At 68.0% G+C, this 46705-nt stretch carries 40 protein-coding genes; 19 read left to right on the forward strand and 21 right to left on the reverse strand.

Annotated features, from left to right (window positions below; all coding sequences use genetic code 11):
• The 6 genes from AC6RA4_RS01975 to AC6RA4_RS02000 all read right to left on the reverse strand — a co-directional run.
• On the reverse strand, positions 1-1272 hold a 1272-nt coding region (locus tag AC6RA4_RS01975), incomplete at its 3' end, for a gamma-glutamyltransferase (protein WP_500156879.1).
• 94 nt (positions 1273-1366) lie between these two features.
• Complete coding sequence (locus AC6RA4_RS01980; RefSeq protein WP_500156881.1) at positions 1367-2890, reverse strand: M81 family metallopeptidase; 1524 nt, start codon at positions 2888-2890, stop codon at positions 1367-1369.
• 31 nt (positions 2891-2921) lie between these two features.
• Positions 2922-4574 (reverse strand): dipeptide ABC transporter ATP-binding protein, encoded by a 1653-nt coding sequence (locus AC6RA4_RS01985; RefSeq protein ID WP_500156883.1) that lies wholly within the window; start codon positions 4572-4574, stop codon positions 2922-2924.
• Between the two features lie 17 nt (positions 4575-4591).
• Positions 4592-5509, reverse strand: a complete 918-nt coding sequence (locus AC6RA4_RS01990) for an ABC transporter permease (RefSeq protein WP_500156885.1) — start codon at positions 5507-5509, stop codon at positions 4592-4594.
• 87 nt (positions 5510-5596) lie between these two features.
• Positions 5597-6538 (reverse strand): ABC transporter permease, encoded by a 942-nt coding sequence (locus AC6RA4_RS01995; RefSeq protein WP_500156887.1) that lies wholly within the window; start codon positions 6536-6538, stop codon positions 5597-5599.
• 7 nt (positions 6539-6545) lie between these two features.
• Positions 6546-8135, reverse strand: coding sequence for an ABC transporter substrate-binding protein (locus tag AC6RA4_RS02000; protein ID WP_500156889.1), 1590 nt, complete (start codon positions 8133-8135; stop codon positions 6546-6548).
• A 14-nt stretch (positions 8136-8149) separates the two neighbouring features.
• On the opposite strand from AC6RA4_RS02000, the gene AC6RA4_RS02005 reads away from it, so the two are divergent.
• A complete protein-coding gene (locus AC6RA4_RS02005; protein WP_500156891.1) occupies positions 8150-8317 on the forward strand; it encodes a hypothetical protein in 168 nt (55 codons plus the stop codon).
• A 132-nt stretch (positions 8318-8449) separates the two neighbouring features.
• Here AC6RA4_RS02005 and AC6RA4_RS02010 read toward each other — a convergent pair whose 3' ends face one another.
• The 8 genes from AC6RA4_RS02010 to AC6RA4_RS02045 form a co-directional block, all read right to left on the reverse strand.
• Positions 8450-9733 (reverse strand): ArgE/DapE family deacylase, encoded by a 1284-nt coding sequence (locus AC6RA4_RS02010; RefSeq protein ID WP_500156893.1) that lies wholly within the window; start codon positions 9731-9733, stop codon positions 8450-8452.
• Positions 9734-9806: 73 nt separating this feature from the next.
• A complete protein-coding gene (locus tag AC6RA4_RS02015) occupies positions 9807-11159 on the reverse strand; it encodes an aspartate aminotransferase family protein (protein WP_500156895.1) in 1353 nt (450 codons plus the stop codon).
• A 33-nt stretch (positions 11160-11192) separates the two neighbouring features.
• Complete coding sequence (locus AC6RA4_RS02020; protein ID WP_500156897.1) at positions 11193-12257, reverse strand: phosphotransferase; 1065 nt, start codon at positions 12255-12257, stop codon at positions 11193-11195.
• Between the two features lie 66 nt (positions 12258-12323).
• A complete protein-coding gene (locus AC6RA4_RS02025; RefSeq protein WP_500156899.1) occupies positions 12324-13457 on the reverse strand; it encodes a M20/M25/M40 family metallo-hydrolase in 1134 nt (377 codons plus the stop codon).
• 427 nt (positions 13458-13884) lie between these two features.
• The gene (locus tag AC6RA4_RS02030; RefSeq protein ID WP_500156901.1) at positions 13885-15549 is read right to left on the reverse strand and encodes a hydantoinase B/oxoprolinase family protein; all 1665 of its coding nucleotides are present in this window, start codon (positions 15547-15549) and stop codon (positions 13885-13887) included.
• A complete protein-coding gene (locus tag AC6RA4_RS02035; protein WP_500156903.1) occupies positions 15546-17657 on the reverse strand; it encodes a hydantoinase/oxoprolinase family protein in 2112 nt (703 codons plus the stop codon). Before AC6RA4_RS02035 ends, AC6RA4_RS02030 begins: the two co-directional genes overlap by 4 nt.
• Positions 17658-17822: 165 nt before the next feature.
• Positions 17823-19397, reverse strand: coding sequence for a hydantoinase B/oxoprolinase family protein (locus tag AC6RA4_RS02040; RefSeq protein WP_500156905.1), 1575 nt, complete (start codon positions 19395-19397; stop codon positions 17823-17825).
• Positions 19394-21493 carry a hydantoinase/oxoprolinase family protein gene (locus AC6RA4_RS02045; protein WP_500156907.1) on the reverse strand — a complete coding sequence of 700 codons (2100 nt, stop codon included), beginning with the start codon at positions 21491-21493 and terminating at the stop codon, positions 19394-19396. The genes AC6RA4_RS02040 and AC6RA4_RS02045 overlap by 4 nt, the downstream gene beginning before the upstream one ends.
• Positions 21494-21656: 163 nt before the next feature.
• Between AC6RA4_RS02045 and AC6RA4_RS02050 the strand changes: the two genes are divergently transcribed.
• On the forward strand, positions 21657-22346 hold the full coding sequence (locus AC6RA4_RS02050; RefSeq protein ID WP_500156909.1) for a TetR/AcrR family transcriptional regulator: 690 nt from the start codon (positions 21657-21659) through the stop codon (positions 22344-22346).
• Between the two features lie 93 nt (positions 22347-22439).
• Here AC6RA4_RS02050 and AC6RA4_RS02055 read toward each other — a convergent pair whose 3' ends face one another.
• Both AC6RA4_RS02055 and AC6RA4_RS02060 read right to left on the reverse strand, forming a co-directional pair.
• Positions 22440-23273: an acetoacetate decarboxylase family protein gene (locus tag AC6RA4_RS02055; protein WP_500156911.1), complete on the reverse strand. Its 834-nt coding sequence runs from the start codon at positions 23271-23273 to the stop codon at positions 22440-22442.
• On the reverse strand, positions 23270-24235 hold the full coding sequence (locus tag AC6RA4_RS02060) for a VOC family protein (protein WP_500156913.1): 966 nt from the start codon (positions 24233-24235) through the stop codon (positions 23270-23272). The genes AC6RA4_RS02055 and AC6RA4_RS02060 overlap by 4 nt, the downstream gene beginning before the upstream one ends.
• A 205-nt stretch (positions 24236-24440) precedes the next feature.
• Here AC6RA4_RS02060 and AC6RA4_RS02065 point away from each other — a divergent pair, with 205 nt between their 5' ends.
• The 15 genes from AC6RA4_RS02065 to AC6RA4_RS02135 all read left to right on the forward strand — a co-directional run bounded on the left by AC6RA4_RS02065 (position 24441) and on the right by AC6RA4_RS02135 (position 40009).
• The gene (locus AC6RA4_RS02065; RefSeq protein ID WP_500156915.1) at positions 24441-25214 is read left to right on the forward strand and encodes a helix-turn-helix domain-containing protein; all 774 of its coding nucleotides are present in this window, start codon (positions 24441-24443) and stop codon (positions 25212-25214) included.
• 134 nt (positions 25215-25348) lie between these two features.
• Complete coding sequence (locus AC6RA4_RS02070; protein WP_500156917.1) at positions 25349-26206, forward strand: beta-keto acid cleavage family enzyme; 858 nt, start codon at positions 25349-25351, stop codon at positions 26204-26206.
• Positions 26203-26790, forward strand: coding sequence for a glutathione S-transferase family protein (locus AC6RA4_RS02075; protein ID WP_500156919.1), 588 nt, complete (start codon positions 26203-26205; stop codon positions 26788-26790). Before AC6RA4_RS02070 ends, AC6RA4_RS02075 begins: the two co-directional genes overlap by 4 nt.
• Before the next feature lie 120 nt (positions 26791-26910).
• Positions 26911-28494 carry a bifunctional 3-(3-hydroxy-phenyl)propionate/3-hydroxycinnamic acid hydroxylase MhpA gene (gene mhpA / locus AC6RA4_RS02080; RefSeq protein WP_500156921.1) on the forward strand — a complete coding sequence of 528 codons (1584 nt, stop codon included), beginning with the start codon at positions 26911-26913 and terminating at the stop codon, positions 28492-28494.
• Between the two features lie 168 nt (positions 28495-28662).
• Positions 28663-29196: a TRAP transporter small permease gene (locus tag AC6RA4_RS02085; protein WP_500156923.1), complete on the forward strand. Its 534-nt coding sequence runs from the start codon at positions 28663-28665 to the stop codon at positions 29194-29196.
• A 2-nt stretch (positions 29197-29198) separates the two neighbouring features.
• A complete protein-coding gene (locus AC6RA4_RS02090; RefSeq protein WP_500156925.1) occupies positions 29199-30500 on the forward strand; it encodes a TRAP transporter large permease in 1302 nt (433 codons plus the stop codon).
• A 108-nt stretch (positions 30501-30608) separates the two neighbouring features.
• Positions 30609-31604, forward strand: coding sequence for a TRAP transporter substrate-binding protein (locus AC6RA4_RS02095; RefSeq protein WP_500156927.1), 996 nt, complete (start codon positions 30609-30611; stop codon positions 31602-31604).
• A gap of 117 nt (positions 31605-31721) precedes the next feature.
• A complete protein-coding gene (locus AC6RA4_RS02100) occupies positions 31722-32567 on the forward strand; it encodes a fumarylacetoacetate hydrolase family protein (RefSeq protein ID WP_500156929.1) in 846 nt (281 codons plus the stop codon).
• 338 nt (positions 32568-32905) lie between these two features.
• Positions 32906-33397 (forward strand): TRAP transporter small permease, encoded by a 492-nt coding sequence (locus AC6RA4_RS02105; RefSeq protein ID WP_500156931.1) that lies wholly within the window; start codon positions 32906-32908, stop codon positions 33395-33397.
• Positions 33394-34695 carry a TRAP transporter large permease gene (locus AC6RA4_RS02110; protein ID WP_500156933.1) on the forward strand — a complete coding sequence of 434 codons (1302 nt, stop codon included), beginning with the start codon at positions 33394-33396 and terminating at the stop codon, positions 34693-34695. The genes AC6RA4_RS02105 and AC6RA4_RS02110 overlap by 4 nt, the downstream gene beginning before the upstream one ends.
• Positions 34696-34717: 22 nt before the next feature.
• Positions 34718-35728, forward strand: coding sequence for a TRAP transporter substrate-binding protein (locus tag AC6RA4_RS02115; protein ID WP_500156935.1), 1011 nt, complete (start codon positions 34718-34720; stop codon positions 35726-35728).
• A gap of 105 nt (positions 35729-35833) precedes the next feature.
• Complete coding sequence (locus tag AC6RA4_RS02120; protein WP_500156937.1) at positions 35834-36814, forward strand: VOC family protein; 981 nt, start codon at positions 35834-35836, stop codon at positions 36812-36814.
• 4 nt (positions 36815-36818) lie between these two features.
• Complete coding sequence (gene mhpA, locus AC6RA4_RS02125) at positions 36819-38312, forward strand: bifunctional 3-(3-hydroxy-phenyl)propionate/3-hydroxycinnamic acid hydroxylase MhpA (protein ID WP_500156939.1); 1494 nt, start codon at positions 36819-36821, stop codon at positions 38310-38312.
• Between the two features lie 3 nt (positions 38313-38315).
• On the forward strand, positions 38316-39158 hold the full coding sequence (locus tag AC6RA4_RS02130) for a fumarylacetoacetate hydrolase family protein (protein WP_500156941.1): 843 nt from the start codon (positions 38316-38318) through the stop codon (positions 39156-39158).
• Positions 39159-39196: 38 nt separating this feature from the next.
• Positions 39197-40009 (forward strand): DNA-binding transcriptional regulator, encoded by an 813-nt coding sequence (locus tag AC6RA4_RS02135; RefSeq protein WP_500156943.1) that lies wholly within the window; start codon positions 39197-39199, stop codon positions 40007-40009.
• Between the two features lie 138 nt (positions 40010-40147).
• Here AC6RA4_RS02135 and AC6RA4_RS02140 read toward each other — a convergent pair whose 3' ends face one another.
• From AC6RA4_RS02140 to AC6RA4_RS02150, 3 genes are read right to left on the reverse strand one after another with little or no spacing between them, the layout of a single operon-like run.
• Entirely contained in the window at positions 40148-41197 is a 1050-nt protein-coding gene (locus AC6RA4_RS02140; protein ID WP_500156945.1) for an AbrB family transcriptional regulator, read from the reverse strand.
• Positions 41198-41199: 2 nt separating this feature from the next.
• Positions 41200-42072, reverse strand: coding sequence for an NAD(P)-dependent oxidoreductase (locus AC6RA4_RS02145; RefSeq protein ID WP_500156947.1), 873 nt, complete (start codon positions 42070-42072; stop codon positions 41200-41202).
• 37 nt (positions 42073-42109) lie between these two features.
• The gene (locus tag AC6RA4_RS02150) at positions 42110-42814 is read right to left on the reverse strand and encodes a GntR family transcriptional regulator (protein ID WP_500156949.1); all 705 of its coding nucleotides are present in this window, start codon (positions 42812-42814) and stop codon (positions 42110-42112) included.
• Positions 42815-42841: 27 nt separating this feature from the next.
• On the opposite strand from AC6RA4_RS02150, the gene AC6RA4_RS02155 reads away from it, so the two are divergent.
• Both AC6RA4_RS02155 and AC6RA4_RS02160 read left to right on the forward strand, forming a co-directional pair.
• The gene (locus AC6RA4_RS02155; RefSeq protein ID WP_500156951.1) at positions 42842-43933 is read left to right on the forward strand and encodes an AbrB family transcriptional regulator; all 1092 of its coding nucleotides are present in this window, start codon (positions 42842-42844) and stop codon (positions 43931-43933) included.
• Positions 43934-44056: 123 nt separating this feature from the next.
• A complete protein-coding gene (locus tag AC6RA4_RS02160; protein ID WP_500156953.1) occupies positions 44057-44266 on the forward strand; it encodes a hypothetical protein in 210 nt (69 codons plus the stop codon).
• Positions 44267-44281: 15 nt separating this feature from the next.
• Here AC6RA4_RS02160 and AC6RA4_RS02165 read toward each other — a convergent pair whose 3' ends face one another.
• Positions 44282-45577: a hypothetical protein gene (locus tag AC6RA4_RS02165; protein WP_500156955.1), complete on the reverse strand. Its 1296-nt coding sequence runs from the start codon at positions 45575-45577 to the stop codon at positions 44282-44284.
• 24 nt (positions 45578-45601) lie between these two features.
• On the reverse strand, positions 45602-46705 hold a 1104-nt coding region (locus AC6RA4_RS02170), incomplete at its 5' end, for a pyridoxal phosphate-dependent aminotransferase (RefSeq protein ID WP_500156957.1).

Below are 46705 nucleotides of genomic sequence, written 5' to 3' on the forward strand. Positions count from 1 at the left end.
CGCAACCACGTCCTCGCCGGGGCCGCTCATCATCATCGGCGAATAGTTCGCCAGCGCCTTCTTGCCGGGCGCCAGCGCGTTGACCCGTCCGGGGCGCGGGTCGAACCAGTTGACGCCGTTGTTGAGCAGGATCCCGGTCTGCGGCGAGACCACGCCGGAGCCGAAGAGCGACAGCAGCGTCTGGGTCAGCGAGACCGTCATGCCGTCGCGGTCGACGACGCTGAAATGGGTCGTGCAGGAGGGCAGCCGGCGCTCTGCGCCGTCGCCCAGCACCGAGAACCGGTGGGTCCATGCCGCGTCCAGCGCATCGCAGGCGGCCAGCACATCCTCCGGGCTCGGCACCTCCGAGACCGGCTTGGCGCGCGCCGCGAGCGTGCGCATGGCCAGCGCCACCGTCACACCGCCATTGAGCTCGGGCACGATGTGCAGGGTATGATCGCGGTAGGGCTCGGAGGCCGCCTCGGCAGCCACCGCCTCGAACCCGGCCAGATCCTCGACGGAGAGATAGCCGCCAAGCGCCTGGACATCTTCGGCGAGCGCCTCGGCGAGCGGGCCCTCGTAGAGCGCCGACGGCCCCTTCTCAGCGAGGGTCTTCAGCGTACCGACCAGAGCCGGATTGGTCATCCGCGCGACCTTGCCGCTCACCGCGGCGGGGCTTGCCAGCGGCAGGCCGCCGGGCAGGAAGATCCCGGCGCAGGCCGGGTTGCGCGACAGCCGCGCCATGTCCTGCGCGATCCAGGCGGTGGTCTGCGCATCGACGACCGGTCCGGCCTCGGCCAGCGCGATGGCCGGCGCCAGAAGATCGGCCCAGGGCAGCCTGCCGAAGCGCTCATGCGCGACCTCAAGCCCGCGCAGCAGCCCCGGGATACAGATCGACTTCGCTCCGATCACGTTGCGATCCTCGAGCACGTTGGGCCAGCCGAAGAGATCCGCGTCCTTGCCCTCGACGAGCGGGAAATCCGCCGGATCGAGCCTGCCCGGTGAGCAGGCGCCCGCGTCGATCGCGGTCACCGCCTCGCCCAGTGGCTTGACCAGCATCGCGCCCACGCCGCCGACACCGCTCATCCACGGCTCGAGCACGCCGATGGCGAAGGAGACGGCGATGGCCGCGTCGACCGCGCTGCCGCCACGGGCGAGGATGTCGCTGCCGATCTGCGCCGCCTGCCGGTTCTGCGAGACGACAATACCGCCCTCGCTGCGTGTCGCGGGTTTGGATCGCACGATCCGCCGCGAGAGGTTCGGGGAGCGGATGTCGGTGATGGTCTGTGTCATGGGTCTTCTCGTGCCAGTGTGTCGCGCGGCGCTCCGGTCCCGGTGCCGCGCCGGTATTCATCAATCGTCGCGGGCATGCCGCGCCGGGGCCCGGTCAGCCCGGTTCCGTCGCGCTCATCTCTGCAACGGTCGGGCCGTTGGGCCTCAGCCGGAGGTCCTCCGGCAGGTTACGCCATGTCCAGTCGGTTGCGCGCATCATCATCTCGCCCGGCGCCAGCGCGGTCAGGATCTCTCCGGCGATCGGCCGAAAATCGGCGCGGAAATGGATCGCGCTCTTCACCACCACGATGTTCTCGGTTTCGGGCTCTATGCCAAGGAAGCGAAACATCTCGCGGTCCGCAAGCTGCGTGACCTGCGAGCCCACCGCGATGCGCACGCCGCCGATGCGCAGGCAGGCCGAGAGGCCGAGCTCCATGTTGCGCACGCCGTAATAGGGGCCCGAGGTCCTGAGCCGGCCATCGGAGATCGCCTCGACGGTGAACACCGCCTCGAACGGGCTGTCGCCCTTTGCAGGCGAACGCCCGCCAAGCGCCAGACGGATCTCGGCACCGACGCCCGCATGGTGCGCGGCCCGCGCCGCCTCTGGATCGTGGAGGATGCCGAGGCAGGCGCCCTGCGCATCCTGCGCCACCAGTGCCTTCAGAAGCCCCGTCGTATCCGAGCTGCCGCCGGCACCGGGATTGTCCTGCGCATCGGCGATGATCACCGGGCGGATGCCCTCGGCATTGAGCGCCCTTGCCTTCGCCACCGCCGCATCTGCGTCGTAGAGCGGCCCGCGGAACGCCTCTTCCGCCGCGAGAACCGCCGCGTTCATCGCGTCCGCCGCCGCGGCGGCCTGTTCAGGCGTCTCGCCATAGGCCCAGACCACCGGGCTGCAGCAGGCGATGTCGGCGGCCGGGAATCCCATCGTGTAGGACACCGAGACCGCGCCGCCCGGCCCCTCGAGCGCCGCCACGCGCTCGTAGAGCCCCTTGGCAGGCGCGTCTTCCGTCGATTGCCAGCAGATCGGCTTGAGATAGGGGATCCGGTGCATCGCCTTCTCGAAGGGCCGCCCGTGCGCGACCCGGCGCTTGAGAAGCCCGTGCGCCCGGCGTCCGGTCTCGGCCATGTCGACATGGGGGTAGGTCCGGAAGGCCAGCAGCGCATCCGACAGCGCGACCATGCGCTCCGAGACGTTGGCATGCAGGTCGAGGCTGACGATCACCGGGATCTCGTCCCCGGCAACCGCGCGCACCCGCTCGAGCAGCGCGCCTTCGCCGTCGGGCGCGTGCTCGGCCACCATTGCGCCGTGCAGATCGAGAAAGATCGCATCGGCGGGCAGCGCCGCGCGGATGCCCTCGACGATCTCCCCGGCGAAACGCTCGTAGGTCGCGCGGGTGACGAAGCCCGAGGGGCAGGCGGCGGCCCAGAGCAGGGGCACGATCTCGTCGCCTGCGGCAGAGGCGGCCTCGATTAAGCCGGCGGCGGCCATGTTGACGCCGGGGCCCAACTCGTCGAACAGGGCGTCTCCGTAGCACAGCGGCGGATAGCCTCCGCCATGCGCAAAGGCGGCCTCGTCGGCGCGGCTGGCGGCGAAGGTGTTGGTCTCGTGAAGGAAGCCGGCGAGAAGGATCCGCATGGCGGGGCGCTCCTGAGGTTGTGTGCCGCGGTCAGGCCGGGGCCATGCCCGGCATCGCCGTGGCGGGCCGGAAGTTCTGGAAATCCCAGTCGGGCGCCGGGGCCGCGTCGATCAGCGCGCGGGTGTACTCGTGGCGCGGATTGGCGAGCACGTCGCCCGCCGCCCCCTGCTCCACGATCCGGCCCTTCTGCATCACCACCACGGTGTTGCAGATCTGCGCCGCGACCCGCAGGTCATGGGTGATGAACAGGATCGACACGCCGGTATTGGCGCGGATGTCCTCGAGCAGCCGCAACACCTGCGCCTGCACCGTCACGTCGAGCGCCGAGACCGCCTCATCGGCGATCAGCAGGTCGGGCTTCATCACCACGGCGCGCGCGATGGCGATGCGCTGGCGCTGGCCGCCGGAAAACTGGTGCGGGTAGCGGTTCATCACCGAGGCCGGCATGTTCACCAGCTCGAGCGTCTCGCCCGCGCGGCGCCGCGCCTCGCCCTCGTCGATGCCGTAGTTGATCAGCCCTTCCATCAGCGATTGCCCGATGGTTCGCCGCGGGTTGAGCGAGCGGTAGGGATCCTGGAAGATGTACTGGACCTGCTTGCGCACGTCGCGCAGGCGGCGCATCGGCACGATGTCCTGCCCGTTCACGACGACCGCGCCCTGCGAGGGATCGGTCAGCCGCATGACGCAGCGCGCCACCGTCGACTTGCCCGAGCCGGACTCGCCGATGATGCCGGTGATCTCGCCCTTGTGGACGGTGAAGCTCACCTCCTGCGCCGCCAGAACGGACTTGTCCGAGATCAGCCCCTTCTTGCCGTAGCGCTTGAACAGCTTGACCACCTCGAGCACCTTCGGCTGCCCCTGCACGGGGGTGCAGCGCGGGATCAGGCTCGGCACCGACGAGACCAGCATGCGGGTGTAGTCCTGCCTGGGCGCGGTCAGGATCTCGTCCCGGGTTCCGGTCTCGACCAGCTCACCACGGTTCATCACCACGATGCGGTCGGCGATCTCGGAAACCACCCCGAAATCATGGGTGACGAAGACCACGGCGGTCTTCTCCTGCTCCTGAAGCTCCTTGATGAGATAAAGGATCTGCTTCTGCGTGGTCACGTCGAGCGCGGTGGTGGGCTCGTCCGCGAGCAGCAGGCGCGGTCGCAGGATCAGCGCCATGGCGATCACGATGCGCTGGCGCTGGCCCCCGGACAGCTCGTGCGGGAAGGCCTTGTAGATGCGCTCGACGTCGGGCAGGTGCACCCGCTCCATCATCTCGAGCACTTTCTTGCGGCGCGCCGACGCGCTGTCCTTGGTGTGCAGCCGCAGCACCTCGTCGACCTGCTCGCCCACGGTCTTCACCGGGTTCAGCGCCGTCATCGGCTCCTGGAACACCATTGCCACACCGGCGGCGCGCAGCTCGCGCATGCGCGCCGGGCTGACCTTCAGGACATCCTCGCCATCGAGCAGAATGCGCCCTTCGGTGACCTGCAGCGCGTCTTTCGGCAAAAGCCCCATCACCGCCATCGAGGTCACGGATTTGCCCGATCCGGATTCGCCCACCACGCAGACCGTCTCGCCCTCCTTCACGTCGAACGAGATGTCGCGCACGATCGGCTTTCGCCCGGCTGGCCGGGTGTTGATGGTCACGCCCTCGACGGAGAGGACGACTTGGGATTGGTTTGCTGTCGTCATTGGCTTCGGTCCTTCCGTCAGAGGCGCTTGGCCATGCGCGGGTCGAGCCGGTCGCGCAGCACGTCTCCCAGCATGTTCACGCTGAGCACGGTCAGCGACACCATCACGCCGGGATAGAGAATGAGTTCGGGCTTCACGAGGAAGTAGACCCTCCCGTCGGCCATCATGTTGCCCCAGGAGGGCGTCTCGGGCGGGACGCCCGCGCCGAGGAAGCTGAGGATCGATTCCGTCATGATCGCCGAGGCGAAGATATAGGTGCCCTGCACCAGCAGCGGCGCGACGGTGTTGGGCAGCATGTGGCGCCAGACCATCTTGAGCGCGCCGGTGCCGAGCACCGAGGCGGCCTCGACATAGGGCTCGCTGCGCACCCCCATGATGACCGAGCGCACCATGCGGGCGACGCGCGGGATCTCGGGGATCGAGATCGCGATCAGCACGGTGGTCAGCGTCGCGCCCGAGATCGCCACGAGCGCGATTGCCAAGAGGATCCCCGGGATCGCCATGAGACCGTCCATGAAACGCATGACGATGATGTCGGCCCAGCGGAAATAGCCGGTCAGCACGCCGAAGAAGATCCCGGCGGCGACCGCGATCACCACGGTGCCGGCTCCCACGGCGAGCGAGATGCGGGCGCCGTAGACGACGCGGGAATAGACGTCGCGCCCGTAGCTGTCGGTGCCAAGCCAATGCGCCGCCGAGCTGCCCTGCAGGCGTTGCGACGGATCGAGAAGGACCGGGTCGACCGTTCCGAGGAACGGCGCGAGGATCGCCATGGCCACGATCAGCACGACCACGGCGGCCGAGATGCGGGCCGGCCAGCTCGACAGGACCGCGCGGATCATCGCGGAGAGGCCGCTGTCGTTCTGGGCCTCGGCCATGTCCGGCAGTTCGAGCTCGGTCTGTGCCGGGGTGGTAGGGGCGGTGTCGGATGTCATGTCGTATCCAGGTCTGGGGGGCGTGCGGGCGCCCGTCGTTCGGGTCTGGTCGGCCGGGTGAAGACGCGCCCGGCCGGAACAGCCGCCTCAGTAGCGGATGCGCGGATCGAAGAGCCCGTAGAGCAGGTCGACCGCGAGGTTGATGAAGACGTAGATGGTCGAGAACAGCAGGATCACCGCCTGAATCACCGTGTAGTCACGCGCCAGCACCGCCTCGAGCACGAGCCGCCCGAGGCCGGGGATGTTGAACACCGACTCGGTCACCACGACGCCGCTGATCAGCATGGTGATCGACACCCCGATGATGGTGACAATCGGCACCGCGGCGTTGCGCAGCGCGTGTCCCGTCATCACTCCGCGCTCGGTCTGGCCCTTGGCGCGGGCGGTGCGGATGTAATCCTCGCCCATCACCTCGATCACGTTGGTGCGCACGATGCGCGCGATCAGCGCGATATAGGGAAAGCTCAGCGCCACCGTCGGCAGCACCAGCCGCGAGGCAAAGGCGCCGAACCCGTCCGAGAGCGGCTTGTAGCCCTGCACCGGGAACCAGCCGAGATGCCGCGCGAAGATCAGGATCATCACGTAGCCGATGATGAAGACCGGCACCGAGAAGCCCAGCACCGAGCCCGCCATCACCAGCCGGTCGAGCCATTTGCCCTGCTGCCACGCGGCAATCACGCCAAGCGGCAGCGCAACGGCCACGGCAAGAAGGATCGTGGTGATCGACAGTGCGATGGTCGGTCCGAGCCGGTCCAGCACCAGCTCCGTCACCGCCTTGCCCGAGACCAGCGAGACGCCGAAATCGCCGCGGGCGATATCGCCGAGCCAGATGAAGAGCTGCTCGAGCAGGGGGCGGTTCAGCCCCATGCTCTCGCGCAGATCCTGCAACTGCTCGGTGGTTGCGTTCGGGCCGGCGATCATCACCGCCGGATCGCCCGGCGACAGGCGCAGCACCATGAAGACGATGACCGCCACCATGAACAGCACCGGGATCGCCGAGAGAACCCGTTTTACAACGAAGCCAAGCATGCCCGGCTCACTCTGCCTTCTCGACGTTCCAGAACACCGGCGCTTCGGCCTCGACCAGACCGCTGAGCGAGGACGCGTAGGCGCTGGTGTTGTAGAATTCGCCCATCGGCACCATCACGCCGTTGTCGATCACCAGCTTGTCGATCTGCTGAGCAAAGGCCTTCTGCTCCTCGGGATCGGCGCTCTCGGCGATCTTCATGCGCAGCTCTTCGATCTCGGGCACGTCGGGCCAGCCGAACCACGCCGAGTCGCCGCCGGCGGCGACGCCGATGAAGCCGATCGGGCTGCCCACGTCCGGCAGCACGTTGGTGGTCGAGAACATGTTCCAGCCACCTTCGTCGAGCGGTGCCTTGGAAGCGCGGCGGGCAACCACCGAGGCCCAGTCCATCGACATCATCTCGACCTCGAAGCCGGCATTGCGCAGCTGCTGCGCGATGACCGGACCCTGCGGGTTCAGCATCAGCAGGTCGGTCGCATGCATCAGCATGATCGGCGTGCCGTCATAGCCCTCGGCCTCGAGGATGGCCTTGGCCTCTTCCGGATGCGCCTCGATGATGTCCTCGGCACGGTAGTCGTCGGCATAGATGCTGCCGCAGCCGAACACGGCCGCGCAAGCCGCGCCGTTCGGCGAACCGGCGCCGACCTGGGCGTCGAGCATCGGCTGCTGGCCGAGCGCCAGAAGCACGGCTTCGCGCATCTTCGGATTGTCGAAGGGCGGGAGCGTGTGGTTCATCCGCGCCAGGTTCTGGCTGCCCTGCTTCTTGACCACGCGGGTGGCGATGTCGGGGTTGCCCTCGATGATCGGCAGGAGGTCCGGCGGCACCTGCTCGACGAAATCGATCTCGCCGGACATCAGCGCGTTCATCGCGGTCATCGGGTCGGGCATGGTGGTCCAGACCACTTCATCGACCTTCACGACCTTGCCGCCGGCCATGCCGTCGGAGGGTTCGTCACGCGGCACGTAATCTTCGTACTTGGCGAAGGTGGCGCTGACGCCCGGGCGGTAGTCGTCTTCCACGAACATGAACGGGCCCGAGCCGATGGTCGAGGTGATCGGCTCGCTGATCGGGGTCTCGGCCGCGGCCTTGGGCAGGATGAACGGCGCCAGGCCCGAGGGCTTGGAGAGCGCGATCAGCGCAATGCCGGTGGGCTCGGCGAAACTGAGGGTGAAGGTCTTGTCGTCGACCACGGCCATTTCGGAGAGCAGCGAGGCCATCACCTGGCCGGTCTTGTCGACCTGACTCCAGCGCGACAGGCTGGCCACGGCGTCCTCGGCGGTCACCGGGCTGCCATCGTGGAAGGTCAGACCGTCACGCAGGGTGAAGGTGTAGGTCTTGCCGTCCTCGGAGACCTCCCAGCTCGCCATCTGCGGCTGCGGCGTGCCTTCGGAATCGCGCGCCAGAAGCGTGTCGTAAACCATGTAGCCGTAGTTGCGCAGGATGTAGGCGGTGCTGATCACCGGGTCCACGGCACGCAGCGGCGCGTGCATGACAGCGGTGACGGTCTGGGCTTGCGCCGCGGTGCCGGAAACCCCGCCAAGCGCGAGAGCGAGCGCGACCGCGCTCACAAAGCCGGAGCGGCCATTACGGGTGAACATTCGGAAACTCCCTGATGTATGATTTTTTTGTTGCCGATGGACGATTGTCGACAATCGCCAAGACAAGGATAGGGAGAACTTTTGAAGCCTGGCAATCTCAAATCCGCCAAAGCGCCGGCCTGCGGCAGCAAAAAGATCCAGAGCGCTTAAAAAGTAGAATTACTATATTTTTCAATCACTAAGATGGATGATTCTGCCCGCAATATGGGCAGGGCACAGCAGCAGGCGCGCGGATCAGCCCTTTCAGAGCCTATCCGCGACCCCGGCGCCGCCCTAGGCGCGGCTTTGCAACCCTGCCTTGCGCACGGCGCAGATCAGGCCGGCTCGGTGCCACACCACTCGGCGATGAAAAGCGCCATCGACTGGGTCGTCTTGCAGAGCGATTCCAGGCTCACCGCCTCGTCGAATCCGTGGATGCTCCGTGCCTCCGGCCCATAGCAAAGCGTCGGAATGCGGTTGTAGAGCGCGTAGACCCGGGCATCGAGATAGGCCGGCGTGATGACGGCCTGCAGCTCCGATCCGAAGGCGCTTTGATGCGCCTCTCCCAGCACCGCCTCGGCATCGGAGCCCGGCTCGAGCACGTAGCCCTCGGCATTGAAACCGTTCTGGGTGAAGACCGGCAAATTCTGCGCGAGGAAAGGATCTTTGCGGGCGAAGGACATGGCGTGGCCGACAATTTCGGCCAGCTTGTCCTGCGCCTTTTCACCCGGGTAGATCGACACCCGCACCTGAAACCGACACCAGGCCGGCACCGAAGAGCCCCAGTCGCCGCCCTCGATGCGTCCGATATTGAGGTTGATGGGGTGGTCCATCTGGGCCAATTCGGGATGATCGCCGCGCGCGTCGTTCCAGCGCTGCTCGACCTCGCGCAGCGCGTTGATCAGACGGTAGGCGGAATCGATGGCGTTGTTGCCGCTTCCCATTTCACTGACATGGGTCGGGTAGCCGCGGACCAGCACCTCGAACCACAGAACGCCGACATTCGCCCGCGCCAGCTTCTCGCCTTCCGGCTCGGGGATCAGCGCGGCGTCGGCGGTGTAGCCGCGCAGGAAGGTCTGCAGCGCCCCATTGCCGGTGGACTCCTCCTCGACCACCGATTGCAGGTAGACCGGCGCCGCCGGTTGGAGCCCGATCCGCCGCAGGGCCTCGAGCGCGAAGACATTCGCCGAGGCGCCCGCCTTCATGTCGCCGGCGCCCCGCCCGTACATCCACCCGTCGCGGATCTCGCCGCCGTAGGGGTCATGCTCCCACATCTCGAGCGGACCGACCGGCACCACGTCGAGGTGATGCTGCAGGATCAGCGACCGCCCGGTCTGGGTCTTCGGGTGGTGAATGCCGACCACGATCGGCGCCCGGGAATGGGCGTCGGAGAACGGCGCCCCGCCCTCATGGGCGGTAAGCGCCGCCTCATCCATCTCGAAGCGGTCCATCTTGAGGCCGCGCGCCGCAAGATCCGCGTAGAGGAAATCCTGTATGGCGAACTCCTCGCCGCGCTGCGAGCGGAACGAGACGAGCTTTTTCAGGTAGGCGGTCTGCTCGGCGAAGCCCGCCTCGACCGCGCGCAGGATGTCTTCGCGAAGGGTGTCGTCCAGTGCCATCTCGGGTCCTCGTCGGGTGGAATTGGTGGGGACCGCCGCGGCGAGGGCCCTGCCCCCGGCGCGACGGAGGGGGTCAGGCGCAGATCTCGGTCAAGACCTCTTCGGTCGCCGCGAGCAGCCACGCGACATCCGCCTCGGTGAACACCAGCGGCGGACGGATCTTGAGGATGTTGCCGTCCGGGCCGGTGGCCGAGATCAGCACCCGGCGGGCGCGCAGCGCGTTGACGATGGCGCTTGCGGTAGTCGCGTCGGGCGTCTTTGCCGCGCGGTCCGAGACCAGCTCGACACCGACATAAAGCCCCGCCCCGCGCACGTCTCCGATCACATCGAAACGCTCGGCCAGCTTGCGCATGCCGGTCTGGATCTGCTCGCCGCGCAGCTTCGAATTCGCCTGCAGCTCTTCCTCGCGGATCACGTCGAACACCGCCTGCGCCGCGGCCATCGCCACGCCGTTGCCGCCGAAGGTGTTGAAATAGCGGGTATCCTTGCCAAACCGTTCGACGATTTCCGGCACCAGCGCGAGGCCGGCGACCGGGTAGCCATTGCCCATCGGCTTGCCCATGCTGACGATATCGGGATCGACCCCGTGGCGCTGGTAGCCCCAGAACGCATCGCCGGAGCGCCCAAAGCCGCTCTGGACTTCGTCAGCCACGAAAAGCCCTCCGGCCGCCCGCACCGCATCGGCCACTGGGCCAAGCACGTCGGGCGTGGCGTAGATGCCGTCCGACGAGAACAGCGAGTCGGCGATGAACGCCGCGAGCCCGTTGCCGTTGCGCTTGAGATGCCAGGCCTGCTCGGTCACCGCCTCGGCCATACTCTGGCCCAGCGTGGCGGGATCGGCGCGGTAGCTGTCGGGCGCGGGCACGGTGCGCACCCAGGTGCCCAGCGGAGAGGCCTCGCCGAGCGACGCCGAGAACCCGGCGGTGAGCTCGGAATTGCCGTGATAGGCCTCGCGCGTGATGATGATGCCGTCATGCCCGGTGTAGTGCTTGGCGATGCGCATCGCCAGGTCGTTGGCCTCGGAGCCGGTGCAGGTGAACATCATGTGCCCCTCTGCCGCGATGCGCCCGCCGAAGGTCGGCAGCATCGCCTCGGCATAATCGAGGATGCCTTCCTGGATATAGCGGGTGTGGGTGCACAGGGTCTGCAACTGGCGGTGCACCGCCTCGATCACCTTGGGATGGCAATGCCCGACCGAGACCACGTTGTTATAGGCGTCGAGATATTCCTCGCCCTGGCTGTCGAAGAGCCGCGTGCCCGAGCCTTCGCGCAGTTCGACCGGATCCTGGTAGAATAGGCGATAAGCCGGGCCGAGCAGCCGGGTGCGGCGTTCGATCGCCTCGCGCCGCAGCGGATCGAGCGCGGCGAGGCTGTCGGGATTGAACGCGTTCACCATCTTGCCGCGGGCGGGAATGGAGGAAGACATGCGGATCCTTTCGGAAGTGGAGGCTGGACGCCGTCAGAGAAAAAGGTCGGAAAGCTGGTCGGGGCTGTGGGCAAGGAACCAGTCGAGCTGAGCCCAGCCCTGCTCGGTGTTGCGCAGGATATAGGTCTTATTCTCGGGGAAGCTGCGGGCCCGCCACAGCGAGATCATCGCCCGGGCGATGATCCGCCCCAGGACGAGGTGCGGCAGGAGGGACAGCTCCTCTTCGGTGAGATCGGCAACCTCGAGATAGCCCGCCAGAAGCTGCCTTGCCGCCGCAAACAGATCCTCGACCGGGTTCTGCGCGGCGTCCCGCGGCAACTGGTTGAGCATCGCCGTGGACAGGTCCACCGCGATCGCGGTCTCGACCGCGTCGCCAAAATCGATGATGCCCGCGACCTTCGGCGGCGTGCCGCGCTCGAGCAGCAGGTTGGAGCCGCTGAAATCGTTGTGCAGCACCTGGCACCGCAGCGCCCGGATGCGCGGCATCTGCTCGAGATAGCGCGCGAAGGCCAGCTCGAGCTGCGCCTTCTGGCGCGGGTCCTCGATATCGTCGAGCAGCATGGCAAGCTCGGGAAGATGCCGCACGTCCCAGGGCGTGACCCGTCGTGCGGCGGGATGATGGAAACCGGCCAGCGCAAGCCGCAGCCGCGCCCCGACGCGCCCGACCTCGCGCAGCTCCTCAGGCTCGGGCCGGAAGCTGTCGAGCAGGACACCATCGAGATAGCTCAGCAGGCGAACGCGCCGGAGAGCGCCCGAGCCATCCGAGATTTCGGGGCACAGCACCCCCTCGCGCGTGGCGAAGACGCGCGGCACCGGCAGCGTTGGATCGGCCTCCTCGAGGTGGCGCAGAACCGCGACCTGAAGGTCGATCTCCTCCTGGCTCTCGCCGGGATTGGCGATCTTGAGAACGTATTGCGCGCCGTCAGCCGCGGTCAGCCGGAAGGTATCGTCCTTCTCGGTCGCAAAGCGCTTGAGCTCCCCCTCGAGACCGTAGAGGTCGCGCGCAAGCGCGGCGCCATCCTCGACGGTCATCGAGTGGAACGGTGTCGAAAGGGCGCCGATGTCGATGGCGCAGCCTGCGCGGCTCTGAACGGTCATCTATCCTCGTCGTGGTAAGGCTGGAGGGCGCCGCGGCAGCACGGCGGAAACGGGTGGATCATGCGGTCATGCCCCGAGGGTCATGAACAGCCCGGCCAGAAGCCGGGTCCGCGGCACGATGCTGTCGATGTCGATATATTCCTCGAGCGTATGGAGCCCGGCCCCCGCAACCCCGAGCGAACAGAGCGACGGGATGCGCAGCGCGCCGGAAAAATTCGCGTCCGAGCCGCCGCCCGCGGAAACGTAAGGGAGGTCCATACCGATCCCGGCGGCGAGCCCCTTGGCAATTTCATAGAGCGCCATCGTCTCGGGCTGTTCGTTTTCCCAGACCGGGCGGAGAACGGTGGTCTCGACGGTGAAGGCGACGCCGTTACGTTCGCCGGCGAGCGCCAGCATCTGCGCGACGCCCGCGTCGAGATCGCTCTGCTTCTTGGCCATCGACAGGACCTGCGCCCGCGCGAAGCTCGGCACGCAGTTGACCCATTGTCCGGAGGTGACATCATTGACCGAGAAGGTGCAGTCCTCTGTGGTCATCTCCTCGATTTCGAGGATACGGCGCGCCAGTTCGCGCACCGCCGAGACCCCGCCCTTCACATCCGCGCCGGCATGGCTCGGCTTGCCCGAGCAGGTGATCTCGTAGCGCGCGATGGCGTAGCGCCCGGTGGTGACGGCATTGCCCGCATGCGCCGGCTCGGGGCAGAGGAAGTAGCGGTTTGCCCGGGCCTCTGCCTCGATGAGTTCGCGTGTCGCGGGCGAGCCGATCTCCTCGTCCGGGGTGAACAGAAAGGTCACCGGAAGCGGCGTCTGAAGAGCGCTTGCGGCGATCTTGCGCATCGCCTCGAGCGCGATGTAATTGCCCGATTTCATGTCCATGATGCCGGGGCCGTAGGCGCGCCGGCCCTCGATGCGGAACGGGTTCTTGGCCAGCGTGCCCACCGGGTGCACCGTATCCATGTGCCCCGAGACAAGGATGCCGGGCTTGCCCTGATCCGGGTGCGGCATCCGCGCCCGCACCGAAGGGCCGCAGCCCATGCGCCCCGGGATGATCTCGATCGTGGCGCCGATCGCGGCGCATTCGAAGGCCACGAGTTCCATCATCCGCGCCAGCGCCGCGGCGTCGTAGCTCGGGCTCTCGCATTCAATCCAGGGCTTCAGGCCCGCGACGATCTCGTCGGCGTTGAAATCGAGTTCGGGGAGCATCAGCACGTTCCTTTTCTGGCGGCGCCGTGTGTCGGCCCGTTGGGTCTGCATCACCGGCGGGATCGAAGCTGCCGGAGGCCGCCATCCCCTCCCCGGTCCGCCGGACATGCCGGAGCGGGCCGCTCCGGACGCGGTCTTGCCCCTAGAAATGACGAATGACGATTGTCGTCAATCCAAAGAATCCGCTTTTTAAACGCCCGCGCGGCCGGAAAGGCCGGTGGCGCCGAAAGATCGGGCATCTCAACCGGCCATCCTTGCTGGGTGGCGCGGCGGGCCTTGTCAGCTTCCCGCCCGCTTTCGCACACACGAAGTGTGAGCCGCGGATGCACCACCAAGCCGCCAATCGGCGAGCCCCCGGACCGCGCCTGCGCAGCTTCCGGTCCTGAGGCCCGCTAAAGAGCGCCTTGCTCCGGCAGTTGCGCGGGGCTCAGCCCAGACCGTAATCCCGTCTGGCCATCTCGTCCGAGAGGAGCCCCGCTTGGACGTCCGCACGCACCTCGGCGTCCGGTCTGTCCGCCGCCGGGCCGAAGCCACCGCCCGAAGGCGAGATGTGGCGGAAGATGTCGCCCTTCTTCATCGTGTAGGGCTGGGTCACGAGCACCGGCAGCTCGGTCTCGACGCCGTCGCGGATCAGCAGGTTGACCGGCCCAGAGCCCTCGGCACCGCCATAAAGCCCGTGCGGCAGGAAATCGCGCTTGTCCGAGCGCAGCGACAGCACGCCGTCGGTCTCGCCGAGATACTCGTATTCGCGGATGAAGGACGGCCCACCGCGATGGCGTCCGGCCCCGCCGGTGTCCTGCACGATGCCATAGCGGCGGATGCGCAGCGGGTAGGAGGCCTCGATCATCTCGACCGGCACATTGGCCTGGTTGGCGCCCATATGCGGCACCCCCACCTGCCCGTCATGGGCCGAGGTCGCGCCCCACGTCCCCATCACGGTTTCCGAGAAGACGAAGGCGCGCCCGTCCTCGTAGCCCGCGAAGGTCGGCACCGTCGAGCCGCCCATGCCATCCGCCGTCACCCGGTCGGGCAGGGCCTGCGCCAGCGCGCCGAACATGGCGTCGATGATGCGGTAGCCGGTGATGCCGCGCGCGCCGCAGGGCGCCGGGTGCACCGAGTTCACCACCGTGCCCTTGGGCGCGGTCACCGTCACCACCCGCTCGAAGCCGTGGCAGTTGGGAATGTCGGACAGCATCACCGAGCGCAGCGCGGTGTAGACCGAGGCCTTGGTGAACGGGATCGGCGTGTTGACGCCCCCCTTCACCTGCGGCGAGGAGCCTGCGAAATCGACGCTGATGGTGTCGTCGTGGATGGTCAGCGCGATCTGGATGACGATCGGCTCGGGGGTCTCGCCCAGGCCATCGAGATGGTCGGTGAAGTGGTAGGTGCCGTTCGGCAGGTCGCGGATCTCGGCCCGGCCGAGGCGCTCGGCATAATCGTGCAGCTCGTGCGCGCAGGCCAGCACGTCGTCGATGCCGTGCCGCGCCACCAGCTCGAGGAACGACCGCCGCCCGGCGTGGCTTGCCGCCATCTGGGCGCGCAGGTCGCCATGCACCATCTCGGGGACGCGGACGTTGAGGCCGACGATCTCCCAGATCGCGGCGTTCATCACGCCCCGCTCGTAGAGCTTGAGGAACGGCAGCCGCAGCCCTTCCTGAAAGATCTCCTCGGCCCCGAGCGCGTTGGAGCCGGGCACGATGCCGCCAACGTCGGCATGGTGCGCCAGCGTCGTCGTCCAGGCGACGAGCCGGTCCTGGTGAAAGATCGGCTCGACGATGTAGATGTCGGGCAGGTGCTGGCCCGCGGCCACGTAGGGGTCGTTGCCGATGAAGACATCGCCCGGGTGGATGTCGCCGGCGTAGCGCTGCATCAGGTGCTGCATCGCGTCGTAGAAGCTGCCGAGGTGCATCGGCGTGGTCACGCCCTGCGCCAGCGTCTGGCCGTCGGCGTCGCAAAGCGCGGTCGAGTAGTCCATGCTGTCGCGCACGATGGGCGAATAGGCCGCGCGCATAAGCATCAGCGCCATTTCGTCGGCGATGGCGTCGAAGGCGTTTTTCATCACCTCCAGGCGGATGGGGTCGATCCGGCTCATTCCGCGGCCTCCTTCTCAGAGATCTCTGCCGCCACCGGCAGGGTGACGATGATGTTGCCCTTGGCGTCGAGCGCCGCGGAGCAGTCCGGCGGCACGATGGTGGTGCCCTCGTATTCCTCGATGATCGCGGGGCCCCGACGGGGGCCCGCCAGCAGCGCCGCGCGGTCGATCACGGCGGTGTCGAGGCGCCCCCATTCGGGGCCGAAATAGACGCTGCGGCGCCGTTCCGGCGCGGCCTCGCGGCGTCGATACTCGGGCAGGCTGCCCGCGCCTTTCTGCACCCGCGCGGTGACGCGCAGACTGACGATCTCGACCGGGGTCTCGGCCAGACGGTAGCCGTAGGAGCGCTCATGCGCCGCGTCGAATTCCTCCCGCGCGGCGGCAATTGCCTCGGGGGTCAGCGCCAGCCCGCCTTCGAAGGGCAGCGTCAGCTCGAAGGCCTGCCCGCGGTAGCGGAAATCGGCCTCGTGGATCAGCTCGACGGTGTCGATCTCGCGGCCGAGCTCGGCGGCAGTCTGCGCGGCGAGCGCGGCAAAGCCCTCGGCCACCGCGCCGGGCGCCACCGCGTCGAGCCGCTGCAACAGCGCCGCCGAGGCCGAGGTCTCGATATCGGCATAGAGCAGCCCCAGCGCCGAGAGCACGCCCGCGCCCGGCGGCACGATCACCGTGCGCACCCCGAGCGAGCGCGCCAGCGACACCGAGTGGATGCCGCCATTGCCGCCGAAGGCGATCATCGCGAAGTCGCGCGGGTCGAGGCCGCGGAAAGTGGTCACCGATTTCACCGCGCGGGTCATCACGGTCGATACCAGCTCGTGCACGCCGTGGGCCGCGTGGTCGAGATCGATCCCCATGGGGCCCGCCACGACGCGCTCGAGCGCCGCGCGGCTGAGCTCGGGGTTGACCGGCACGGCACCGCCGGCCAGCGCCTCGGGGTTGAGGAAGCCCAGCACCATGTTGGCATCGGTCACCGTGGGTTCGGTGCCGCCGGTGCCATAGCAGGCGGGACCGGGATAGGCCCCGGCGCTGTGCGGCCCGACCTTGAGCGCGCCCGCCCGGTCCTGCCAGACGATGGAGCCGCCGCCCGCACCGACCTCCGAGATGTCGATCACCGGCAGCTTGAGGGCGTAGCCGCCCCCCTTGGCGAGCTTCGACGACAGCGAGATGCCTCCGCCGACCTCGTAATCGTCGGCCCGGATCAGGGCGCCGCCTTCGATCAGCGAGGCCTTGGCGGTGGTCCCGCCCATGTCGAAGGTGATGGCATCGGCAAAGCCCGCCTCGAGCATCACCGCCCGCGCCCCGATCACGCCGGCGGCGGGGCCGCATTCGACGATCTGCGCGGGCTTGGCGACCACGGTGCGGCTGTCGACGATGCCGCCGGCCGAGTGCATCATGAAGAACTGCGAGGGCAGTCTGGCCGCCGCCAGCCGGTCGCGCAGCGAGTCGAGATAGGTCTTCACCGGGGGGCCGACGAACGAGTTGATCACCGTGGTAGAGGTGCGCTCGTACTCGCGGATCTCGGGCAGCACGTCGACCGAAAGCGAGACATAGATGCCCGGCAGGTGCTCGGCCAGGAGCGCCCCGATGCGCCGCTCATGCGCGGGGTTGGCGTAGGAATGCAGCAGGCAGACCGCCACCGCCTCGACGCCGCTGTCGCGGATCTGCTCGATCGCCGCGAGCACGCTGTTCTCGTCGAGCGCGGTCAGCACGTTGCCCTTGTGGTCGAGCCGCTCGGTCACCTCGTAGCGCCACTTGCGCGGCGACAGTGCGGGCGGCTTCTCGTAGAGCGGATCGTAGAGCCGCGGCACCCGGATGCGGCGCATCTCGAGCACGTCGCGGAAGCCCTCGGTGGTGATCAGCGCGGTCTTCGCGCCCTTGCCCTCGAGAATGGCGTTGGTGGCGACGGTGCAGGCATGCATGACCTCGCCGATCTCGTCCGGCGACAGGGACTCGACCTCGACCAGCTCGAGGATGCCCTCGGCCACGCCCCGGGCGTAGTCGTCCGGGGTCGAGGAGACCTTGCGGGTGGCGATGGTCCCGTCGGCGCGGATGAGCGCCACATCGGTGAAGGTGCCGCCGATATCCGCGGCGATACGAAGCTTTTCGGTCACGATGGGTGATCCCCGGCAACTGGCCGGCGGGGAAGACGGCCCCGCCCGGCGCGTGAAAGATGATGATGAGGGCGCAGAGCGGGCGGGCCGTCCTGCACCTGCGGTGGACTGGCATGTCCGGGCGCGGCGGACGACGCGCCGGGCCCTGTGATGATCGGGCGGGCGTCAGGCATCGCCCCAGCCCCCGCCGCCCGGCGTCTCGAGGATCACCGCTTCGCCGTCGCCGAGCGTGAGCGAGCCCTTGGCGGGCTGCAGCTCGAGCTTGCCGTCCCGGGTCATCGTGGCGTTGCGCCCGGGCGCCCCGTCGGCCCCGCCGTGCAGCCCGTAGGGCGCAAAGGCCCGCCGGTCGGTCTGCAGCGAGACCCGCGCGTCGTGGCCGACGATCTGGATCGCGCGCACCACGCCATCGCCACCGCGATGCCGCCCCTCGCCGCCGGTGCCCTCGCGCAGTTCGTAGCGCAGGCAGCGCAGCGGGTAGCTGATCTCGAGCGCCTCGATGGGCGTATTGAGGGTGTTGGACATGTTGGCGTGCACCCCCGACATGCCCGGACCCATGGGGCGCCCGCCCTGCCCGCCGCCCGAGGTCTCGATATAGGTGTAGGGCCGGCCGTTGCGCGGATCGGTGCCGCCGATGCCGATCAGGTTCATCGTGCCGTTCGAGGCCGCCGCGATGCGCTCGGGCGCGATCTGGGCAAAGGCGCGCAGGATGGTGTCGGCGAGCCGCTGCGTGGTCTCGGTGTTGCCCGCGCAGACCGCCGCCGGGCGCTGCGCGTCAAGGAAGCTGCCCTTGGGAATGTCGACCGTCACCGGGCGCAGCACGCCGGCATTGGGCGGCAAGCTCGCGTCGGTCAGCAGCTTGAGACAATAGAACGTGGCCGACCAGCACATCGGGGCCACCGCGTTGACGTTGCCGCGCACCTGCGGCGAGGTGCCGGCGAAATCGAACAGCACCCGGTCGCCGGTCAGCTCGACCTTCACCCGGATCCACACCGGCTCGTCCGACGAGCCGTCGCTGTCGAGGCAATCCTCGGCGGACCACACGCCCTTGGGCAGCTCTGCCATCCGCGCCCGCATCCGTCGCTCGGTATAGTCGAGGATCGCGCCAAGCCCCTGTTCGAGTGTCTCGGCGCCGAAGCGTTCGGCCAGCTCGCCCATGCGCCGCGCCCCGATCCGGAGCGCCGCGAGCTGGGCGTTGAGATCGCCCCGTCGTTCTTCCGGGGTGCGGACATTGGCCAGCACCATCTCGAGGATGTCGTCCTGCAACACCCCGGCCCGGTAGAGCCGCACCGGCGGGATGATCAGGCCTTCCTGAAAGATCTCGGTGGAGCGGCCCGGCATCGAGCCCGGCTCCATCCCGCCAACGTCGGAATGGTGCGCCCGCGTCGCCACATGCGCCACCCGCCGCCCGTCGATGAAGACCGGCGCGATGAGCGTGATGTCGGGCAGGTGCGCGCCGCCCACGTAAGGGTCGTTGACGATGACCACGTCGCCCTCGGCAAGCGCGCCCGTGCGCTCGAGCGTCGGCCCCACCGCCCGCAGCATCGAGCCAAGGTGCACCGGCACGTGCTCGGCCTGCGCCACCAGCTCGGCATCGGCGGTGAAGATCGCGCAGGAGGCATCCATGCGCTCCTTGATGTTGGGCGAGAAGGAGGTGAGCTTCAGCACCGAGCCCATTTCCTGCGCCGTCGCCTCGAGCGCGTTGCGCAGCACTTCCAGCCGGATCGGATCGAAACCGCTCATTCCGCGACCTCCACGAGAATGCTTCCCGAGCCGTGCACCGTCGCGCGGTCGCCGGGATAAAGGATGGTGGTGGAGGAGACCTCCTCGATGGCCGCGGGCCCCGCGATCACGTCGCCGGCCCTGAGCCCGTCGCGCGCCCAGACCCGGGCTTCGTGCCAGGCGCCCTCGCCGCCGCCGTCGCCCGGTTCGAAATAGATCCGCCGGGTGCCGCGCAGGGCGTCTTCGGCGGGCGTGCCGGTGCCCTCGGGCAGCTCGGGCAGCGCCGGCTTGTCGATGCGGCCGATGCCGGTGACGTTGACCCCCACCACCTCGAGCGGCGCGCTCGGGTCGGCATGGCCGAAGCGGGCCAGATGCGCCGCGTTGAACGCCTCGGGCAGCGCCTCCCACCAGCCCGGCTGCGCCGGGTCGGCGGCGATGGGCAGGGCAAAGCTCTGGCCGTCATAGCGCAGGTCGAGCCGGATCTCGAAGACCCGCCGGTCCTCGGGCACGCCATCGGCGGCGAGATGCCCGGTCGCACGCTGCACCAGCCGCTCGATCAGGGCGCGCGCACCGGCCTCGCCGAGATCGGCGAAGGCGGCCACATGGGTTTCGACGAAATCGTGCCGCAGGTCCGAGATCAGCTGACCAAGCGCGCAGAGAATGCCCGGCGTCGGCGGCACCATGACGCTCGGCATCTTGAGGTCGCGCGCAACCGGGCTGCCATGCATCGGCCCGGCGCCGCCGAAGGGCACCAGCGCGAAATCGCGCGGGTCGTAGCCGCGCTCGACCGAGACCACGCGGATGCCGCGCACGATATTGGCATGCGCCACCCGCAGGATGCCCGCCGCCGCCTCTTCGAGGCTCAGCCCTAGCGGCACTGCGATGTCGCGCTCGATCACCCGCGCGGCGCCGGTCACGTCGAGCTCGAGCGTGCCGCCAAGCCGCGAGCTGCCGTCGAAGCGCCCGAGCACGATATTGGCGTCGGTGACGGTGGGGCGGTCGCCGCCCCGGCCATAGCAGACCGGCCCCGGCACCGCCTCGGCGCTCATCGGCCCGACGCGCAGCGCGCCGCCCTCGTCGATCCACGCGATCGAGCCGCCCCCTGCCCCGATGGCGTTGATATCGATCACCGGGAGCTGGATCGGCACCGTCTCGAGCGAGGCGCTGCGGGTAATCTCGGGGACACCGTCGCGGATCAGGCTGATATCGGTCGAGGTGCCGCCGATATCCATGGTGATGATGTCGGGAATGCCCGCCTCTCCGGCCACATGCGCGGCGGCCACGACCCCGCCCGCGGGCCCGGAAAGCACCGTGTGCACAGGCTTTTCGCGGGCGCTGTCGAGGCTCATCAGCCCGCCCGCCGCATCCATCACCATGACCGGGCGCTCATCGCCGACGCCGAGCCCCGCCTCGGGATCCTGCAGGATGCCCGAGAGCGTGCGCAGATAGGTTTCCATCACCGGGCGCAGGTAGGCGTTCAGCACCGTGGTGCTGGCGCGCTCGTATTCGCGAAACTCCGAGTTGATCTCGGTCGAGGCGCAGATCGCGACCCCGGGCAGCTCCTCGGCGAGGATCTCGCGCGCGCGGCGCTCATGCGCCGGGTTGGCGTAGGCGTGCAGGAACAGGATGCCCACCGCCTCGACCCCCGCCGCCGCCATGGCGCGCGCCGCCGCGCGGACGTCATCCTCGTTCAGGGCCTCGATCTCCTGCCCGGCGTAGTCGAGCCGCCCGCCGGCGGTGAAACACAGCTCGCGCGGGACAAGCTGCTCGGGGCGCACCACGGTGATGTCGAAAAGCGTCGGGCGGTTCTGGCGCCCGATCAGCAGCAGGTCGCGGAACCCGCGATTGGTCAGAAAGGCGGTGCGCGCGCCATTGCGCTGGATCACCGCGTTGGTCGCGGTGGTCATGCCGTGGCCGATATAAGAGACATCCCGCCCGGTCGCCCCCTGCAGCGCGAGCGCCGTCTTCAGGCCTTCGGCGGTTCCGAGCGCACGGTTTTCCGGCGTGGTCGACACCTTCGAGACGGTGATCCGGCGGCTCGCGGAATCGTAGGCGATGCTGTCGGTGAATGTACCCCCCACGTCCGACGCCACCCGCACCCTCTGCTCGACAGTCATGGGATTCTCCTGTAACGGTATCGTTACAGTTATAGATCGGAGAAGTCCGATTCCCGTCAAGAACAAAATTTTCCCCAGAGGATGCATTGCGACGGAACCCGGGGGGCATATGGCCGGGGCCATCCGAAACGGCTAGGATTTCGGCATCGAGGAAGGCGGCAGGATGAGCACAGAGACGAAACCGCAGCAGCCGGGGAGCGAGACCGCCGCGCCGACGCACAAGCAGCGCAGCGAGGCGACCCGTGCGCGCATCCTCGACGCGGCGCGCAGCCAGTTCGTCGCGAACGGGCTCGAGGGCACGCGGATGGAGGCCATCGCCGCCGAGGCGGGCGTGAACAAGGCGTTGGTCTACCGCCATTTCGGCAGCCGCGAGCAGCTCTACCGCATGGTGCTGAACGCGGCCTATGCCGAGATGCGCAAGGGCGAGAGCGCCCTCGCACTGTCAAGCGATCCGATCGAGGCGATCGACCAGATCGTCTCCTTCACCCTCTCCTACTATGTCGAGCACCCGGACTTCCTGATCCTGATCGGGATCGAGAACCTGCACCGGGGTGCGCATATCCGCACGCTCGACCGAGGCAGCCTGCGCGTCTCCGACCTGATTGACCGCTACCGCGGCATCATCGAGAACGGCGTCGGGAAAGGCGTGTTCCGGCCGGGGATCGACCCGGTCGACCTTTATACGCTGGTGTCGTCGCAATGCTGGTACGCGGTGGCCACGTCCTACACTTTCGGCTTCACCTTCGACGTCGATGTGCTCGCGCCCGAAGAGATCGCGGCACGCAAGGCGCTTATCAAACGCACGGTCCTCGGCTTCGCCCGGGACGTTGGCCTGCCAGAAGAGCAGATCTGAAGACCGGGGGCCGGCCTGCGCTCCGCCTACCGCCGAGACCGTCGCTCTTTCGCCGGCTCCGACCGGAACGCGTGATTTGGCATCGCGCCCCGGTCAGCCCTGCCCCTTCTGCCTCACCATGCGCTGGTCGCGAAGTGCGCCCTTGCCGCGCGCCTTGAGGAGGGAGGCCCCTCGCATCTCCAGCACCGGCAGCGCGGCCAGCACGTTGACGATGTGGAACATCGTCGGCATCTGCTCGAATGTCGCGCCGTTGAAGGCGAACTCGGCGGTGCCGGTCTGGAAAAGCTCGATCCGGCTTGCGGTCTTCGGGGACGGGCTCAGCATCACGCGGGTGCGCGCCTCGTGCGGAGTGTCCTGCCCCATCGGCGGCATATACGCATAGTGAAACACCCCGTCCGTCGGGGCGGGTTTCGGCGGCTCCGCATCCGTCAGGCCCGAAAGGGTCAGATGGAAGAACGCGTGGCCGTCCCAGCTTGCCCGGCAGACCCGCGTGTCCGCGACGGTCATCGGCTCGGGCAATTCGCAGTAGAGCTTGTTGAAGCCCAGCTCCTCACGGCCGCTCAGGATCGGCTCGGGGCGGTTCTCCCACAGCACGGTGAGAAGCGCGCCGGTCAGGCGTTCCGATGCGCCGTCGAAGCTCACCGGCAGCTTGACCCCAAGCATCGAATAGGACCGCCCGGCCAGCCAGGCGAGATCGTGCAGGATGGTGTGCTCGACCGTGACGACCGGGTCTCCCGCAAGCGCGAAACCGTGCGGCAGCAGCGCCTCAAGCGCCGCGCGATCCGACAGGAAGCGCAGGCTCGTCACTGTGAAGGGCGCGTCGCTGCCGTCGAAGGTCTCGCCCGCCGGCCCCTGCCGGGGCCCCACCGTGGGGCCGAAGAGCACCGGCATGCGGTAGCGCGCCTCGGGATCGAAGACGAAGCTCATTCCGCCGCCTCCATCATGCTCGTCATCCACGGGCAGTTCGGCGCCCGGCCTCCCCGGCGCGCCAGATTGAGGCGCTGCTCTTCCAGCTTCCGGCGCGGACCGTCCTCCATGTAAAGCCGGTCGTGCCCCCAGAGGCTGGGGCCGTCATGCATCTCGTAGGGCTCCCAGCTCTGCTCGTCGATCAGCAGACCGCCAAAGCCGCTCTCGATGAAAAAGCCCGAGGGCGAATGGGTGTAGAAGCTTTGCATGTAATCGTTGGTGTGGCGCCCGAGGGTAAAGGCCAGCCGCCCGTCCTCCTGCTGCGCGAGATCGTGCCCCTGCCCCACATCGTCGAGCATCTGGTACTCGACCATGAAGTGGTGGAAGCCCTGCGCCCCGACCCCGGCCATGGCAAAGGAGTGGTGGCGCGAATTGCAGTGGAAGAAGTAGATCGGAAACGGCGTGCGGATGTAGTCCGAGATCCTGAAGCCCAGCAGATCGACATAGAACGGGATCAGCGCGTCGACATTGGCGGCCTTCAGAACCGCGTGCCCCATCCCGAGCGCGCCGGTCTTGAACCCGCTGATGCTGCGGCCCGGTTCGAACGGGTCCGAGGTGACCTGCGGGCCTTGGAAGACCTCGATCACGTTGCCCTCGGGGTCGCGAAAGCGGATCATCTGGGTGACGAAACGCTCGTCGCAGAGCGCCTGTCCGGCGACCTCCACCGCGACGCCCGCGTTCTCCAGCCGCGAGGCCAGACGGTCGAGCGCCGCCGCGTCGGCCACCTCCCAGCCCATAAAGCCCAGCCCGTCATCCTCGGCCCCGGTGACCACCAGGCGCTGGTTGCGGTCGTCCATCCGGAAGGCGCGGACCTGCGCCCCGCGATCGACAAGCTGCATCCCCAGAAGCCCCGTCGCATAGCGCGACCAATCCTCGACCCGCGTCGAATTGATCCCTATATAGCCCAGCGAAGTGATTTCCATTGCGTCCTCCCGTACCGATGGCTGCATTCGCGACAGCAGACGGCATCGCTGCGCCGAGGCCAATTCCATCGCGCGCAGCGTTCACCACGTGAACGAATCCGATTGCGGCATCGGCCCGACCGGGCTCCTATGGCAGGGTCTCGCGACGGCAGGTGCGGCCTGCGCGTGCGGGGGGGCAATGCGGCGCGGAAGGGGGGGAGACATCATGACGGTCTACAAGGCGGTCCGCGCGCTCGAGCGCGGGCTGGTGATCCTCGAGGCGATCAACGAGAAGGACGGGATGCGCACGCAGGAGGTGGCGGATTACTGCGGGCTGTCGCGGCCCACGGTGTTCCGTCTGCTCGAGACGCTGGAGGCGCAGGGCTTCGTGCAGCAGTCGAAATCCGACGGTGCCTGGCACCCGACGCTGCGCTGCAACCTGCTGAGCTGCGGCTATCTCGACAAGGCCTGGGTCGGCCAGATCGCGATGCCCGAGATGATGCGCCTCGGCACCCAGATCCTCTGGCCCATCGACCTCGTGACCCTGTCCGAGGATTCGATGCAGGTCCGCCAGTCGACCCACAAGTTCAGCCCGTTCTCCTTCGACGTCTCAATGATCGGCAAGAAGCTCCCGATGCTGATGACCGCCGGCGGGCGCGCCTACCTCTCCTATTGCCCGGAGGCGGAGCGCGAGGAGATCCTCGACAACATGCGCAAGACCGACAAGCCCGAGCATCACCTCGCCCAAGACGCGCGTTTTCTGTCCAAGATCATCCAGCTGACCCACGAGCGCGGCTATGGCTTCCGCACCGAGGAATGGCGCCCCAACACCGTCTCGATCTCGATGCCGGTGATGAAGCGCGGGCGGCCCATCGCCTGCCTCACGGTGACCAGCCTGAAGACCGCCGTCTCGCTCGAGGAGCTGGCGCGGAAGTTCGGTCGCAAACTGCGCCAGAGCTGCGACCGGATCGAGGCGCTGATCGCCAAAGAGCCCGACTGAACCGCGTCCCGGCTTGACCGACCGGCCAGAGCGCGACGAGGCTGCCGTTCACTCTGCGGACGCAACCGGCGTCGCGCGCCCCTTTCCCGCAGCCCCGCGCTAGGCTGCCCGACAGCAACGAACGGACGGCCCACATGACCAAACCCTTTCTCACCTGCGCCCTGCTCGGCAATGGCACCACGCGCGCGATGAACCCGGCGCTTCCGATCACACCGAAGGAGATCGCCGACGACGCCATCGCCGCGTGGAAAGCCGGCGCGGCGGTGGCGCATATCCATGTGCGCGACCCTCAGACACAGCTTCCCGCGATGGAGACCGCGCTCTATGCCGAGGTGGTCGAACGGATCCGGGACGTGACCGACGAGCTGATCCTCAACCTCACCACCGGCACCGGCGGGAGGCTGGACCTGTCTGCCGGTCCCGACGGCGGGCTGGCCTCGGCCGAGGCCCGGACCGCGCATATCGCCGCCATCCGGCCCGATATCGCCACCTTGGATCTCAACACCATGTGGTTCGCCAACAGCGTCGTGGTGAACACGCCCGACACCATCCGCGCGATGGCACAGATCATTCACGACGCGGGCGCGCGCCCGGAGATCGAACTCTTCGATTCCGGCGACATCTCTCTTCTGCATGAGCTCATCGCCTCCGGCGATGTCGACCCCGCGCCGCTCTGCTCCATCGTGATGGGTGTGAAGCACGGCTTCGTGCCGACCCCCGAAACGCTCTCCTATGCCCGCTCGCTGCTGCCAGCCGGCGCGATCTGGACCGGCTTCGCCACCGGGCGCATGGCCTATCCGATGATGGCGGTGTCGCTGGTGAGCGGCGGCAGCATCCGCATCGGGCTCGAAGATGCGGTCAAGCTCGACCGCAAGACGCTGGCCCCGTCGAACGCGGCGATGGTCGAAAAGGCCGTGCAGCTGGCCGAGACGCTCGGCTATGAGCTGGCGACCCCCAAGGAGGCGCGTGCCCGTCTGGGGCTGGCGTCATGACCGGTCTCGTCCTCTTCCACAGCCCGAATTCCTGTTCGGAGGGCATTGCGCTGCTGCTGCGGGTGATCGGCACCCCGCACGAGATCCGCACCGTCAGCCTCGCCCAGAAGGCGCAGCACGCGCCCGAGTATCTGGCGCTGACAGCCAAGGGCAAGGTCCCTGCCCTGCTGCGCCCCGATGGCAGCGTGCTGACCGAGTTCACCGCGATTGCCTTCTGGCTCGCCAAACGCTTTCCCGAGGCCGGGCTGATCGGCACCGGCGCGGAGGCCGAGGCCCGCGCGCTGGAGATCGTCGATTTCATCGTCGCGAGCCTGCACATGCGCGGCTTCACCCTGCTCAAGGTGCCGCAGAAATTCCTTTCCGACCCGGAGGCGCAGGCCGCCCTGCGGGCGCATGGCCGGGCCGAGGTTGAGAAGGGGCTGGCGCTGCTCTCGGGCATGCTCGGAGAGCAGGCGTTCCTTCTGGGCCAGTTCGGCATCGCCGATGCCGCGGCCTATTACACGCTTCGCTGGGCCGAGCAGGAAAAGGTCGCGCTGCCGGGAAACCTCGAAGCGCTGCTTCGCCGCATCGAAAGCTTCGGCTGATCCGCCGCGCCACGGCCCGCGCCGTTCACGCTGTGAACGTCATGGCGGATTGCCGTGAAACCCCGGCCCGCCGGTTGTTTGGTCACTCCGATCCAAGGCCGCAGCTGGGAGGACTTCACCGTGGCATCCTATCCGTCCGACATTCCCGTCGTCATCGTCGGCGCCGGGCCGACCGGGCTCACCACCGCGCTGCTTCTGGCACGCTATGGCCTGCGCTCCATCGTCCTAGAGAAGAACCCGGCGCCGATGGATATCCCGCGCGCCATCGTGCTCGACGACGAGGGCGCGCGCAGCTTCCAGACCTTCGGCGCCGATGCCCGGACAATGTGCGAGATCGTGCTCGGCGACGGCGCGGCCTATGTCGACGATGACGGCTCGCTGATCGCTCGTGTCGGCACCGGCCCCGAGATCTATGGCTTCGCCAAGCGGCACTTCATCAACCAGCCCGAGATGGAAACCGCGCTTCGCGACCTCATGGCCAGCGAGCCGCTCTGCGAGATCCGCTTCTCCTCCGAGGTCACAGACACCATTGAGGCCGAAGGCGGCATCACCGTCAGGCTCACGGATGCGGATGGCACTTCTCACGAGATCGCCGCGCAATACGTGGTGGCCGCCGATGGCGGGCGCAGCCCGATCCGCGAGCGGCTGGGCCTGCGCATGGACGGCTCGACCTACAGCCAGGACTGGATCGTCATCGACACGATGAACGACCCCGACCAGAGCAACTATTCGACCTTCTACTGCTCGAACAAGCGCCCGCATGTCTCGGTCCCGGCACCGAAGGGCGGGCGGCGCTACGAGTACATGCTGCTTCCGGGCGAGACCCACGAACAGGTGCTGGAGGAGGGCTTCGTCAAGGCGCTGGTCGCGCCCTATCGCGACCTTGCTCCGCAAGACATCATCCGCAAGACGATCTACACCTTCCACGCCCGCATCGCGAGCAAGTGGCGGGTGGGCCGGATTCTGCTGGCGGGCGACGCCGCGCACCTGACACCGCCCTTTGCCGGGCAGGGCATGAATGCCGGGCTGCGCGACGCCACCAACCTCGCGTGGAAGCTGCCGGCGGTGATCGCGGGCGGGGCGAGCGACGCCATCCTCGACAGCTACGAGACCGAGCGCCGGGATCCCGCCTGGGCGATGATCCAGCTTGCGGTGATCATGGGCGATATCGTCATGCCCATCGACCCCGCGCAGGTCGCCTTTCGCGCCCAGCTCATGCAGGCGCTGAAGCCGTTCCCCGGGGTCCAGGACTACCTGCTGCAGATGAAATTCAAACCGCGCCCGCGCTACGCCGGCGGCCTCTTCCTCGGGCTGGAGGACGCGCCCTTCGAGGGCGCTCTCATCGGCGAGATGATCCCGCAGCCCGATCTTGGCGCAGGCGGCGGCACCGTGAAGCTCGACGATCTGCTCGGGCCGGGCTTTGCGCTGATCGCCCAAGATGCAGCGGGCGCCGAGGCGCTGGCCGCCTGCACAGAGACAGGCCTCTCGGGCCTGCCTCTTGGCAAGGTCTATATCCCCTACGGCACCGCAAGCGATGCGTTTGCCGCGACACCGGCCGTCGACGAGCGTGCGCGTCTTTTGCGCACCCATCGCGATCAGATCCTTCTGATCCGCCCCGACCGCTACTGCGCCGCCGCTTTCGCCCCCGAGGCGCTTGACAGCGGGCTCGCGGCCTATGACGCCATGATGCGCGCTGCTCCATAGCCGAAATGGAGCGCGGGCGCGTTCACAGAGTGAACGGATGCCTCTGCGGATTTGAGGCAAATTCTCTGACTGGGCATCCTGCATCGCACGCGGATGCCCGGTTGGCGCTGGCCGGATCACCGCGCCGGAAAGATGTCGGGGCAGCGCCCCGACAAGGGGGGAGACTTCATGCACCGCGTCCTACATCTCTTCACGCAGAGGCTTGCGCATTATCTCGCGCTGCTCGGCTTCACCGGGCTGCTGGTCCTGTCGGTCATGGTGGTGCTCGACATCATCCTGCGCACCGTCGCGGATTTTCCGCTGAAGGGGGTCAACGACATCTCTGCCATGGTGATGGCGGTGGTGATCTCGGCCTGCATCCCGCAATCGCTTCTGGTCAAGCAGAGCATCTCGGTCGAGGTGCTGGGCCAGATCCTCGGCGGGCGGATGCGCCTGCTGCTCGACGTCATCGCCAGCCTCGCGGTGCTGGTCTTCTTCTCGCTGCTGGCGTGGCAATTCATTCCCTATGCCGCCTCGGTCACCGACAGCGGTGAGCGGACATGGGTGCTGCACTGGCCGGTGGGGCCATGGTGGTACGCCGCCACCGCCTGCTTCATCGTCTCGACGCTGGCCCAGCTCATGGTGCTGATCGACGACATCGTCGCCTTCGCGCTCGGCCATCCCTGGTCTGCGGCGCCGAAGCTGATGGCCGGAGGCAAGTGACGATGGATCCGCTTCTCGTCGCCGGACTCGGCTTCGTGATCATGTTCGCCATGATCCTCCTGCACGTCCCCATCGGCATCGCCATGGGCTTTGTCGGCATCGGCGGCTTCGCGTCGGTCGTGGGCTGGCAACCGGCGCTGTCGCTTCTGGCAAGCGAACCCGCAGCCACGCTCACCAACCTCAATCTCGCGGTGATCCCGCTCTTCATGCTGATGGGCAACCTCGCCGCGGCGGCGGGGCTGGCCAACGATGTCTACAACATCGCCCATGCCTTCATCGGCCACCGCAAGGGCGGGCTGGCAACGGCCACCGTGCTTGGCTGCGGCGGCTTCGGCGCGGTCTGCGGCTCGGGCGTCGCGACCACGGCAACCTTCGGCAAGGTCGCCCTGCCCGAGATGCTCGAGCGCAACTACGCGCCCTCGCTTGCCACCGGCGCTATCGCTGCCGGAGGCACGCTGGGGATCATCGTGCCGCCCTCGACGATCATGGTGCTCTACGCCATCCTGACCGAGCAATTCGTGGTCGAGCTCTTCACCGCCGCGCTGATCCCGGCGGCGCTCGCCGTGGTGCTCTACACGCTTGCGGTGCGCGCCACCGTCGTCTTCGACAAGAGCGCCGCCGCCGAGATTGCCCCGCTAAGCTGGCCCGAGCGCTTCGCCGAGCTGCGCAAGGGCTGGGGCGTCGTGGTGCTGTCGGTGGTGGTGCTGGGCGGGATCTATTCCGGCATCTTCACCGTGAACGAAGCCGCCGCGGTCGGTGTCGTGGTCGCCTTCCTGTTCCTGATCGCGCGCAAGGGCGTCAACCTCAGGGAACTCACGACGATCCTCGTGAGTGCGTCGACCACCACCGCGATGATCTACGTGATGGTCTTCGGCGCGACGATCTTTTCCTATTTCATGGCGATCACCGATGCGCCTTCGGTGATCGTCGACGCCATCGTCGGGCTGAACCTGCCGCCGCTCGGCGTGATCGCGATGTTCCTCCTGCTCTACATCGTGCTCGGCGCGGTCTTCGACGAAGTGGCGGCGATGATCATCACCATCCCCTTCGTGATCCCGGTGGTGCAGCATCTGGGCTTCGATCTGGTCTGGTGGGGCATCATCAACGTGATCGTCATCGAGATCGGCATGATCACCCCGCCCATCGGGATCAACGTCATGGTGCTTAACGCCATGCGGCGCGACATCCCGATCCAGCAGATCTACAAGGGCATCTTCCCCTTCTTCATCGCCGACATGCTGCGGCTGGCGATCCTCGTGGCCTTCCCGGCGCTGACGCTCTGGTTGCCGGGCTTCCTGCGCTGATCTCGTTCACCAGGTGAACGTTCCGAGTAAAACCCAACACGCTCTGCCCGGGCCGCCGTAGGAATCGACGACGTTCGGGATCCCGGACCGGAACATCAGGGAGGAAACATGTTCTACACGTCTTTTGCATCCGCCGCCGCACTCGCCATAGCCTTCACATGCGGTGCTGCCTCGGCCGAGACCCTGCGCTTCTCCAGCTTCGAGCCGCCGGTCGCCTTTCTGACCAAGGACGTGTTCTCGGCCTGGGCCAGCTCCGTCGAGGAGGCCACCGGAGGCCAGGTCAAGGTCAAGATCTTTGCCGGCGGCACGCTCGGCCGGTCGCCGGCGCAGCAGCTCAAGCTGGTCGAGGACGGCGTCGCCGATGTCGCCTTTATCGTGCCGGGCTACAACCCCGGCGTTTTCCCCGGCGTGACCGTGGGTGAGCTGCCCTTCGTCGTCACCTCGTCCAAGACCGGTTCCGAAGCCATGTGGTCGGTGTTCGAGCAGGGCCTGCTCGAAGGCGATTTCGACAAGTACAAGGTCATCGGCCTGTTCACCAGCGCACCGCAGCACGTTGCGTCCAAGGGCGAGATCATGTTGCCCGAGGACATGGAGGGCCGCAATTTCCGCGCCTCCTCGCCCGCCCTTCTGGCCGCGATCGAGGACATGGGCGCGGTCGCCGTCGGCGGCATCACCGGGCCGACCATCGCCGAGAGCATCTCGCGCGGGGTGATCGAGGGCAGCTTCAACGAATGGAACGCGATCAGGAGCTTCCGCGTCGGCGAAGCGGTGGACCACGTGCTCGAAGTGCCGATGGGCACCAGCCCGCTGATGATCGTGATGAACAAGGACAAGTTCGCGAGCCTCTCCGCCGAGGCGCAGGCGGCGATCGACTCGGTCTCCGGTGCGGCCTTCGCGACCAGCTTCGGCGAGGCCTTCGATGCCGAGAACGCCGCGTCGCGGGCACAATATCTCGAGGCCGGCAAGATCACCGTGACCGAGCCCGATCAGGCGGTGCTCGACGCGTGGGAGGCCGCCTCCGCACCCGCGATTGCGGCCTGGCTCGCCGAGGGTGACGACCGCCAGGCGCTGCTCGACGCCTATCGCGCTGCCATCGGGGAGTGATCCCCGCGCAGCCGATCCGCCGGCCGCGCGTCGGCTTCCTCCCGCGCTGCCCGAAGGCCTCCTCCGGGCAGTTGCGGGGCGACCCCCATTCTCCCCATGCGCAGGAAAGGATTTCTCATGCGTCTCGTCTCGTTCAAAACCCCTGACGGAACCGCCTCCTACGGCATCATGGAAGGCGACAAGATCAAGGATTGCGGCGCGGCACTCTCGGGCAAATACGCCGATCTGCGCGCGGTGCTGACCGCTGGTGCGCTCGCCGAGCTCGATGCCGCCGAAGGCCCTCTGCTCGACATGGGCGCGGTCGAGATGCTCTCGCCCGTCCCCAACCCCGACAAGATCCTCTGCATCGGGCTCAACTACCTGAGCCACATCAAGGAAACCGGTCGCGACAAGCCCAAATACCCGTCGATCTTCACCCGCTACCCGTCTTCGGTGCTCGGGCATGGCGTGGCGCTGATCCGCCCCAAGGCTTCGGAGAAGTTCGACTATGAAGGCGAGCTTGCAGTGATCATCGGCAAGGAAGGCCGGCATATCGCGGCAGAGGACGCCTTCGATCATGTCGCCGGCTACGCCTGCTTCAATGACGGCTCGATCCGAGACTACCAGATCCACACCTCGCAGTTCTGGCCCGGCAAGAGCTTTGACGACACCGGCTCGATGGGGCCGTGGCTCGTCACGGCGGACGAGATCGGGGATATCGGCGCCGCAAAGCTCGAGACCCGCGTCAATGGCATGAAGGTGCAGGAAACCACCATCGACGATCTGGCGATCACCATTCCCGAGATCATCGCCTATTGCTCAACCGTCACCAAGCTGCTGCCCGGCGACGTCATCGCCACCGGCACCCCCGGCGGGGTCGGCCGCTTCCGCGAGCCGCCGCTCTACATGAAAGAAGGCGACGTCTGCGAGGTCGAGATCGCCGGCGTGGGCCTTCTGTCGAACCCGGTGGTCGACGAGGCGTAAGCCCGCTCCCAACACGCGCATTCAAGGGCCCGCCGGTGACGGCGGGCCCGCTGCGTTTCTGGCACAGGCCCGGCACCCAGCGCGTCCGCGCCGCCCACGCGGATCGAAGCCGCGACCGCCGCGCTCTCCCGTGCGCGCTGCATCGCGCAGAGTCCGCCAGACGGACAGATCTGGCGCGACGCTGTGGTGCGAATCGCGGGCACGCTAAAGAGGTATGAACAGGACAGCTTTGGGAGGAGCGCAATGGAACGGCGTCAAACCCGCCCCTTCGGGCGGCAACGGAGAAGGTTTGCCTGCCGCCGGGCGGCGCCCGTGATGGCGCAACGGAGGACCGGCAAATGAGCACCGGTCGTGTCGGAGCCGCGGTCTCCAGAAGCTTCCTCTATGCCGCCGGCGCCTGCTTTCTCTTCGGCACCGGGGTCACCGTGATCGATGTCGCCCTGCGCGCCACAGCCGGCGCCAACGTGCCCGCGGCCATCGAGCTTACCTCGCTGTCGATCGGACTCGGGGCGCTGCTCTCGATGCCGGTCTGCTACGCCAAGCGCAACCACGTGACCGCACGGCTGCTCTCCGAGATGGCGCCGCACCGCTTTCGCCGTCCGCTGGGCGGACTCGGCGCTCTGGTCTCGCTGGGCTTCGCGGCGCTGCTGCTCTTCATCATGACCGAGAACGCGCTGTCGAAGCTCGGCTCGCCCGAGACCACCTCGGATCTCGGCCTGTCGATGCCGCTGGCGCTGAGCGTCGTGGCGCTGTCGCTCGGCGCGGCGCTGGTCGGCGCGCTGGTGGGGCTGGCCTTCGAGCTGTCGCCCTCGACCGGGGGTGACGCATGAGCGGGCTGCTGCTGGGCGGGATCGGCTTTGCCGCCGCCATCGTGATGATCTTCCTCGAGATCCCCGTGGCCGTGGCGCTCGGGCTGGTCGGGCTGATCGGCTCCGGCATGATCATCGGCTTTCCCGGCGCCATGGCAATCGGCGCCACGACGATCTGGGACAGCGTGACGAACTACACGCTGACCATGCTGCCGCTCTTCGTGATGATGGGCAATCTCGCCGCCCATAGCGGGCTCTCGACAAGGCTCTACCGGTCGATGTCGACCCTGATCGGCCACCGCCGCGGCGGGCTGGCGCTTGCCACCATCGGCGCCTCGGCCGGCTTCGGGATGATCTCGGGCTCGAGCCTCGCCACCACCGCCACCATGGGCCGCATCGCGATGCCGGAGATGCAGGAGGCGGGCTATACCCGCGCGCTCTCGGCGGGATCGGTGGCCGCCGGAGGCACGCTCGGCATCCTCATTCCGCCCTCGACGGTGCTGGTGATCTACGCCTTCATCGCCGAACAGTCGATCCGCGACCTGCTGCTGGCCACCGCCGGGCCGATCACGCTCGCGGTCACGCTCTACTGCCTCGCGATCTGGGTGCCGATCTGGCTCGGCTGGTCGCAGGCGCCGCAGCGTGCCCGGGCACGGGGCGAGGAGCGCGCGCTTGCGATCCGTGAGCTGCTGCCGCCGGTGGGGATCTTCGGGCTGATCATGGGCGGGCTCTATACCGGCGTCTTCACCGCCAACGAGACCGCCGCCATCGGCGCCGGCGTGGTGCTGGCCTACGGCGCCCTGTCGCGCCGCCTGTCGCTCGCGGGGTTCATCGCCGCGGTAACCGACACCGCGGTGACCTGCGGCGCGCTCTACCTCGTGCTGATCGGGGCCAACCTCTTCAACTTCTTCCTCGCCCTCTCGGGCCTGCCCTTCTCGCTCACCGGAATGTTCGCGGGCATCATCGAGCAGCCGCTGCTGGTGATCGCGCTGATGCTGGCGATCTACCTCGCGCTCGGCACGCTGATGGACAGCCTCGCGATGCTGCTGCTGACAGTGCCGCTCTTCGTGCCCATCGCCCAGGCCGCCGGGATCGACCTCGTCTGGTTCGGCATCTTCGCGGTGATGGTGGTCGAGATGGGGCTCATCACCCCGCCGGTCGGCATGAACCTCTTCGTGCTGAAGACCGTCAATCCCGAAGTCCGGCTCACCGAACTCTGGCGCGGGGTGACCCCCTTCGTCATCGCCGACCTGATCCGCGTCGTCCTGATCATCGCGATCCCCGCGATCGTGATCTGGCTGCCGCATTCCGCCGTCTGATCATCCAAGGGAGGAACCAACCATGATCAAGACCCTGCTCAAGACCTCGACCCTCGCAGGCGCGCTCGCGCTGAGCCTGCTCGCCCCCGTGGCCGAGGCACGCGAGATGCGCGTGTCCTCGTTCGAGCCGCCCCAGGGCTTCTATTCCTCGAAGATCCTTCAGGCCTGGATCGACGAGATCAATCCCAAGCTTTCCAAGGGCAACGCCTTCAAGCTCTACCCCGGCTCGATCCTCGGCGCCCCGCCGGCACAGGCCGAGCTGGTCAAGGCCGGTGTCGCCGACGTGGCGCTGGTGGTGCCGACCTACACGCCGGGCCTCTTTCCGATGACCGGCGTGGTCGAGGTGCCCGGCCTGGTCGAGACCTCGGCGCAGGGCACCGCGATCCTCAACGCCCTCGCCGAGGACGGCGCGCTCGAGGCGGAATACGCCGATTACAAGATCATCGCGCTGTTCACCACGCCGGGCTACCGCTTCTTCATGACCGATGCCCCGGCCGAGAGCCCCGCCGATCTCGACGGGCTGAAGCTGCGCACGCCGTCGAAATTCGGCTCCGAGCTCTTCGGCATGGTCGGCGCGTCGGGCGTCGGCATTCCTGCCCCGCAGGTCTACGAGAACCTCGAGCGCGGCGTCGTGCAGGGGGCGGTCTGGGTGATGGATGCCTACCGGACATTCCGCCTCAACGAGGTCGCGCCCTACATCACCTCGACCCATTTCACCGCCTCGCCGATGGCGGTGCTGATGAACAAGCGCGCCTATGACAGCCTGTCCGACGCCGACAAGGCGGTGCTCGACGAGATGTCGGGCCGCGCCACGGCGGAGTGGATCGCGGGCGTGGTGGATGCGACCGATGCCGAGGTCGAGGAGGCCTTCCGCGCCGACGACACCGTCACCTTCGTCGAGCTCGACGCCGAGGCGCAGGCCGCGTGGGAGAGCGCGCTCTCCGAGGCCCCCGCCGCCTGGGTCGCCGGCCAGCCCGACGCGGCACAGGCCGAGCTGGTGCTGACCCGCGCCAGCGAGATCTCGGCGCAATGACCTCGAGCCCCGTCCGCCTGCCGGACGGACGGGGATCCGGCCTCGGCCCGGGCATTGGCCCCGGGGTAGACCGGGACCATTCCACGAAAACAGATGGAGGAAGCCATGGCTATCAATGCTCTGGGTTATCTCGGCGTGCGCTCCGACAAGCTTGACGACTGGGGCGACTTTGCCGGCAAGCTGCTGGGAATGCAGAAGATCGACCGCGGCGGCAAGGCGCTAGCCTTCCGCATGGACGACCGCCAGCAGCGCCTGCTGGTCTCGGACGAGCCGGGCGAGACGCTCGCCTTCATGGGCTGGGAGGTCGAGCGCAAGAGCGATCTCGACATCTATGCCGGGCGGCTCGATGCCGCCGGCGTGCCGGTGCAGATCGGCAGCCGCGCGCTCTGCGACCGCCGCTTCGTCGACAGCCTGATCTGGTTCGAGGATCCGGGCGGCAACCGCATCGAGCTGTTCTTCGGGCCGATGATCGCCTCGGATCCCTTCGTGCCCGGCCGTCCCATCGACGGCTTCAACACCGGCCCGCTGGGCATGGGCCACGCGGTCCTGCACGTGAAGGACATCGAGGTGATGCTGCCCTTCTATCGCGACCTGCTCGATTTCCACGTCTCGGATTTCGGCCTCGAGCCTTATGGGCTCTACTTCTTCCACGTCAACGGACGCCACCACAGCTTCGCCATGGTGGGGTCGGGTCAGGTCGGGTTTCACCACTTCATGGTCGAGTTCCAGAACCTCGACGATGTCGGCCAGGGCTATGACCTCGCCCAGCAGGAGGAGGGCCGCGTCGCCTATACGCTTGGGCGCCACACCAACGATTACATGACCTCTTACTACGCCCATTCGCCCTCGGGCTTCTTTGTCGAGAACGGCTGGGGCGGGCGGGTCATCGACCCCGACACGTGGGAGCCGCACCAGACCCATGACGGGCCGAGCTTCTGGGGCCACGAGCGGCTTTACCTGACCGAGGAGGGCGGCCGCAAACGGCTGCGCGACATGCGCCTCGACGCCGCCGAGCGCGGCGTGCGCGCGCCTCAGGTGGCCGATTGCCCGTGGCTCTTCGGCGAACTCGCAAAACAGGGACACTGAGCTCATGGAACAGTTTGACGTCGCCATCGTGGGCTATGGTCCCGCCGGGGCCACCCTCGCCCATCTGCTGGCGCAATGCGGGCTGAAGACGCTCGTGCTCGAGCGCGAGAGCGCCCATTACCACCTGCCCCGCGCGGTGCATTTCGATGCCGAGGTGATGCGGGTCTTCCAGTGGATCGGCATCGCCCCCGAGATGGAGCCGCTGACCCACCGCCACCCGGGGATGAAATTCGTCGCCCCCGACGGCGCGTTGCTGCTCGACTGGCCGCGCCCGCAGGGCGAAGGCCCGCAGGGCTGGCGCGCCAATTACCGCTTTCACCAGCCCGACCTCGAAGCGCTGCTGCGCGCGCACCTCGCCAGCCGGCCCGAGGTCACGGTGCGCACCCGCTGCGACGTCTTCCATGTCGAGGACAGGGGCGACGCGGTGGAGCTGCGCTTCGAGGACATGTCGCGCGGCAAGGTCGAGCGGATCGAGGCCAAATACGTGGTCGGCTGCGACGGCGCCCGCTCGCTGATCCGCCGCTACATCGAGAGCGGCATGGAGGATTACGGCTTTCACGAGCGCTGGCTCGTGGTCGACGTCATCCTGGACGAGGACAAGCCCGAGCTTGGCGATCACTCGATCCAGTACTGCGTGCCCGAGCGCCCGGCCACCTATGTGCGCACCCCCGGCATGCGCCGCCGCTGGGAGATCACCGTGAAGCCCGACGAGGACAGCAACGAGATCAGCCGCCCCGAGCGGGTCTGGGAGCTTCTGTCTGACTGGATCACCCCCGACGAGGCCGAGATGGAGCGCACCGCGGTCTACACCTTCCACAGCCTCGTGGCCGAGGACTGGCGCAAGGGCCGGCTGCTGCTGGCCGGCGATGCCTGCCACCAGACGCCGCCCTTCATGGGGCAGGGCATGTGCGCGGGCACCCGCGACGTCGCCAATCTCTACTGGAAGCTGGCGCTGATCTGTCAGGGCAAGGTCACCGGCGCGGCGGCCGAGGCGCTGCTCGACAGCTACGAGAGCGAACGGAAGCCCAACGCCCGCGAGTACATCCAGACCGCGGTGCGGCTCGGCGGGCTGATCAACACCGCCGGCACCGAAGAGGCGCTGCGCGCCGCCCTGCCCTCGGCCGATGGCTCGGCCCGGATGGAAAGCATCGCGCCGCCGATCGGGCCGGGCCTCGGGGTCGGCGACAAGGCGGGCCGCCTCTTCGGCCAACCGCGCCTGAGCGACGGCACGCTGATGGACGACCGCTATCGCCACCGCTTCGTGGTGGTGGCCGAGGACGCTCTGGCCGAGGGGCTGAGCCTGCCGGCGGGCGTGGCGCTGGTCACCACCTCGGGCTCCAACGCCGCCGAGCATCTGGCCCGGCTCGGCACCCGCGCCACCGTGCTGCGCCCCGACCGGCACACGCTGGGCGCTGCCGACACCCAAGACGAACTGGCCGCGCTGCTCGCGCGCGTGCTTCCCGATCCAAACCCTGTAAACGAACCGGAACTGGTCTGACCCATGAAACTCTGCTCCTTCACCAAGAACGGCACCGCCTCCTACGGCCTCGTCACCGAGGCCGGCATCATCGACTTGGGCCAACGCTTCGAGGCCGCCACGCTGCGCGATTTCCTCGCCGCCGGGGACATGGCCGCCGCCGCGGCACTGGCCTCCGAGCCCGCGGATTACGCCTTTGACGACGTGACCCACGATCCGGTCATCCCCAACCCGGACAAGATCATCTGCGTCGGCCTCAACTACCACGCCCATATCGAGGAGACCGGCCGCGAGGAGACCCCGAACCCGGTGCTCTTCGCGCGCTACGCCGGCTCGCAGATCGGCCACGGCCAGCCGCTGGTCAAGCCGCTCGAATCCGACAAGTTCGACTACGAGGGCGAGGTCGCGGTGATCATCGGCAAGGAAGGCCGCCGCATTCCGGAGGCCGACGCGATGGATTACGTCGCGGGCTATGCCTGCTATAATGACGGCTCGGTCCGCGACTGGCAGAAGCACACCCACCAGTTCATGCCTGGCAAGACCTTTGCCGGCACCGGCGGCTTCGGGCCGTGGATGACCACCGCCGACGAGATCGAGGACCACACGCAAATGCGGCTGCAGACCCGGCTCAACGGCGAGACAGTGCAGGACACCACACTCGACATGCTGGTCTGCTCGATCCCGCGGCTCATCGCCTATTGCTCGACCATCCTGCCGCTGCTGCCCGGCGACGTGATCGTTTCGGGCACCCCGGGCGGCGTCGGCGCTCGCCGCAACCCGCCGCTCTTCATGAAGGACGGCGATGTCTGCGAGGTCGAGGTCTCGGGCGTCGGCATCCTGTCAAACCCGGTCGTGGCCGAAAGCTGACGCTTCCCGGAACCGCCAAGGCGTGAGACAGTCCGGTCATGACCCAGGCGGCAACCGGCAACAACAGCACCAGCGGGGGCGTGCGATCCTTGGCGCGCGGCCTCGCGATCCTGCGCCATGTGAACCGCATGGGAGAGGTCCGTCCCGGCGATATCGCCAAGGCGACGGGCCTGCCCCGGCCCACGGTCTACCGGCTGCTCGAGACCCTCGAGGAGCTGGGCTACGTGGTGTTCTCGGCCACCTCCGGCCACGTCCGGGTGACCCGCCTCGCCGCCGCGCTCGGCGATGGCCACGCGCTGACGTCCGAGATCTGCCAGATCGCCGGGCCGCTCTTTGCCGAGTACGCCACCAAGGTGGTCTGGCCGCTCGATCTGACGGTCTACAACAACGCCGCGATGATCATTCAGGAGACGACGCACAACCGCTCCCCGCTCTCCATCGACCGCGGCATGACCGGCTACAAGCTGCCGATCCTGCGCACCTCTGCCGGACGCGCCTATCTCAGTTTCTGCCCGGATCAGGAGCGCCAGATCATCCTCGACCACATCCGCCGCCTCGACGATCCCGAGGACAGCCCCTTTCTCGAGCCGCGCTGGCTCGACCGACTGATCTCCGAGACGCGCGCCCGTGGCATCGCGGTGCGCGATGCCGGCGAGTTCCGCGCCCGCACCGCCTCGATCGCAGTGCCGATCCAGTCCGAGGGCGAGTTGCTGGGCTGCATCTCCCTGATCTGGATCCGCAGCGCCATGAGCACTTCGAAGGCGCTGCAGGAATTCGGCGAAACGCTGCAGGAAATCGCCGCGAGGGTCGCCGCCTCGCTGCCCGGGGAGAGCGGCGTTCGCGGTGCCTGAGGCACCGCCGTTCTGGCGCTGTCGGCGAGCCCCTGCCCGAGTGCCCGAGGATCAAAGCAGCCACCCGGACCCCGCAGCGGACTGACGAGCCTCCCTGAGCGGGACCGGGAGGTTCAACTCAAGAAGAGCGGGGCGCGCTCACTCCGCCGCGTAGCGCTTCTCCAGCAGCCGGCTCCAGACGCTTCCCGCAATGGCGTTGACCATCACCGCACGGACGGCCTGAAACGCCGCGACAAGCGCCACGTCCTGATGCAGCGCCTTGGCGGTCAGCACCATCTCGGCCATGCCGCCGATCGACAGCGCCAGCACCAGCGTCGGGATGTCCGAGCCGAGCCAGAGCGCGGCCAAGGCCGCGACCAGCCCCATCCCCAGCATGATCCCGAGCAACGCCGGGACGCCGGCGGCGATGGCGCGCGGGATCGAGGCGAGGCTGCGGCGTTCGAAGCGCTCGCCGAGCGCAATGCCCACGACGATCTGCGCCACGCCAAGACAGACCGGCGGCATCCGCCCCTCGATCAGCCCCGCCGCGTTGACCACGCCGACCGCGAGCACCGCGCCGAGAAGCCAGGCCGCGGGCAGGCGCAGCCGCGCGCCGAGCCAGCCTCCGAGCCCGCCCACGGTCAGCGTCAGCCCGAGCGCAAGCGGGCCGAGCAGCGGCGCCAGCGCGTCCTCGGCGACCGGGTAAGACGGGAACAGGGCGAAGAGCACCAGCGGCAGTACCCCCACCACCAGCGCCACGCGGATCGCGTGCAACGCCGCGATGGTGGTGCGGTCGCCGCCATGGCTTTCGCCGATCCGTGCCATCTCGATCACGCCGCCGGGCAGCAGCGAGAAATAGGCCGTGGCCATGCCCATGCGCCCGGCCCGCGCCAGAACCGGCGCGACCAGCGCCGCGGCGACGATGCCGAGGGCACCGCCGATCACCATCAAGGGCAGCCAGCCCGCCACGTGGGCGACGATCTCGGGTGTGAAGGTGAGGCCGACGCTGGTGCCGACCACGACGAGACCGGCGCGGTGCGGCAGCTTGAACATGCGGATCGTCATGCCACACATGGCAAAGACGCCGGTGACCAGCGCCGCCCCCATCAGCCAGCCAAGCGGCAGGTCGAACCCGGACCAGAGCCAGCCACCGGCAATGGCCGGCGGCAGCACGATCAGCAGGTTCCGGATCTGGCGCGCGTCGGCCATCTTCAGCCGCGGAACCGGGCGCCCCGGGCGCGGGCGGCATCCGCCACCGTCTCGGGCAGCGGGCCGTCTTCGAGCGCGGTCGCTTTGAGCGCGCCCATGGCGTCCTGCACAGCGGCGATCTCGCGCGCCAGCCCGCCGGTCAGACCCAGCGCATCGAAGGTCGCACCGACCTCGCGCATTTCGGCGGCGCGGCGGGCGCCGTGGCGCATGGTGCGCTCGAAGCGATAGGGAATGTCCTCGGCCCAATCGAGCTGCGGATAGCTGCGCTCGAGTGTCGGCATCACCCGGTCGTAGACCCCCGAGGCCGCCGCCGCGAGGGCGCATTCCACGGTGATCGCCTCAAGCCCCTTCACGAACAGCGAACGGACCATCTTGATCGCGGTGGCATCGCCGGGGCTCTCGCCGGTGACGTCGAACGAAAAGCCGAGCGCGTCGAGCTCGGTGCGCAGCGCCTCGGCGCAGGCACCCGCCAGCAGAACCGGCGTGGCGTGGCCGCGCGGATGCACCGGCGCCATCACCGCCATGTCGAGGTAGCGGGCGCCGCCCGCCTCGACCAGCGCCGCCGTCTCCTTCTTGCGATCGGGCGAGACCGAGTTGATGTCGATATAGACCTGTCCCTGCGCCAGCGCGTCGGCCACCGACTGGGCCGCGACGAGGCTCTGGTCGGCGGTCACCGCGGCAATGATCCAGTCGGCCTCCGTCAGCGCCGCCTCTGGAGATGCGGCGCAGGTCACGCCGCGCGCCGCCATCGCTGAAGACATCTCGTCGTCCCGGCGGATGTCGTAGGCGGCGAAGCTCAGCTCGGCGGCGCCGGCCTGCAGGCTGTCGGTAAAGGCGCGGGCGGCTTCTCCGAAGCCGATGAACGCGATGCGCATGGGGTCTCCTCCTCTGTCGTCCTCCGCGACGGGCCGGTCAGGCCTGGTCGGTGTCGTCGCTCTCCATCAATCGGCCATGCTTGCGCAGCTGGCGCAGCCGGGTGCGCTGCGCCGCATCCATATGGGCGCGCATCGCCGCCTCGGCGGCGGCGCCGTCGCGGGCGCGCAGCGCCTCGACGACGCGGGCGTGTTCCTCGATGGCATCGTTGGCGCGGCTCATCTCGCGCAGCGTGGTGGGCCCGAGGATCTGCAGCGTCAGCTCGATCGAGCGCACCGATTTCACCAGATAGCGGTTGCGGGCCGCCGCAATCAGCGTGTTGTGGAACTGCCGGTTGAGCGCGTAGAGCGCCGATCCGTCCCCGGTGCTGGCCGCCATCTCGTCGTTGATCGCCGCCAGCTCCTCGATTTCCACATCCGAGGCCGCCCGTGCCGAGAGCCGCGCCGCGGTCCCCTCGAGCACCCAGCGCATCTCGTAGAGCTCCATCAGCTCGGGATAGGTGAGCTGCCGCACGATGACGCCGACCCGCGGCTTGTGGGTCACAAGCCCTTCGGCCTCGAGCCGCCGCAGCGCCTCGCGCACCGGGGTGCGGCTCATCTGCAGGCGCTCGGCGAGCTCGGTCTCGGTGATGCGCGAGCCCGGCTCGAGCCGGCCGGTGCTGATCTCCTGCAGCAGCCGGTCATAGGCGCTCGCGGGCTGCGAGAGGCCGGCAGAAAGCGGTTCGGGATGGGTTGCGCTCGTCATGCATCCGAACGTATACACGTGGATACAATGCGTCAAGATGAGCCCGATATCCTCGCGGTGGCACCGCCGCCCGAACCGCCGGTCCTGCGCCGCCGCCTCCTGACGGTGGCGCTTTCGGTGGCGGGCACGCTGGGATTCTGGGCGCTGTCGCTGCCGTTGCCGTTTCTCTTCGGACCGATGACGGCCTGCCTGATCGCGGCGCTGCTCGGCGCGCGGCTCTTGGGGCTCGGCGCAATCTCCAAGGCGGCCCGGACGATCCTCGGCATCGCGGTCGGCGCCTCGGTCACCCCCGAGGTTCTGGCCCGGCTGCCGCAAATGGCGGCCTCGGTGGCGTTCATCCCGCCCTACATCGCCGCCATCGCACTGATCGGCGTGCCGTATTTCCACAAGATCTGCAAATACGACCTGCCCACCGCCTATTTCGCCGCCATGCCCGGCGGGCTGCAGGACATGCTGGCGTTCGGGCAGGATGCCGGCGCGAACGTGCGGGCGCTGTCGCTGGCCCATGCCACGCGCGTGCTGATCATCGTCACCGTTGCCCCGATGATCATCATCAACGGCTTCGACCTGAGCCTCGACGCCCCGATGGGCGCCGCCGCCCGCGAGCTGCCGTGGCACGAGATGGCGCTGATGGTGGCCGCGGGCTGGATCGGCTGGAAGGGCGGCGAGCGCATCGGTCTCTTCGGCGCCACCATCATCGGGCCGCTGATCCTGACCGCCGCGCTGTCTCTGGGCGGGCTCATCCACACCCGGCCTCCGGCCGAGGCGATCAAGGCGGCGCAGTTCTTCATCGGCATGGGGATCGGCGTCGGTTATGTCGGCGTGACCCTGCGCGAGCTGCGCCGGGATGTGCTGGCGGGCACGGTCTATGTGCTGATCCTCGCCGCGCTGGCGCTTCTGGTGACCGAGATGGTGGTTCTGCTGGGCTTCGCCGAGCCGCTGGAGGGCTTCCTGTCCTTTGCGCCCGGCGGCCAGGCCGAGATGACCGTGCTGGCGATCATCGCCGGGGCCGACCTTGGCTTCGTGGTGGTGCATCACCTTGTCCGCGTGTTGCTGGTTGTCGCCGGTGCGCCAGTCGCGGCGCGGCTCATCGGGATCAGGCTGAGCGGCCGGAAGTAACCGCGCCCGGTGGAAGCCAGGTTTCCACCGCTGCATAGCGGCTATTCCGGACTCTCACTCCACTTCTTCGCACTTGCAGCATAAACCGGAGGGATCGCTCACGGACCCCCCGAGGATGTCTCCATGGCCTATGCCAACACCCACGAAACGCTCTCCACGACCGGCCGCAGCCTGCCCCGCCCAGGTCTCTTTGCGCGGCTGCTGACCGCCTTTGCCGGCGCCCTCGCCGCGCGCGATGCCTTTGAGCGCCTCTCTCGCGAGAGCGACGCCCAGCTCGCCGCGCGCAACGTGACGCGCGACCAAGAGATGGTGCGCATCGCGCGCGCCCTCTGATCCCCGGTCGCCGGCTCAGCCGGCGTTGAGCCGGTCGAGCAAGGGGCCGATATCGAGCAGGTACATCTGCCGCGGCCCCTCGTGCACGCTGTCGATGCAGACCGCGCGGTTGTCGCGGCTCCAGCGTGGATGCAGGTCGCAGCGGTTGTGCTTCCCGAGATCGGGCGGCGTGTGGAACGTGCCGAGATCGTAGCGCAGGTTTTTCTCGGTATCGTAGAGGAACAGCACCCGCTCGTTGGTCTCGGCATCGGGATAGGTGTCCGACAGCATCCAGCGCGGATCGCGGCCATAGGTCATGTGGCCGTTTTCATCCAGCAGCCCCGGCCCCACCGGCGCCACCTCTCCGCTGCGGTCGTTGTAGAGCTGGTAATGGATCTCGCCCGCGTGGGGCCCCCAGACGATGACCTCGTCATCGCTTTTCCACAGCGGGTGCGAGATCTGCCACTCGGATTTCTCGTAATCGAAGGTGCCGTGCTGCGACGGGTCGTAATCGGCCTCGAGCTGCGGCAGCGGGTGCTCGCCATCCTCGAGCAGGCGCAGGTCGGTTCCGTCGCCGTTGATCGTGTAGAGCCGGTGCAAGTAGCAGAACTCGTCATCCGGACGCTCGGTCCAGCGGTGGATGAACAGAAAGCGCGTGCCCGAAGGGTTCACCTCCATATGGGTGATCCAGTGGAACGCCTTGTCCATCGAGGGCACGTGTTCGTTGTCGAAGAGCCGCTTCAGCGAACAGATGAGCCGGGTCTCGCCGGTCTCGATATCCATCCGCCAGATGCCGCCATCGGCCGGGGCACGGTCGAGCTCGGGCTCTGCGGTAGTGGCGGGATAGCCGATGGTGCGGTGGGTGCGGATGAAACGCGAATAGTTCAGCGTCAGCGCAAAGCGCCCGTCCGGCGCCATCACGTAGATCGGCAGCGGCAGCTCGCGCGCCTCGCCGCTTTGCGTGTCGACCACGCGCGCACGGAAATCCGGGTAGATCGCCTCGGGGCCACCCGGAGCGGAGGCCCGCACGTTGTAGATCACCCGGTCGCTCGCGCCCACCCATTGCGCCTGACAGCCCATCTGCCAGTTCCAGGCGGTTGTGGTCCCGAGCCCGTGCCAGCGGTCGCCATCGGCAAGGTCGAAATAGCCGACCTCGGCCTCTTCGGTTCCCGTCAGATCGCCAGTGAAGAGAGGCGTACGATTGGCCAGGATGCGGCGGTCGCCGGCATCGAAGTTCGATTTGTTGTAATAGCCGAAGAAGCTGTGCAGCGCGCCGTCGCCGATGCGGCGGATCGGCACCTCGGCCGAGACGTCGAGTATTCTGTCAGTCATCGTTGATCCTCTGTCGCGGCCGGCTCAGGCCAGCGCGTTGAAAAACCGGTCCATGCGGTCCATCGCCTCGGCGAGGACATCGTCGCCGGTGGCGAAGGACATGCGGAAGAAGCCGGGCTGCAGGAAGGCCGAGCCCGGGATGGTGGCAATCTCTGCCTGCTCCAGAAGTACCTCGCAAAAGCTCACGTCGTCGGTGATTTCCATGCCGCCGATGCGCTTGCCATAGGTGCCGCGGATGTCGGCGAAGATGTAGAAGGCGCCGTCGGGCGGGATGTAGCGCAGCCCTGGCATCCTTGAGAGCCGCCCGGTGACATAGTCTTTGCGGCGCTGGTAGATCGCCGCCATCGCGTCGATTTCCTCCTGCCCGTGCCGCAGCCCGCCCACCGTCGCCGCCTGCGCGATGGCGTTGGGGCCGGACGTGTTGTGGCCCTGCAGCATGGTCATCCGCTTGATGAGGTCCGCCGGCCCCAGCGCAAAGCCGATGCGCCAGCCGGTCATCGCCAGCGCCTTGCTGGCACCATTGATATGCAGCACCCGGTCGCGGGCCTCGGGCACCAGCTCGAGCGGGTTGCGGTAGCGCCGCCCGTCGAAGACGATGCGCTCGTAGATCTCGTCGTTGATGATGGTCAGGTCATGCTCGATCGCCAGCTCGCAGAGCCCGCGCACCAGGTCGTCGGAATAGATCCGCCCCGACGGGTTGGAGGGCGCGTTGAGCATGATCATGCGGGTGCGCGGGGTGATCGCGGCGCGCATGTCCTCGAGGGTGAAGTCGAGCGTCTCGGGATCGGTCTCGATGATCACCGGCACCGCGTCGAACACCCGGACCTGCTCGATATAGCTCACGAAGGCCGGCGCGATGATGATCGCCTCGTCGCCGGGATCGAGCAGCGCCGCGCAGGCCTCGAACAGCAGCGGCTTGCCGCCCGAGCCGATCATCACCTCGCCCTGCGCCGCGTAGTCGAGCCCGAAGCGCGCCTTGTAATAGGCGGCGACCTCCTCGCGCAGCTCGACGCTGCCGGCACCGGGGGTGTAGAAGGTGAGACCATCGTCAAGCGCCTGCCGCGCCGCCGCCATGACCGAAGGCGGCGAGACGAAATCCGGCTCGCCGGTCGAGAGCGAAATGATGTT

Source organism: Salipiger sp., from assembly GCF_059781815.1.

Coding starts and splice junctions, on each gene's coding strand:
- AC6RA4_RS01980 (WP_500156881.1), bottom strand. CDS start 2,890: ATGCGGATCCTTCTCGCCGGCTTCCTTCACGAGACCAACACCTTCGCC.
- AC6RA4_RS01985 (WP_500156883.1), bottom strand. CDS start 4,574: ATGACGACAGCAAACCAATCCCAAGTCGTCCTCTCCGTCGAGGGCGTG.
- AC6RA4_RS01990 (WP_500156885.1), bottom strand. CDS start 5,509: ATGACATCCGACACCGCCCCTACCACCCCGGCACAGACCGAGCTCGAA.
- AC6RA4_RS01995 (WP_500156887.1), bottom strand. CDS start 6,538: ATGCTTGGCTTCGTTGTAAAACGGGTTCTCTCGGCGATCCCGGTGCTG.
- AC6RA4_RS02000 (WP_500156889.1), bottom strand. CDS start 8,135: ATGTTCACCCGTAATGGCCGCTCCGGCTTTGTGAGCGCGGTCGCGCTC.
- AC6RA4_RS02005 (WP_500156891.1), top strand. CDS start 8,150: ATGTATGATTTTTTTGTTGCCGATGGACGATTGTCGACAATCGCCAAG.
- AC6RA4_RS02010 (WP_500156893.1), bottom strand. CDS start 9,733: ATGGCACTGGACGACACCCTTCGCGAAGACATCCTGCGCGCGGTCGAG.
- AC6RA4_RS02015 (WP_500156895.1), bottom strand. CDS start 11,159: ATGTCTTCCTCCATTCCCGCCCGCGGCAAGATGGTGAACGCGTTCAAT.
- AC6RA4_RS02020 (WP_500156897.1), bottom strand. CDS start 12,257: ATGACCGTTCAGAGCCGCGCAGGCTGCGCCATCGACATCGGCGCCCTT.
- AC6RA4_RS02025 (WP_500156899.1), bottom strand. CDS start 13,457: ATGCTCCCCGAACTCGATTTCAACGCCGACGAGATCGTCGCGGGCCTG.
- AC6RA4_RS02030 (WP_500156901.1), bottom strand. CDS start 15,549: ATGAGCCGGATCGACCCCATCCGCCTGGAGGTGATGAAAAACGCCTTC.
- AC6RA4_RS02040 (WP_500156905.1), bottom strand. CDS start 19,397: ATGAGCGGTTTCGATCCGATCCGGCTGGAAGTGCTGCGCAACGCGCTC.
- AC6RA4_RS02045 (WP_500156907.1), bottom strand. CDS start 21,493: ATGACTGTCGAGCAGAGGGTGCGGGTGGCGTCGGACGTGGGGGGTACA.
- AC6RA4_RS02050 (WP_500156909.1), top strand. CDS start 21,657: ATGAGCACAGAGACGAAACCGCAGCAGCCGGGGAGCGAGACCGCCGCG.
- AC6RA4_RS02055 (WP_500156911.1), bottom strand. CDS start 23,273: ATGAGCTTCGTCTTCGATCCCGAGGCGCGCTACCGCATGCCGGTGCTC.
- AC6RA4_RS02060 (WP_500156913.1), bottom strand. CDS start 24,235: ATGGAAATCACTTCGCTGGGCTATATAGGGATCAATTCGACGCGGGTC.
- AC6RA4_RS02065 (WP_500156915.1), top strand. CDS start 24,441: ATGACGGTCTACAAGGCGGTCCGCGCGCTCGAGCGCGGGCTGGTGATC.
- AC6RA4_RS02070 (WP_500156917.1), top strand. CDS start 25,349: ATGACCAAACCCTTTCTCACCTGCGCCCTGCTCGGCAATGGCACCACG.
- AC6RA4_RS02075 (WP_500156919.1), top strand. CDS start 26,203: ATGACCGGTCTCGTCCTCTTCCACAGCCCGAATTCCTGTTCGGAGGGC.
- AC6RA4_RS02085 (WP_500156923.1), top strand. CDS start 28,663: ATGCACCGCGTCCTACATCTCTTCACGCAGAGGCTTGCGCATTATCTC.
- AC6RA4_RS02090 (WP_500156925.1), top strand. CDS start 29,199: ATGGATCCGCTTCTCGTCGCCGGACTCGGCTTCGTGATCATGTTCGCC.
- AC6RA4_RS02095 (WP_500156927.1), top strand. CDS start 30,609: ATGTTCTACACGTCTTTTGCATCCGCCGCCGCACTCGCCATAGCCTTC.
- AC6RA4_RS02100 (WP_500156929.1), top strand. CDS start 31,722: ATGCGTCTCGTCTCGTTCAAAACCCCTGACGGAACCGCCTCCTACGGC.
- AC6RA4_RS02105 (WP_500156931.1), top strand. CDS start 32,906: ATGAGCACCGGTCGTGTCGGAGCCGCGGTCTCCAGAAGCTTCCTCTAT.
- AC6RA4_RS02110 (WP_500156933.1), top strand. CDS start 33,394: ATGAGCGGGCTGCTGCTGGGCGGGATCGGCTTTGCCGCCGCCATCGTG.
- AC6RA4_RS02115 (WP_500156935.1), top strand. CDS start 34,718: ATGATCAAGACCCTGCTCAAGACCTCGACCCTCGCAGGCGCGCTCGCG.
- AC6RA4_RS02120 (WP_500156937.1), top strand. CDS start 35,834: ATGGCTATCAATGCTCTGGGTTATCTCGGCGTGCGCTCCGACAAGCTT.
- mhpA (WP_500156939.1), top strand. CDS start 36,819: ATGGAACAGTTTGACGTCGCCATCGTGGGCTATGGTCCCGCCGGGGCC.
- AC6RA4_RS02130 (WP_500156941.1), top strand. CDS start 38,316: ATGAAACTCTGCTCCTTCACCAAGAACGGCACCGCCTCCTACGGCCTC.
- AC6RA4_RS02135 (WP_500156943.1), top strand. CDS start 39,197: ATGACCCAGGCGGCAACCGGCAACAACAGCACCAGCGGGGGCGTGCGA.
- AC6RA4_RS02140 (WP_500156945.1), bottom strand. CDS start 41,197: ATGGCCGACGCGCGCCAGATCCGGAACCTGCTGATCGTGCTGCCGCCG.
- AC6RA4_RS02145 (WP_500156947.1), bottom strand. CDS start 42,072: ATGCGCATCGCGTTCATCGGCTTCGGAGAAGCCGCCCGCGCCTTTACC.
- AC6RA4_RS02150 (WP_500156949.1), bottom strand. CDS start 42,814: ATGACGAGCGCAACCCATCCCGAACCGCTTTCTGCCGGCCTCTCGCAG.
- AC6RA4_RS02155 (WP_500156951.1), top strand. CDS start 42,842: ATGCGTCAAGATGAGCCCGATATCCTCGCGGTGGCACCGCCGCCCGAA.
- AC6RA4_RS02160 (WP_500156953.1), top strand. CDS start 44,057: ATGGCCTATGCCAACACCCACGAAACGCTCTCCACGACCGGCCGCAGC.
- AC6RA4_RS02165 (WP_500156955.1), bottom strand. CDS start 45,577: ATGACTGACAGAATACTCGACGTCTCGGCCGAGGTGCCGATCCGCCGC.